General features: G+C 42.0%; 43 protein-coding genes (1 of these 43 only partly in view). 15 read left to right on the forward strand and 28 right to left on the reverse strand.

Features of this window, described 5'->3' with window-relative positions; all coding sequences use genetic code 11:
• The 10 genes from dhbC to NSU13_RS18725 all read left to right on the forward strand — a co-directional run.
• Nucleotides 1-422, forward strand: the end of a protein-coding gene (gene dhbC, locus NSU13_RS18680) for an isochorismate synthase DhbC (protein WP_342489729.1). The gene continues 757 nt to the left of window position 1, outside the view; the window shows 422 of its 1,179 coding nt (coding positions 758-1,179); its start codon lies beyond the left edge, outside the window; it ends in the stop codon at nucleotides 420-422.
• A gap of 27 nt (nucleotides 423-449) precedes the next feature.
• On the forward strand, nucleotides 450-2,069 hold the full coding sequence (locus tag NSU13_RS18685; RefSeq protein WP_081125210.1) for a (2,3-dihydroxybenzoyl)adenylate synthase: 1,620 nt from the start codon (nucleotides 450-452) through the stop codon (nucleotides 2,067-2,069).
• An 18-nt stretch (nucleotides 2,070-2,087) separates the two neighbouring features.
• Entirely contained in the window at nucleotides 2,088-2,996 is a 909-nt protein-coding gene (locus NSU13_RS18690; RefSeq protein WP_046312580.1) for an isochorismatase family protein, read from the forward strand.
• Between the two features lie 15 nt (nucleotides 2,997-3,011).
• A complete protein-coding gene (locus NSU13_RS18695; protein ID WP_342489730.1) occupies nucleotides 3,012-10,160 on the forward strand; it encodes an amino acid adenylation domain-containing protein in 7,149 nt (2,382 codons plus the stop codon).
• A 20-nt stretch (nucleotides 10,161-10,180) separates the two neighbouring features.
• Nucleotides 10,181-10,408 (forward strand): MbtH family protein, encoded by a 228-nt coding sequence (locus tag NSU13_RS18700; RefSeq protein WP_025093680.1) that lies wholly within the window; start codon nucleotides 10,181-10,183, stop codon nucleotides 10,406-10,408.
• A 123-nt stretch (nucleotides 10,409-10,531) separates the two neighbouring features.
• Nucleotides 10,532-12,157 carry a helix-turn-helix domain-containing protein gene (locus NSU13_RS18705; RefSeq protein ID WP_101677467.1) on the forward strand — a complete coding sequence of 542 codons (1,626 nt, stop codon included), beginning with the start codon at nucleotides 10,532-10,534 and terminating at the stop codon, nucleotides 12,155-12,157.
• 98 nt (nucleotides 12,158-12,255) lie between these two features.
• Nucleotides 12,256-13,221: an iron-hydroxamate ABC transporter substrate-binding protein gene (locus tag NSU13_RS18710; protein WP_252049965.1), complete on the forward strand. Its 966-nt coding sequence runs from the start codon at nucleotides 12,256-12,258 to the stop codon at nucleotides 13,219-13,221.
• A gap of 94 nt (nucleotides 13,222-13,315) precedes the next feature.
• Entirely contained in the window at nucleotides 13,316-14,050 is a 735-nt protein-coding gene (locus tag NSU13_RS18715; protein ID WP_046312573.1) for an alpha/beta hydrolase-fold protein, read from the forward strand.
• 72 nt (nucleotides 14,051-14,122) lie between these two features.
• Complete coding sequence (locus tag NSU13_RS18720; protein WP_080943469.1) at nucleotides 14,123-14,269, forward strand: YycC family protein; 147 nt, start codon at nucleotides 14,123-14,125, stop codon at nucleotides 14,267-14,269.
• A 22-nt stretch (nucleotides 14,270-14,291) separates the two neighbouring features.
• Nucleotides 14,292-15,506, forward strand: a complete 1,215-nt coding sequence (locus NSU13_RS18725) for an MFS transporter (protein ID WP_034283619.1) — start codon at nucleotides 14,292-14,294, stop codon at nucleotides 15,504-15,506.
• Nucleotides 15,507-15,546: 40 nt separating this feature from the next.
• On the opposite strand, the gene rplI is transcribed toward NSU13_RS18725, so the two are convergent.
• The 3 genes from rplI to NSU13_RS18740 are packed head-to-tail and all read right to left on the reverse strand — an operon-like array spanning nucleotide 15,547 to nucleotide 18,941.
• Nucleotides 15,547-15,996 carry a 50S ribosomal protein L9 gene (rplI, locus tag NSU13_RS18730; RefSeq protein WP_008359128.1) on the reverse strand — a complete coding sequence of 150 codons (450 nt, stop codon included), beginning with the start codon at nucleotides 15,994-15,996 and terminating at the stop codon, nucleotides 15,547-15,549.
• The gene (locus tag NSU13_RS18735) at nucleotides 15,993-17,972 is read right to left on the reverse strand and encodes a DHH family phosphoesterase (protein WP_046312571.1); all 1,980 of its coding nucleotides are present in this window, start codon (nucleotides 17,970-17,972) and stop codon (nucleotides 15,993-15,995) included. The genes rplI and NSU13_RS18735 overlap by 4 nt, the downstream gene beginning before the upstream one ends.
• 30 nt (nucleotides 17,973-18,002) lie before the next feature.
• A complete protein-coding gene (locus NSU13_RS18740) occupies nucleotides 18,003-18,941 on the reverse strand; it encodes a YybS family protein (RefSeq protein WP_034283621.1) in 939 nt (312 codons plus the stop codon).
• 303 nt (nucleotides 18,942-19,244) lie between these two features.
• On the opposite strand from NSU13_RS18740, the gene NSU13_RS18745 reads away from it, so the two are divergent.
• Nucleotides 19,245-20,171 (forward strand): manganese-dependent inorganic pyrophosphatase, encoded by a 927-nt coding sequence (locus NSU13_RS18745; protein WP_024424048.1) that lies wholly within the window; start codon nucleotides 19,245-19,247, stop codon nucleotides 20,169-20,171.
• 54 nt (nucleotides 20,172-20,225) lie between these two features.
• Here NSU13_RS18745 and NSU13_RS18750 read toward each other — a convergent pair whose 3' ends face one another.
• The 3 genes from NSU13_RS18750 to NSU13_RS18760 form a co-directional block, all read right to left on the reverse strand.
• Nucleotides 20,226-21,083, reverse strand: coding sequence for a DUF3298 and DUF4163 domain-containing protein (locus NSU13_RS18750; protein ID WP_252049967.1), 858 nt, complete (start codon nucleotides 21,081-21,083; stop codon nucleotides 20,226-20,228).
• On the reverse strand, nucleotides 21,084-21,578 hold the full coding sequence (locus NSU13_RS18755) for an RNA polymerase sigma factor (protein ID WP_034283625.1): 495 nt from the start codon (nucleotides 21,576-21,578) through the stop codon (nucleotides 21,084-21,086).
• A gap of 148 nt (nucleotides 21,579-21,726) precedes the next feature.
• Nucleotides 21,727-22,386 (reverse strand): aspartate/glutamate racemase family protein, encoded by a 660-nt coding sequence (locus NSU13_RS18760; RefSeq protein ID WP_041118448.1) that lies wholly within the window; start codon nucleotides 22,384-22,386, stop codon nucleotides 21,727-21,729.
• 105 nt (nucleotides 22,387-22,491) lie between these two features.
• Between NSU13_RS18760 and katX the strand changes: the two genes are divergently transcribed.
• Entirely contained in the window at nucleotides 22,492-24,081 is a 1,590-nt protein-coding gene (gene katX, locus NSU13_RS18765) for a catalase KatX (protein WP_342489731.1), read from the forward strand.
• 49 nt (nucleotides 24,082-24,130) lie between these two features.
• Here katX and wrbA read toward each other — a convergent pair whose 3' ends face one another.
• The 10 genes from wrbA to NSU13_RS18815 form a co-directional block, all read right to left on the reverse strand.
• Nucleotides 24,131-24,745 (reverse strand): NAD(P)H:quinone oxidoreductase, encoded by a 615-nt coding sequence (gene wrbA / locus NSU13_RS18770; protein WP_034283654.1) that lies wholly within the window; start codon nucleotides 24,743-24,745, stop codon nucleotides 24,131-24,133.
• 72 nt (nucleotides 24,746-24,817) lie between these two features.
• A complete protein-coding gene (locus NSU13_RS18775; RefSeq protein WP_034283629.1) occupies nucleotides 24,818-25,426 on the reverse strand; it encodes an alpha/beta hydrolase in 609 nt (202 codons plus the stop codon).
• On the reverse strand, nucleotides 25,423-26,373 hold the full coding sequence (locus tag NSU13_RS18780; protein WP_034283630.1) for a ring-cleaving dioxygenase: 951 nt from the start codon (nucleotides 26,371-26,373) through the stop codon (nucleotides 25,423-25,425). The genes NSU13_RS18775 and NSU13_RS18780 overlap by 4 nt, the downstream gene beginning before the upstream one ends.
• A gap of 211 nt (nucleotides 26,374-26,584) precedes the next feature.
• Entirely contained in the window at nucleotides 26,585-28,102 is a 1,518-nt protein-coding gene (opuFB, locus tag NSU13_RS18785) for an osmoprotectant update ABC transporter permease/substrate-binding subunit OpuFB (protein WP_034283631.1), read from the reverse strand.
• Complete coding sequence (locus tag NSU13_RS18790; protein WP_342489732.1) at nucleotides 28,095-29,060, reverse strand: ABC transporter ATP-binding protein; 966 nt, start codon at nucleotides 29,058-29,060, stop codon at nucleotides 28,095-28,097. The genes opuFB and NSU13_RS18790 overlap by 8 nt, the downstream gene beginning before the upstream one ends.
• Nucleotides 29,061-29,262: 202 nt before the next feature.
• Nucleotides 29,263-29,502, reverse strand: a complete 240-nt coding sequence (gene rpsR / locus NSU13_RS18795) for a 30S ribosomal protein S18 (protein ID WP_008347556.1) — start codon at nucleotides 29,500-29,502, stop codon at nucleotides 29,263-29,265.
• 40 nt (nucleotides 29,503-29,542) lie between these two features.
• Nucleotides 29,543-30,085: a single-stranded DNA-binding protein SsbA gene (gene ssbA / locus NSU13_RS18800; RefSeq protein WP_007497456.1), complete on the reverse strand. Its 543-nt coding sequence runs from the start codon at nucleotides 30,083-30,085 to the stop codon at nucleotides 29,543-29,545.
• 36 nt (nucleotides 30,086-30,121) lie between these two features.
• Nucleotides 30,122-30,409 carry a 30S ribosomal protein S6 gene (gene rpsF, locus NSU13_RS18805; RefSeq protein WP_024424058.1) on the reverse strand — a complete coding sequence of 96 codons (288 nt, stop codon included), beginning with the start codon at nucleotides 30,407-30,409 and terminating at the stop codon, nucleotides 30,122-30,124.
• 108 nt (nucleotides 30,410-30,517) lie between these two features.
• Complete coding sequence (gene ychF / locus NSU13_RS18810; protein WP_024424059.1) at nucleotides 30,518-31,618, reverse strand: redox-regulated ATPase YchF; 1,101 nt, start codon at nucleotides 31,616-31,618, stop codon at nucleotides 30,518-30,520.
• A 216-nt stretch (nucleotides 31,619-31,834) separates the two neighbouring features.
• Nucleotides 31,835-32,041, reverse strand: coding sequence for a DUF951 domain-containing protein (locus tag NSU13_RS18815; RefSeq protein WP_008347561.1), 207 nt, complete (start codon nucleotides 32,039-32,041; stop codon nucleotides 31,835-31,837).
• A 295-nt stretch (nucleotides 32,042-32,336) separates the two neighbouring features.
• Between NSU13_RS18815 and NSU13_RS18820 the strand changes: the two genes are divergently transcribed.
• Nucleotides 32,337-33,656, forward strand: a complete 1,320-nt coding sequence (locus NSU13_RS18820) for a hypothetical protein (RefSeq protein ID WP_061110352.1) — start codon at nucleotides 32,337-32,339, stop codon at nucleotides 33,654-33,656.
• A gap of 15 nt (nucleotides 33,657-33,671) precedes the next feature.
• Complete coding sequence (locus NSU13_RS18825; RefSeq protein ID WP_034283636.1) at nucleotides 33,672-34,082, forward strand: hypothetical protein; 411 nt, start codon at nucleotides 33,672-33,674, stop codon at nucleotides 34,080-34,082.
• Nucleotides 34,083-34,120: 38 nt separating this feature from the next.
• Here the strand turns inward: NSU13_RS18825 and NSU13_RS18830 are convergent, their stop codons facing one another.
• Nucleotides 34,121-35,161 carry a hypothetical protein gene (locus NSU13_RS18830; protein WP_342490042.1) on the reverse strand — a complete coding sequence of 347 codons (1,041 nt, stop codon included), beginning with the start codon at nucleotides 35,159-35,161 and terminating at the stop codon, nucleotides 34,121-34,123.
• A 75-nt stretch (nucleotides 35,162-35,236) separates the two neighbouring features.
• On the opposite strand from NSU13_RS18830, the gene yyaC reads away from it, so the two are divergent.
• Nucleotides 35,237-35,863 carry a spore protease YyaC gene (gene yyaC / locus NSU13_RS18835; protein WP_034283638.1) on the forward strand — a complete coding sequence of 209 codons (627 nt, stop codon included), beginning with the start codon at nucleotides 35,237-35,239 and terminating at the stop codon, nucleotides 35,861-35,863.
• A gap of 25 nt (nucleotides 35,864-35,888) precedes the next feature.
• Here yyaC and NSU13_RS18840 read toward each other — a convergent pair whose 3' ends face one another.
• The 11 genes from NSU13_RS18840 to rpmH all read right to left on the reverse strand — a co-directional run bounded on the left by NSU13_RS18840 (nucleotide 35,889) and on the right by rpmH (nucleotide 46,220).
• Nucleotides 35,889-36,743 (reverse strand): ParB/RepB/Spo0J family partition protein, encoded by an 855-nt coding sequence (locus NSU13_RS18840; protein ID WP_046312548.1) that lies wholly within the window; start codon nucleotides 36,741-36,743, stop codon nucleotides 35,889-35,891.
• Nucleotides 36,736-37,497 (reverse strand): sporulation initiation inhibitor protein Soj, encoded by a 762-nt coding sequence (gene soj / locus NSU13_RS18845; protein ID WP_008360890.1) that lies wholly within the window; start codon nucleotides 37,495-37,497, stop codon nucleotides 36,736-36,738. The genes NSU13_RS18840 and soj overlap by 8 nt, the downstream gene beginning before the upstream one ends.
• 236 nt (nucleotides 37,498-37,733) lie before the next feature.
• Complete coding sequence (locus NSU13_RS18850; RefSeq protein ID WP_070326264.1) at nucleotides 37,734-38,558, reverse strand: orthopoxovirus pf05708 family protein; 825 nt, start codon at nucleotides 38,556-38,558, stop codon at nucleotides 37,734-37,736.
• Nucleotides 38,559-38,687: 129 nt separating this feature from the next.
• Complete coding sequence (gene noc / locus NSU13_RS18855; RefSeq protein ID WP_024424067.1) at nucleotides 38,688-39,563, reverse strand: nucleoid occlusion protein; 876 nt, start codon at nucleotides 39,561-39,563, stop codon at nucleotides 38,688-38,690.
• A 105-nt stretch (nucleotides 39,564-39,668) separates the two neighbouring features.
• The gene (rsmG, locus tag NSU13_RS18860) at nucleotides 39,669-40,388 is read right to left on the reverse strand and encodes a 16S rRNA (guanine(527)-N(7))-methyltransferase RsmG (protein ID WP_024424068.1); all 720 of its coding nucleotides are present in this window, start codon (nucleotides 40,386-40,388) and stop codon (nucleotides 39,669-39,671) included.
• Nucleotides 40,389-40,401: 13 nt separating this feature from the next.
• Nucleotides 40,402-42,288, reverse strand: a complete 1,887-nt coding sequence (gene mnmG / locus NSU13_RS18865; protein WP_211044106.1) for a tRNA uridine-5-carboxymethylaminomethyl(34) synthesis enzyme MnmG — start codon at nucleotides 42,286-42,288, stop codon at nucleotides 40,402-40,404.
• Between the two features lie 17 nt (nucleotides 42,289-42,305).
• Nucleotides 42,306-43,685, reverse strand: a complete 1,380-nt coding sequence (mnmE, locus tag NSU13_RS18870; protein WP_024424070.1) for a tRNA uridine-5-carboxymethylaminomethyl(34) synthesis GTPase MnmE — start codon at nucleotides 43,683-43,685, stop codon at nucleotides 42,306-42,308.
• Nucleotides 43,686-44,086: 401 nt separating this feature from the next.
• Complete coding sequence (gene jag, locus NSU13_RS18875; RefSeq protein ID WP_034283644.1) at nucleotides 44,087-44,710, reverse strand: RNA-binding cell elongation regulator Jag/EloR; 624 nt, start codon at nucleotides 44,708-44,710, stop codon at nucleotides 44,087-44,089.
• A complete protein-coding gene (spoIIIJ, locus tag NSU13_RS18880) occupies nucleotides 44,707-45,489 on the reverse strand; it encodes a YidC family membrane integrase SpoIIIJ (RefSeq protein ID WP_087976621.1) in 783 nt (260 codons plus the stop codon). Before spoIIIJ ends, jag begins: the two co-directional genes overlap by 4 nt.
• A 158-nt stretch (nucleotides 45,490-45,647) precedes the next feature.
• Nucleotides 45,648-46,007: a ribonuclease P protein component gene (gene rnpA / locus NSU13_RS18885; RefSeq protein WP_254001528.1), complete on the reverse strand. Its 360-nt coding sequence runs from the start codon at nucleotides 46,005-46,007 to the stop codon at nucleotides 45,648-45,650.
• Between the two features lie 78 nt (nucleotides 46,008-46,085).
• The gene (gene rpmH, locus NSU13_RS18890; protein WP_073208224.1) at nucleotides 46,086-46,220 is read right to left on the reverse strand and encodes a 50S ribosomal protein L34; all 135 of its coding nucleotides are present in this window, start codon (nucleotides 46,218-46,220) and stop codon (nucleotides 46,086-46,088) included.
• Nucleotides 46,221-46,840 lie beyond the last annotated feature (620 nt).

Genomic DNA, 46,840 nt, shown 5'->3' on the forward strand with positions numbered 1-46,840 from the left:
CTCCATACTGTCATACACTAGATGTGCCTGCATCACCATCCGTCATTCAAACAGAAACGATGTGGCATTTATCTACTGTGGTCAAAGGTGACTTAATAGATTCCAGTGTGTCCTCAATTGATTTGGCACTTAGCCTTCATCCAACACCCGCAGTATGCGGCACACCTACAGCAGATGCACGTGAAGCCATTCATGCGATTGAACCCTTCGATCGAGGATTTTTCACAGGAATGATCGGTTGGGCAGATGCAAATGGTGATGGTGATTGGATTGTCACCATTCGTTGTGCAGAAGCTGAGGGTCATTCTCTCCGTCTCTTTGCTGGTGCAGGAGTGGTCAAAGGATCAAAGGCAGAAGAAGAGCTAGCTGAAACATCTGCAAAATTCAACACGATGCTTCACGCGATGGGCATCCATCAGTGATAAAAATAAATAGGAGATGACAAAAACATGTTTGTTCAACCACCTACATGGCCAGAAGAATTTGCAAAACGCTACCGTGAAAACGGCTGTTGGCGTGGGGAAACCTTTGGCGGTATGCTTCGTGAACGCGCCGCATCGTTAGGAAATAAAACAGCCATTACATACGCTGATACGCACATAAGCTACCAAGAACTTGATCAGCGCGTCAGCAGTCTTGCTGCCGGTTTTCATCAGCTTGGAATTCAGAAAGGAAGTCGAGTTGTCGTACAGCTTCCTAACATTCCTGCTTTTTTCGAAGTCATTTTTGCTTTATTTCGAATCGGTGCTTTACCCGTCTTCTCGCTGCCATCTCATAGAAGCAGTGAAATCACTTATTTTATTGAGTTTGCCGAAGCAGACGCATATGTCATACCAGATATCGATGGCGGCTTTGATTATCGATCACTCGCACGTCAAGTGAAAGAAAAGCTTCCCTCATTACCTCATGTCATTGTTGCAGGGGAAGCTGAGGAATTCCTTGACTTGGATGATCTGCGCAAGGACCCAGCACTCGATCCTCAAATTCATGTAGAGCCAAGCGATATTGCGTTTCTTCAGTTATCTGGAGGCAGCACAGGCCTTTCTAAGCTGATTCCTCGCACGCATGATGACTATATTTATAGTCTTTGGAAAAGCAATGAGGTGTGCGAGCTCACACAAGAAAGTGTGTATCTAGCTGCACTTCCAGTTGCGCACAACTATCCATTAAGCTCGCCTGGCGTCCTTGGGACGTTATACGCAGGCGGAAGAGTCGTTCTTGCACCTGGATCAAGCCCTGATGTCGTCTTTCCACTCATTGAAAAAGAACGGGCGACCATTACCGCTGTCGTTCCACCAATTGCATTGATTTGGCTAGAGGCCGCTCCTCATCGGTCAGATGACTTATCGAGTCTTGAAGTCTTACAAGTCGGTGGTGCTAAATTCAGTGCTGAGGCAGCAAAACGAGTGATGCCTACACTTGGATGTAAGTTACAGCAAGTTTTTGGCATGGCAGAAGGTCTGGTCAACTATACCAGATTAGATGATCCTGAACATGTCATTATTCATACACAAGGACGCCCAATGTCTGAATATGATGAGGTACTAGTGGTAGATGATGAGGACAAGCCCGTCCCGCATGAAGTGGCTGGACATCTTTTAACAAGAGGACCTTATACGATTCGCGGCTACTATAAAGCCGATGAACAAAACAAAAAAGCATTTACACCCGATGGCTTTTACAGAACAGGTGACATCGTGCGAATAACCAAAGAAGGAAATGTTGTTGTAGAAGGCAGAGACAAGGATCAAATCAATCGTGGCGGCGAAAAAGTTGCCGCTGAAGAAGTTGAAAATCATTTACTTGCGCATCCTGACATTCATGATGCCGCCATGGTGTCTATGCCCGATCCATTTCTTGGCGAACGCTCATGTGCCTTTGTTATCGCGAAAGGAAACAACAAACCAGCACCGCACGTCTTAAAATCATTTCTAAGAGAACGCGGGCTCGCAGCCTTTAAAATTCCCGACCGCATTGAATGGATCGATGCATTCCCGCAAACAGGTGTAGGCAAAGTCAGTAAAAAAGCATTAAGAGAATTAGCTGCAACCCATACTGCCAACGTATAAAAAAGAGGAGTGAAAACCATGGCAATCCCTACTATTCCTGCATATCCAATGCCAAGCACACAAGATTTACCCGAAAATAAAGTGAACTGGATACCAGATCCGAAACGTGCTGTTCTGCTAATACATGACATGCAGCAATATTTTTTAAATGCATTTCAACAAGATACATCACCGATCACAGAGTTAGTGCAGCATATTCAACAATTACGTGATACATGCAATGAACTTGGAATCCCCGTCGTCTATACAGCGCAACCTGGTGACCAAGACCCGAAGGATCGTGCCTTATTAACAGATTTTTGGGGACCTGGACTTGGTGATGATGAAGCATTGACAAAAATCATTGATCAGCTTGCTCCATCTGAGGCAGATACAATGCTGACAAAATGGCGTTATAGCGCATTCAAGAAATCTAATTTTTTGGATATCCTTCAAGAAGGCGGGCGTGATCAACTAATCATTACTGGCGTATATGCACATATTGGCTGTATGCTGACAGCCGCAGAAGCATTCATGCTCGATATTGAAACCTTTTTTGTCGCCGATGCCGTCGCTGACTTTTCACTGAAACATCACAAAATGGCCATGACCTATGCAGCTGAACGCTGTGCAGTCACCACAACGACAAACCAAATCATCAGTCGTTTAACAGGACAAGAAACAAACAGTGATGATTTATCCTTTGAGACCATCGTTCACCAAGTAGCTGAGTATCTCCAAATCGAGCCAAATGAAATACCACTTGATGAGAATCTCGTCTACCTTGGGCTTGATTCTATTAGAATGATGAGCCTAGCGGAAAAGTGGAGGCAGCAAGGATCGACAGTCAATTTCGTTGAGCTTGCAGCAAATCCAACGCTCGCTCATTGGCGGACTCTTCTTTTCCCAGAAAAACAGCCATCTATCCCAAATATCGATTACTTGTAAAGGAGGAATAGACCCTTGTCGATCCAGTCAGTCGATTCATTCCCGCTAACCGGTGCCCAATCAGGCATTTGGTACGCGCAGCAGCTTGATCCAGCTAATCCTATTTTCAATACAGCTGAGTATATAGAGATTAAAGGTCCTATTGATCCCATACATTTTGAAGCCGCCATTAGAAAGACTGTCTTAGAAACAGATTCCTTGTATATGCGCTTCATTGAAGATACTGACGGTCCAAAGCAATGGATGACATCTAAGAAAGAAATCCCATTTCAATATGTCAATTTACAAAATGAAAAACAGCCGATTGATGCGGCTAAAGCATGGATGAAGGCAGATCTTTCAACACCAGTCTCTTTAGAGAAAGATGTATTATTCCGTGAAGTACTTTTTCAGCTTACTGACGACCGATTTATCTGGTATCAGCGCATTCATCACATTGCCATTGATGGATTCGCCTTTTCGCTCATTGCGCGTCGTGTTGCTGAGGTCTATTCAGCCCTATCGAATGGGACACCTATGCCCCCTCAAACATTTGGATCCTTACATGACGTAGTACAAGAGGAGCTCACCTATCAACAGTCTAATCGATATGAAGCTGATCAAGCGTTTTGGAAAAATCGCTTTGCTGATCAACCTGAAGTTGTCAGCCTTGCTGAGCTTGCACCAAGAACGTCGGATCATTTTATTCGCAAAACGGCTGGCTTCGATGCCGAAAAGGTAAGCAAAATGAAAAGAAATGCTCAAGCCTTCGGTGGTACGTGGCATGAAATGATCCTTGCAGCATCCGCATTATATATGCATCGTATGACTGGTGCACATGATATTGTTTTAGGATTACCTGTGATGATGCGCCTTGGATCGTGCGCCTTACAAACACCCGGAATGGTCATGAACCTGGTACCGCTTCGTTTAACATGCAAACCAGAAATGACGCTATCAGCACTTGTTCGCCAAGTATCTGATGAACTAAAAGCCATTCGCCCTCATCAAAGATATCGCCACGAGGACATGCGGAGAGACTTTAAACTTATCGGAAGAAATCAGCGATTATTTGGCCCGCAGATCAATATCATGCCATTTGATTATGATCTCATGTTCGATCAGAGCTTGGGTCAAGCACATAACCTCTCAGCAGGACCCGTGGATGATATATCGATCAACATATACGACCGCGCGGATGGGAACGGATTTCAAATCGACTTTGATGCGAACCCTGCCGTTTACAAAGAGCAAACAGTTGACGCTCATCAGCAGCGTTTTCTTCAATTGCTGGAGGAAATAACCGGACTAGAGCAAGAGCAAACGATCAGTCAATTCAACCTTCTTTTGTCTGAAGAGAAAGAGAACATCCTCAAGCACTGGAATGATACAAAACGAGAATTACCAAAGGAATCTTTACGGGAACTATTTGAAAAACAGGTGAGCAAAACACCACAAGCAAAAGCATTACAGTTTGAAGGAATTACTTTGACCTATGAGGAGTTGAATAACCGGGCTAATCAATTAGCTCATTATTTGAAAAAACATGACATTGGACCAGAACAATTTGTCGCAATTGCTCTGCCTCGGTCCATCAATATGGTCGTAAGTCTATTAGCCGTCGTCAAAACGGGAGCCGCATATCTGCCACTAGACCCTGATTATCCTAACGATCGTGTCGCCTATATGCTAGAAGATGCCAAACCAGCGTGCTTGCTCACAGTCAAAGAGACAGCAGACGGTTTGGACCATCCGCACATCGTTCAGCTGGATGATTCAACTGTTCATCAGGAGATAGCAGACAGTCCGCACATCAATCCGGCTTGGAGCGAGGGCTCTCCACATCACCCAGCCTACATCCTCTACACGTCCGGATCGACAGGCAAACCAAAGGGTGTTGTTGTAACAAAACGAAATGTGATCAACTTTATATTGTCCATGCAAGATTCATTTTTATTAGATCAAAAAGACCAGCTTTTAGCGGTAACGACCATTGCTTTTGATATTTCTGGGCTGGAAATGTTCCTACCGCTTTTACATGGGGCTGCTATTTTATTGGCAAAAAAAGAAACCATACAAGAACCAGCAAAGCTTTCAGACATGATTCGTTCTCATCATGTCACAATCATGCAGGCAACGCCAACGTTGTGGCATGCGTTGGCAGATGAATACCCTGATGTGATCACAGGTATGCGTGTTCTTGTTGGAGGTGAAGCACTCCCTGCCTCCCTTTTGCACACATTGCAATCTCTTCAATGTGACATTACTAATTTGTACGGACCTACAGAAACGACGATCTGGTCTACGATGGAAAATGTCACAGCACATCGAGAAAATAGTGGACCGGCAATTGGTAAACCCATTTGGAATACGAGCATTTACATTTTAGATGAAGGACTAAACCCAGTCCCAGCAGGATCAATCGGTGAGCTTTATATTGCAGGTGAAGGAGTATCCAGAGGATATCTTGGACGATATGATTTAACGGCTGAACGCTTTGTCGCTGATCCATTCGGCACAAAAGGCACGAGAATGTATCGTACTGGTGATTTAGCCAGATGGCGTGAAGATGGTTCAATTGATTATATCAGCCGTGCCGATCATCAAATTAAAATCCGCGGCTTCCGTATTGAACTAGGTGAAATTGAAACAGTGATGATGCAGCATCAAGCCATAAAGCATACATCTGTTATCGTTCGTGAGGATCAACCTGGGCAGCAGCTGCTTTGTGCGTATGTTGTGCTGACAGACGGGTCTTCTCTGCACCCTTCAGAGCTCAGGCAGTTTGCGGCTGCATTACTTCCTGACTACATGGTGCCCTCTGCTGTTGTCGTGTTACCAGAACTTCCACTTACACCAAACGGCAAAATCGACCGCAAAGCATTACCAGCACCAAATATGTCTTTAGTTAGGTCTGAGCGTACACCTAGAACACCACAAGAAGACATGTTATGTAGTTTATTTGCAGAAACCCTTGGCCTATCTCAAATTGGCATAGATGATAGTTTCTTTGACTTAGGAGGACATTCCTTACTCGCCGCTCGCCTGCTTAGACGTATACGCGATACACTTGGCGCAGACCTAAGCATGAGTACCATTTTTGAATCGCCTCGGGTTGCTGAGCTTGCGCAGCACATTGACAAAGCGAAGGACATTCGGCCTCCGCTTCAGGTAGAAGACAAGCCAGATGAGATTCCGTTATCCTTTGCCCAAAAACGGCTCTGGTTCCTTCATTGCCTTGAAGGGCCAAGTCCAACTTACAATATTCCACTTGTCATTCAGCTGACAGGTACACTAGATCAAACAGCTCTCATTGGTGCTTTGGCAGATATCACTGAAAAACACGAAACCCTTAGAACCATTTTTCCAAATAAGAACGGCATGCCAAGACAGGTCATTTTACACCCCAAAAGTGTTCAGCCTGAACTCCATGTCACAGCTTCAAGCGATCAACAAATTGAGAATCAGTTAAACGAAGCCATTCGCTATAGCTTTCAGATTGAAGAAGAACCTGCACTTCGAGCTGAATTATTCACGCTTGATGCAAAGCGTTCCGTACTGCTTCTATTGCTGCATCACATCGCTGGTGACGGCTGGTCACTTGCACCATTGACACGAGACTTAGCTGCTGCTTACGAAGCCCGTATACAAGGAAAATCCATCTCCTTGCCAGCAGAACCTGTTCAATATACTGACTATGCTATTTGGCAGCAGAAGCTGTTGGGCAGTGAAGAAAAGGCGGATAGTCTATTTGCCAAGCAGCTCAGCTATTGGAAAGGTGCCTTACATGACCTGCCTGAAGAACTTGAACTGCCTTATGACTTCCCGCGTCCACAGGAAGGAAGCTTCAACGGTGCGACGATAGACTTTACGATTGAACCCGCTTTACATCAGAACCTCCTTGAGCTTGCAAAGCAGCATCAAGTGAGTTTGTTCATGGTGCTTCAAGCATCACTTGCAGCATTACTGACACGCCTTGGGGCCGGTACAGATATCCCAATCGGCAGTCCAATTGCTGGACGGAATGACGATGCTCTTGACGATATTGTGGGATTATTTGTGAACACACTAGTATTACGCACAAATACAGCTGGTAATCCAACCTTTAGTGAGCTTTTGAAGCGAGTGAGAGACGTTGACTTAGCAGCCTATGAGCATCAGGATCTGCCATTTGAAAGACTAGTCGAAATTCTAAATCCAACCAGGTCCAGATCACGAAATCCATTGTTCCAGGTCATGCTAGCCTTCCAAAATACACCGAAGGCGGAAATGAAGCTGACACAACTTGACTCAGATCTTTACGTGAAACCAGTAGGGTCAGCTAAATTTGATCTGACCATCGAATTGGCAGAACAAAGAACGGAAACTGGGTCAGCAGCGGGATTAACAGGATTGTTTGAATTCAGCACAGATGTATTTAAACAAAGCACCATTCGAGCAATCGCTGACAGAATGAAGCGCTTTTTAACAGAGATAGCTGAGCGCCCGCATCTGCCGATTGGTCAAGTGAACATTTTATCAGATAAAGAGCGGCAAACATTTCTCCCTGACAAAAAGACAATTGCTCAGTTAGACCAAGCACATAGTCTCCCGGCCTTATTTGAAAAAACGGCGCAGCAATACCCTGATCGAGTGGCTGTAACGTATGGCAATAGGCAGCTGACCTATGGTGAGTTAAACAACAAAGCCAATCGTCTTGCTCATTTATTAATAGAAAAAGGCGTTGGACCAGAACAGTTCGTTGCACTTGCCCTGCCTAGATCAATTGATATGCTCGTAAGCTTATTAGCCGTTCATAAAGCAGGCGCAGCCTATGTTCCGCTTGATCCTGATTATCCAGCAGACAGGCTGGCACACATGATACAAGATGCCAAACCCGTTTGCAGCATCACAACAAAAGCAGATGCAATGCACCTCCCTGCTGATTGCGATTTGATTTTGTTAGACGAAAAAGAAACGAGCGATCAATTGCTGACTACGCCAAATCACAATCCGGCTGATATAGACAGAATTGAACCGCTATCTTCTCTGCATCCGGCCTATATTATTTATACATCCGGTTCTACAGGGAAACCAAAAGGAGTGGTCATCCCACACCAAAATGTCATCCGTCTTCTGACATCTACTGAACATTGGTTCCAATTTGATGAAGAAGATGTTTGGACAATGTTCCATTCATATGCCTTTGATTTTTCAGTATGGGAAATATGGGGACCACTTTTATATGGCGGCCGGCTTGTCATTGTACCTCATACCATCTCTCGCTCCCCAGAAGAGATGCTGCAGCTTCTAGTTGAGGAAGGCGTGACTGTACTTAATCAAACACCTTCTGCCTTCTATCAGCTCATGCAGATAGACAAGGAACAACAAACACTAGGCCAAGCATTATCACTCCGCTATGTCATCTTTGGCGGTGAAGCATTAGAGCTTAGCAGATTAGAAGATTGGTACAGCCGTCACTCAGACTGTAAGCCAAAGCTCATTAACATGTACGGCATCACAGAAACCACCGTACACGTTACGTACAATGAACTCAATCGAGATATGATCACAAAGAACTCCAGCAGTTTAATAGGCGAACCGATTCCTGATTTACACGTTTACGTTCTAGATGAATATCTGCAGCCTGTTCCCCCTGGAACGACAGGTGAAATGTATGTAGCTGGAGCTGGCCTTGCAAGAGGTTATCTAGGCAGACCTGACCTGACATCAGATCGATTCCCTGCCGATCCTTATGGCGCACCTGGCACAAGGATGTATCGCACAGGCGACCTTGCGCGCTGGACAGAAGAAGGGGCTCTTGATTACATTGGCAGAGCTGATCATCAAATTAAAATACGCGGCTTCCGCATTGAACTTGGAGAAATCGAAGCCGTTCTGGCACGCCACGATGCAGTTGCACAAGTTGCCGTCATGATGCGAGAGGATCAGCCTGGCGACAAACGCCTAGTCGCCTATATCGTCCCAACTGAAGAAAACCGTTTCGATACAGAGACCCTTCGTCATTTTGCAGCAGCCAGTCTTCCTGATTACATGGTGCCCGCGGCATATGTACAGATTGACGCCATGCCGCTTACAGCAAACGGGAAGCTTGATCAAAAATCACTGCCAGCACCTCAATTGCATATGCAGCAAGCAGATGGCCGCGGCCCTAGAAATCCGAAAGAGGAAATCCTATGTCATCTCTTTGAAGAGGTGCTTGATTTGCCTAAAATCAGCATAGACGATCGCTTTTTTGACATTGGCGGACACTCACTGCTTGCAGTTCGTTTAATCAGCCGCATTCGTGATGCACTTGGTGTCAAACTAAGCATTGGAACATTGTTTGAAGCACCAAATGTGGCAAGTTTGGCAGAGAAACTAGAAACAGGAAGCGATGAAAACGCACTAGAAATCCTGCTGCCGCTGCGAACAAATGGAGAAAGATATCCACTCTTCTGTGTTCATCCAGCAGGTGGTCTTAGCTGGTGCTATGCAGGTCTCTTGAATACATTAGAAAAAGACATCCCTATTTATGGATTACAGGCTCGAGGAATCGCAAGAAAAGATGACTACCCGCACACACTAGATGATATGGCTGCGGATTACATCAAGCACATCCAAACGATTCAGCCAAAAGGCCCTTATCATCTTCTTGGCTGGTCATTAGGCGGAAACGTTGTTCAGGCTATGGCTACACAGCTCCAGCAGCAAGGTGAAGAAATCGCACTCGTTGCGATGCTGGATGCCTATCCGAACCATTTCTTACCGATTAAAGCAGCACCTGATGAAGAAGAAGCACTAATCGCTCTTCTTGCGCTCGGCGGTTATGATCCAGATACCTTAACAGGTGAACCGCTCACAATGAAAAGTGCCATCGACATCTTGAAAAAAGATGGCAGTGCACTAGCTAGCTTAAATGAAGATGCCATTAGAAATCTAAAAGAAACCTATGTGAATTCAGTTCGATTGCTCGGAGAATATCAGCCAAAAACTTATCAGGGGGACATATTATTCTTTAGATCTACCATTATCCCAGATTGGTTTACACCAATTGATCCCGAAGCATGGGCACCTTATATCAACGGAACAATCGAACAGCACGACATTCATTGCCGGCACAAAGACATGTGCCAGCCTAAACCCCTAGCAGAAATTGGTGTCATCTTAGACAACGCACTGCATCGGGTCAAACAAAAGCACTAAGAATAAAGGAGAGATGACAAATGACAAATCCCTTTGATCGTGAAGACGGTGTATTTCTTGTGCTGGTCAATGAACAAGGACAGCATTCACTTTGGCCATCATTTGCACCAGTGCCAGATGGATGGGAAAAGGTCTTTGGTGAAGACACTAGAAATGCCTGCATCGATTATATCCAGACACACTGGCAGGACTTGCGGCCATTAAGCTTAACAAAAGAACCTGCGCTAGCACATGGAAAAACGGAATAAATCACCGCACCCTGATCTCCATCAGGGTGCTTTTTTGACAGAATAAACATCACCATCTTTCAGCTCTTTCTGCTACAATTTAATTGAGAATGTTTATCAATCAATAAGAGATCAGGTGGTTTTATGGGAAACAACAATCAATTACGTACATTGGCAAATGCCGAACAATTCATCTACCGATTAACATATACTGAAAAAATAAATAATGCAGAGCTTCCACATACAGAGCAGCAGCTATCAGATACATTCTGCCTCCTCTTCAGCATAAGCGGCAGCGGTTTACTCACATTGAACGATCAAAAATGGCGATTGAAACATCTGACACTCTATACAATCATGCCTGGGGAAACATTTATGTTAAAAACAGAGCCTTATCAAAAACACGAGCTCTATCTGTTTCGCTTTCAGCTCTACACGCTGCAAAATCAAAACATAGGAGAAGTATCAACGGAACATGCCCGTTCTTTACTGAATAAATGGCAATTTATCGATATTAGCTCGATTGAACATATTCATTCTTTATTGTCCGATATGACAGAGGAATGGCAAAGACCTGAATCCATTAGCTTTTTTAGAAGCCAAACTCTTTTTCAGCAGCTCATTATGCAGCTTTTCACACTGCATAAAGAAGATATTTGTGACACGGCACATGCCCTTTTCAAAACAAAACAATATATCGATCAACATTCCGAAGAACCCCTCAGCCTGACAAGTCTATCTCATATGGCTGGCATCAGCGCCAATCATTACAGCGAGCTATTTAAAAAGCATTTTGATGTGAGTGTCAGTGATTATATCACCAAAAAAAGGATGGCTAGAGCCAAACAATTAATGGCAAAAGGCAACGCAAAGCTCAAAGACATTGCACTGGAAATCGGCTATCAAGATCCGTATTACTTCAGCCGCATCTTTAAGAAAAAAACGGGCATAACCCCTTCAACTTATATGAAAAGCCGTCAGCGGAAAATTGCAGCCTATGGCCATTCCATACTCGGCCAGCTCACACCCATTCATATCATCCCATATGCTGCCCCTCTTCACCCTAAGTGGACAGCACATGATTTTGAGCATCATGCAGAAGAAATTCCGATTCACCTGAGTGCACACCGGATCAACGAGCACGCTGAAGCCAATTTACAGCTATTAAAGGAAACAAAACCTGAGCTGATCATTGCCAATGATCATGTGACAGAGGAAGAAAAACAAGTGTTAAAAACCATCTGTCCTGTTCACTTTGTTCCATTCACACAATTAGATTGGCGCACTCAATTCAAACAAACAGCTACGTTCCTAAACGAAGCGAACGAAGCAGAAGAATGGCTGATTCATTACGAGGAACTCGTCAATCAAGCGAAAAAGGCATGCCTTTTTGATCATCCACCAAAAACCGTCCTGCCTCTTCGTATCTTTCAAGATCAGCTCTATTTGTCTGTGAATCGCACCATGTCAGAAGTAATTTTTCAAGACATTGGCCTTCTGCCAGCTTTTCAGAATGACGGCCAGCTAATAGAAAAGAAAATCAGCATTCGCTCTATACAACAGCTAGATCCAGACGCCATCTTCCTCTTCCTGCATAAGGAGCCAAAAACGATTGCTTTTTATCAAAAGTTAAAGCAGCAGGAGTCTTGGCAAAATCTCAAGGCTGTGACGCAGCAAGCCGTCTATCCGCTCACTTCTGACCCTTGGCGTGAATACACAGCAGCCAGTCATCAACGGGTCATTCAGGACCTTTTATCTTTTTTTCCGTAAAAAGTCCATCATTTGACAGATCATTGTCTATGGATAAAAGGACAAAAGACTACTACAATCTTTAATTGAGAACAATTATCAGTTAAAGGAGAAAACAAATGAAAAAATGGTTCGCATTGCTTATCCTTTGTATCATGACGATCACCGCAGCAGCCTGTGGTGCTGCAGAAAATAAACCTGCTTCAAACACGACCAAAAGCAAGTCAGCTGAAACAGCAGAAACAAATATCAACTACTTAGATCAAACGTACAAACTCAAAACACCAGTGAAACGAATTGTCATTGCTGGAAGCCTTGAATCAATGGAAGATTCAAAATTACTTGGTATCGAGCCTATTGGTGCTTCTACTGTAGGCGGCACATTCCCTGAATTATTTAAAGACATTACAGCGAAAACAGAAGGTATCGGTGAAAAAACAGAACCGAACCTGGAAAAAATCCTAAAACTAAAACCAGATGTGATACTCGGATCAACCAAGTTCCCGCCTGCAACAATAAAAAAATTGGATAAAGTCCAAACGACGATCCCAGTATCCCATGTCTCTTCTGACTGGGAAAGCAATCTATTATTACTCGGTGAACTGACTGGAAAAAGTAAAGAAGCGAAAAACATCATTTCTGATTATCAGAAAGATCTCAAACAAGCGAAAGAAACCCTGAAAGACAAAAGCAGCAACAAAACAGCTGTCATTTTGCGCATTAGACAGGGCGACCTGTACGTTTACCCTGAAGACGTATACTTCAACTCTACCTTATATGGGGACTTAGGATTTACAGCACCAAGTGATATCAAAAAAGCCAAAGCACAAGCATTGATTTCATTGGAGCGCCTAGGCGAACTCAATCCTGACTATATTTTTGTTCAGTTCTCTAAAGAGGAAAACTCATCGAATCCAAATGCATTGAAGGACTTAGAGAAAAATAAAATTTGGACAAGCCTAAAAGCTGTGAAAAATGGGCACATCAATGAAAATGCCGTTGATCCTATGCTTCAAGGAGGAACAGCACTAAGCAAAACAACCTTCCTTGATAAGGCTGTCAAATGGTTAGATCAAAACAACTAAACAGATGCGTAATCAGATTTTTGACAAAGGGCTAAATTGTTTAGCCCTTTGTCTTCTTTTCAACGCAGTTGAAAACCTTTAGGAGAGGATACACATGAACGGAACGTTTCTATATGATGAGTTTAATGGGCGTCAGCTTGATATTTACCTTCCACAGGACACCTCTATTGATGTTCCAGCTGTCTTTGTACAAGATGGCTCTTCTTTGTTTAGAACACACCTGCTAGAGATCGAAAGAATGATCGAAACCAAAACCATCTCGCCAATCATCATTGTCGGCATACACCCATTCAATCGACTTGACGAATATACACCATGGAAGGCGTCATCACTGCGATCTGGGTTTCCTGACTTTAAAGGTGAGGCACAGACGTATGTGTCATTTTTAGCGAATGACTTACTCCCATATATCAAAAGAGAATATCCAGTTCAAGAGACCTGTCATGAACATAGCCACGTAGGTGCTTCATTAGGCGGGCTGTTTGCTATTTATACTTTATTCATGCACCCTGATCTTTTTAAAAACATCGCATCGATCTCCGGGTCATTTTGGTATCAAGATTTTCTACCGTTTGCTAAACAACAAAGCATTCAGTGTGTGGATCACTTTATTTATTTGTCTGTAGGCAGTGAAGAAGGGAAAGGCAAAACATCTGCTCAACAGCACATGCCTTTATTCAACAAACAACTGCATGACCTTTTATTACAGAAAGGGATGCAAGAAAGGCAGCTGCAATATCACATCGAACAAGGGGAGGGCCATCATCTGAAACAATTTCAAAATAATTTCTTATCGGCCCTAAAGTGGTTTTATCAAAGAGAACGCTAATTTTTTATCAGCATGGCACAAAGCCGATATGATATATTGGAACGTATAGATTGAAAGAGGAGGGATTTGCGCATGAGACCTTTACAAATCTCAGCCGATACCGCACAAAAGCTTGCTGCATCACTCAATGTACCGTTAGAACAAATCATGCATATGCCGCAGCATATCTTATTAGCTAAATTAGCGGAGCTTGAACAGAAGAAAGAACGTTCTTCTTAAAGAAATAAAGGAGTTTACATTCATGGAACAACAACTAGAAAAATCAACATTACATCCTCGCAGTACAGGACAAACCATCCTGCTGATTGCTGGGATTTTGCTTATTGCATTTAATCTTCGGCCTGCCATTACATCCGTTGGCCCTGTTATCGGCGCGATTCGTTCCGATTTACAGCTTTCAAATGGACTGGCGGGTTTTCTTACGACATTACCACTGCTCTCATTCGCATTGCTTTCTCCAATTGCACCTAAAATCGGAAAACGACTTGGCAATGAACGAACCCTCTGGCTTGGACTTGCCGTCCTTCTCTTTGGGATTGTGATTCGCTCGTTTGGCTCCATCACCTTCTTAATGATTGGAACAGCGCTGGTCGGCGTTGGAATTGCGATTTGTAATGTGCTCTTACCGGGGCTTGTGAAGCATAAATTTCCTGCACATGCAGGCTTGATGACAAGTGTATATACAACTTCAATGTCCGTCTTCGCTGCACTTGCATCAGGTGTCAGTGTTCCGCTCAGTCATACGATGCCTGGCGGCTGGAATACATCATTCCTTGTATGGGCTGGACTTGCCCTTCTCGCCATGATGGTTTGGGCGCCGCAGCTTCTTCATCAGAATACAGCGGCCGTCAAAAGTATTTCTCTTACAGAGCAGCCAATATGGCGTTCACGTGTTGCATGGCAGGTGACCTTTTTTATGGGGTTGCAGTCATTCCTTTTCTATAGCAGCATCGCATGGTTTCCTGATATCTTAACATCCCATGGAATGAACCTGTCTACAGCTGGCTGGATGCTGTCCATTATGCAGTTTGTTGGGCTGCCATCCACCTTCTTAACGCCCGTTTTTGCAGAAAAATTAAAAACGCAAAGACCGCTTGTCGCTGGCCTTGTCCTTGTGTATTTACTCGGCATGATTGGACTTCTCCTCGGAGGATCGACGCCTATCCTTGTCATCTCTGTTCTATTGATCGGCATTGGACAAGGGGCCAGTATCAGTCTTGCCCTCACATTTATCGGTTTACGTACAACCAATATGGAACAAGCAGCTGCCCTCTCTGGAATGGCGCAGTCTCTCGGTTATTTATTAGCTGCTGTTGGGCCGTTCATGATTGGTATCCTTTTTGATTCCACACATACATGGACACCAGCGATTATCATCTTTATCATCATCCTATTTTTCATGTTTTTATCCGGTATGCGTGCTGGACGCAGTGTCTATATTTCAGATCCTTCATAAAAAAAGAACCCGCCTCCTCGTGAGACGGGTTCTTTTCTACTTATGCCTGCTCTGTCACATGTACCTTTAACGTTGCTTGTACCTCTGGATGAAGCTTCACCGGTACATTTGTGTAACCTAATGCACGGATGGCGTCATTCAGCTCGATTTTACGCTTATCGAGTTTAATTTGATGATCTTTTTGCAATTTATCAGCGATTTGTTTGCTTGTAATCGAGCCAAACAAACGGCCGCCTTCACCTGATTTTGCAGTGAGTTCCACTGTTAACGCCTCAAGTGTTTCTTTTAATTGTTTTGCTTGTTCAAGCTCTTGGATGGCATTCTTTTTCTCTTTGTTTTTCTGCCCTTCCAATGCGCTTAGGTTCGTTGGAGTTGCTTCAACAGCTAACCCTTGTTTGATGAGAAAGTTGTGCGCGTATCCGTCAGCTACATTCTTGACTTCGCCTTTTTTTCCTTTGCCTTTTACGTCTTTTAGAAAGATGACTTTCATCTTTGAACCCCTCCTTCGAAATATTCGTCAATGGCAGCCTTTAATTTCCCTACCGCTTCTTCAATGGTTATACCATAAATCTGGGTAGCAGCGTTAGTCAAATGACCGCCGCCGTCTAATGCTTCCATAATAATTTGAACGTTGATATCCCCTAATGATCTAGCACTAATACATACTGTGTCGTCATCTCGTCTAGCGACAGCAAATGACGCTTCTACCTCACTCATTGACAACAGGGAATCCGCTGTCTGGGCAATCGTAATTTGATCATAATACTCCGACCTGTCAGATGGCAATGAAGCAATGGCCACCTGATTTTGATACAGTTCTGTATGCTGAATGAGTTTTGCTCGTTTGATGTAATGATCGACGGTTTCTTTTAAGAACTTTTGCACAAGGACAGGATCTGCTCCCTTTGCACGAAGGTAGGATGCTGCATCGAACGTTCTTGACCCCGTTCTCAGGGAGAAACTCTTCGTATCAACGATGATCCCAGCCAGAAGCGCAGTCGCCTCAATCATGTTAATCCGTAATTTCTTCGGCTGATATTCTAAAAGCTCTGTCACAAGCTCTGCTGTAGATGAAGCATACGGCTCCATATAAACAAGTAAAGGATCACGGATAAATTCCTCGCCGCGTCTATGATGGTCAATGACCACGACATTTTCAATCTTATTCAGCAGCCGTTCTTCCATAACGAGAGACGGTTTATGTGTATCCACGACGACAAGCAATGTGTCATCCTTTGCAAGCTCCATTGCTTCCTCTGGGGTGATAAAACGTGACCAAAGCTCTTCATAATTTTTAATTTCACTAATTAAGCGTTGAACACTGTCGCCAATCTGATTGGCATCAATGACAATATAGCCTTCTTTTCCATTGGCCTGGGCGACCTTTAAAATCCCAATGGATGCACCGATCGAGTCCATGTCTGGGAACTTATGCCCCATGATCATGACATTACCGCTTTCAGATACAATTTCTTTTAAAGCATGAGAAATGACCCGTGCGCGTACGCGTGTCCGTTTCTCCATTGGATTCGTTTTTCCACCGTAGAATTTCACTTTTCCATTCGGCTGTTTAATGGCGACCTGATCCCCGCCTCGTCCGAGGGCAAGGTCAAGACTCGACTGGGCAAGTGCTCCAAGCTCTTTCAAGGAAGGAACGGACGCACCGATCCCGATACTCAGAGTAAGCGTCGCACTATGTGCCCCTGTTTTCTCACGGACCTCGTCTAAAATGGAGAATTTTGACGCTTCAAGCTCAGCTAAAATGCTCTCATTTAGAACCGCCATAAATCGTTCAGACGAAATTCTCTTCAGGAAAATACCGTATTCTTGTGCCCAATTGTTGAGCAAAGACGTCACTTCACTATTAATCGCGCTGCGCACTTGATCATCAAGGCCCTGCGTGACATCGTCGTAGTTGTCTAAAAAGATATAAGATAACACCGTTCGTTCATTTTCGTACTGTCGTTCAATCTGCACTTGTTCCGTGACATCAAAGAAATATAAAAGGCGCTCTGACCGTTTAATAATGACTTTGAATTTCCGGTCATTCAGCGTCACATTTTCGGTCTCGACTTCTTGTTTAATAAGAGGCACAATAGACTCGAATGTATCGTACAAGGATCTGCCGACAAGTGTGCTTTCATGAAAGCATGAAGCGAGAAACGGATTGGTCCATTCGATATAATACTGGTCATTAAACAGCATAATACCAATTGGCATCTCCATTAATGCTTCTTCTCCAACCTTTTTGACTCGATAGGATAATGTTGAAATATATGAATCAATCTCTTTCTGCACTTGCGTATCAGCCCACTTTAAAAAGTAGAGCACACCTGCAAGGACGATAAGACCAACTGCTCCTATGATCCAATTGAAATAAAGGTTGAGGAGGACTGTGACCACCGCAAGAACAATTAACGCGAAGATCGGATACTTGATGACAGGTTTTCTATAGAAGCTTGGCACTGATATCAACTCCTCAACATTCAGAGTGAATTATTTGTTTTTTACTTTTTCTCTTAAATCAAAGCCTATGTCAGCAATCCCTATAATTCGCACAATCACACCGATTGGCGGAAAGAAAACCGTTAACACGACAGCGAAAATGGGTACCGCTTTTGAGATGTTTTTTTCGTGGCAATAATAGAAGAGAAAAGAAAATCCCTGAATAAGCACCAGTATAAATAAAATTTGAAACGCACTCGTTTGAACGAGCCATAAAAAGCTGCCTTTTTCCGTCTGAATCAGCATCAAAAGCAATGTGAGTAAATAATACCATACCATGCTTTTTGGCAGCCGCATATCCTTAAATTTCTTCAAGGACGGCATGTCTGAAACAAACCGTTTGAGCAAAGGCCGCACGAACCAGTGATTCACAAAAGCCATCAGCGTCACCAAAATCAATAACGCTACAGGTAAAGCACTTAATGCCGTATCCTGCATCTCTTTAAACTGTTTGAGCTGTTTAGCTATGTCCTTTTCAGAAGCCCCGGATTGCTTTAAAACACTCTCTACCATCGGCATCATTTGCTCAATCGACTCTTTCGCAATATTCATAATATCGATTTGAAAGAGCTGGACACTGACAACAAAGGAGATGAGAATACTGAATAAATAAAGCAGCGCACCTGTAATGATGGCATTCCCAGGCTGCCTTCTGCTGTAGAAAACACCCATGCCCAATCCGACGGCAATTAAGATAGGTGCACTCATGAGTCCAGCCATAGACCCAATTAAAAAGCTGATCACTATGCCAATAGCGCCAGCAGCAATTCCTTTTTTCAAGCCGTGCCTGATTGTATAGAGGATGATCGGAATCGGAGCAGCTAGAAAGAAAATAATAGATAAAAGCGGCACATACAAATAAAACAGCATCATGACCGCAAAAATACTCATCATGATTGCGCCCTCTACTAACGCTTTTGTTTGTTTCACACCTTCACCTCTATCCAATCCTTTTGTCTATATCTTGCTCAATGTGTACTTCTATGTATACGTATGATGTCAGCTCCATCATGTCTTGCCCCAACCTTTATTTTACCATAGCGGTAAATCTCAAGTAAAATGCAGGCTGTCCTGGGAGCGTTTCACGTGGAACACCGATATGGAACCGCACATGCAAGTTTTCAAACAGCATGTTACAATTTTTTAGATTATTCTTAGCTATAAACCCTGAATTCAAGGTCAAAAGCTGTTAGAATAGAAACATCATCAATAAATGTAAGAAGGAGAATTCACATGGGAAAAACACTCGTATTCGGACACAAAAATCCTGACACAGACACGATTTGTTCTGCTATTGCTTACGCTGATCTGAAAAACAAAATCGGCGTTCAGGCAGAAGCCGTCAGACTTGGAGAAATCAATGGAGAAACACAATACGCATTAGATTTCTTTAAACAAGAAGCACCTCGTTTCATTGAAACGGCTGCAAATGAAACAAAGCAAGTCATTCTTGTCGATCATAACGAATTCCAGCAAAGTGTAAGCGATATTGATCAAGTACAAGTAACTGAGGTCATTGACCACCACCGTATTGCCAACTTTGAAACAAGTGAACCTCTTTACTATCGTGCTGAGCCTGTAGGCTGTACAGCAACGATCTTAAACAAAATGTATAAAGAAAACCAAGTGACGATTGAAAAAGAAATCGCTGGTTTGCTTTTATCTGCGATCATTTCTGATTCCTTATTATTCAAATCCCCAACATGCACACAGCAAGATATTGATGCTGCACATGAGCTTGCAAAAATCGCAGGGGTAGATCCAGAAGTTTACGGCCTAGATATGCTCAAAGCAGGCGCTGATCTAAGCCAAAAAACGGTTCAAGAATTAATTACACTTGATGCAAAAGAATTCGCATTAGGCAAAAGCAAAGTCGAAATTGCACAAGTCAATACAGTAGATATCGCTGAAGTGACAGCAAGACAGGCTGACATTGAAGCGAAAATCAATGAAGTCATTGCAGCAAAAGGTCTTGATCTATTTGTTTTAGTCATCACAGACATTTTAGAAAATGACTCCCTTGCTCTTGCACTCGGTGCTGAAGCAGCAAAAGTAGAAAAAGCATTTAACGTCACGCTTGAAAACAACACAGCTTTACTAAAAGGTGTTGTATCAAGAAAGAAACAAGTCGTACCAGCGCTGACAGACGCACTTTCTTAATCAACACGACAAGACTGCTGAATTGTTCAGCAGTCTTTTTTGTCTGTCTTCTTTTTAATGAATGTACGTATCACTAACGAGAACATCCTTTAGCACGCTTGTTGGAATCGTGAATTCAACAACACCCATGTAGCCAGGTGCCACATCATATTCATTAAAGGAAATCACAAGCTTTCCTTTTGAATTGATATAGAAGTTTTGATCCGGCTTAATTTTCTTAAATGGTTCCGCCATATCTTGCTTGCCAATCCAATACATTTTGTTTGAATCCTCTTTCATCTGTTTCTTCATTTGTTCTTTAATATTTTCACTAATTACATCAATATAACGGTCATCTTTAAACAGGCTTGGTAATGTAATGAGGACATGGTTTTTCTTATCAACCGTATCATATGTCATTTCCTCTGCCGCAGAAGCCTGAGTCGTCACCTTGTATCGGCCTAGTGAAAGGATTTGATCATTGTTCGTTCTCACTTCATAACCGCTCTCAACACTTAAATGACCATTTTTATACCCCTTTGTTTCCTTTTCAAAATCTTGATACAGCTTTTTGTTTTCAGCTAAATATTTTTGATTCAGGCTGTCTTGTAATGTTCCGTCCCCAAGTCCTGAAACGTGTGGTGTTTTAAGATCAATATTCGTTCCTTGATCGCTCTTTTTAAATTCTGTAAACGTTACGACTTTCACCAGCTCGCCAATGACAGGCACCTCTGAAATCGCTCTTGCTGCCTGTGGACTGACATTAACCGTTGTGACAAAAAGAGCTGCCGCCGCAACAAGTCCTATTGTCCATTGCTGAAAATGAGGTTTTTTATTTTTTCTTTTTAACGTTCGTTCAACCATCGCATCATATTCCGGTGGAATAGGGATTTCTAAATATTCATCCTTTAAATGTTCCAAATACTTATCCATTTATATTTCCTCCTGTGATAATTCTACTTTTAAAAGCCGCAGCGCCTTATATAGTCTTGTTTTAATGGTGTTTTCATTTTCATCGAGAATCTGGGCGATGTCCTCTAGTTTTAAATCTTCAAAGAATCTCAATATAATGATGACCCGATACATCTCAGGCAAATCCTCTATAGCCCGTTTGACGTCTTGATCCTCGTATACATCTGATTCGCCCTGAGATAAGAATTCAAGCGTATCATCATCTGTCACCTGCACCCGTTTCTTCTTTCGTAAAAAGTCTAGGGCAGCGTTCACCACGATTTTATAAAACCAGCTATGCATTTTGCTCGCATCCTCTAATCGGTGAACAGATTTGAGTGCTTTATGAATGGCCTCCTGAACAACATCCATAGCATCTTCTGGGTTTTTGACATAACTATAGGACAACCGATAAAAACTGTGTTTATGTTCCATGACGTAATCCGCAAATTGATCGTCTATTTTTCGTTTCTTCATTTTACAAAGAGCTCCTTTATCTTAAATGCGCATCTGTTATTTCTTACATTGGATAGACGCGCACCTTTTGAAAATAGTTTGCGCTCGATTATTTTTTAACATGTCATCACATTTACGTTCCTATACAAAAAGAGCGAACCTGAGGGGTTCACTCTTTCCAAGCGGATATTGTTTGATGAACAAACTGTTTTAGTGAAGAAAGCGGATGAATGATAGGAACGCCTGTCTCCTGCTCCATCTCCTGTGCCGCATGAACCATCGAAAGCTGCATCACACAAATGTCTTTCCCTTTTTGCTTCATACATCTTCTCAGCTGCTCCTTGATTTGTTCATCATAGGCTTGCATATCACCGTTTAGACAGAGATGAAAGGCATCCTCCATCACAACCAATTCCACTTCAACCTGTTTGCCCCGCTCTGTGGCATATGATTCAAGCCGCTGCATCGTCCCTTCCACTGTATCTGGGTTGGAAAACACCAGTTGAAGAGGCCCTTGTTTCTCACAAATCATCTCAAATAACGGTTCATCGATCGGAACAATCGGTTGTTTGAAAAGGTGCTGCTGATCACCTAGAGCAGCAATGTATTGTGTACACGTGAGCAGAATGAGATCGGCTTCACTTTCTTGCTTTAATCTTTTGATAGCATACGTTTGCTGCTTGTATTGATCAAATGCAGGATCTTGAGTGGCGCGTTCTATAAATGATGAATCGACTGTGTGATGCAAATCAACATCTGTATCACCAAAAACATCTTCTATATATGACTGATTGGACGGATGGGCGTGAAGGCAGTGTAATCGAATCATCTGGTTTGCTCCTCGTGAAAGTTTTCAATCATTATATCAATCCTTGTATGAAATAGGGAGAAACATGACCATATTGTTAGGGAGATATTGAAGGAGGGATTCGAATTGAAAGAAGATCAACAGCCTAAACCATCTTCAGAGTCAGAAGAAACGTTAACGAATCGGCAAGGTCATCCCGTAACAGACAATCAAAATATGAGAACTGTTGGGAATAGAGGACCCACTACGCTTGAAAACTACGATTTCCTAGAGAAAATCAGTCATTTTGATCGTGAACGCATCCCTGAACGTGTCGTTCATGCACGCGGTGCTGGAGCTCACGGTTATTTTGAAGCCTACGGCACATTTGGTGATGAACCCATCTCCACCTATACGAGAGCGAAATTATTTCAGGAAAAAGGGAAAAAGACGCCTGTTTTCGTTCGTTTTTCTTCTGTGATTCACGGCGGTCATTCGCCAGAAACATTACGCGATCCGAGAGGGTTTGCGATTAAATTTTATACAGAGGAAGGCAACTGGGATCTCGTAGGGAACAACCTGAAGATTTTCTTTATCCGAGATGCTTTAAAGTTCCCTGATTTGGTTCATGCCTTTAAGCCAGATCCTGTTACGAATCGGCAGGACGGCGAGCGTATTTTTGATTTTGTCTCACAATCACCTGAGGCGACGCATATGGTGACATTTCTTTTTTCACCATGGGGCATCCCAGCTACATACCGGCACATGCAAGGCTCAGGTGTCCATGCGTACAAATGGGTCAACCATGAAGGAAAAGCCGTGCTGGTTAAATATCATTTTGAACCGAAACAAGGCATTCGCAACCTGACCCAAGAACAGGCTCAAGCGATCCAGGGAGAAAATTTTAACCATGCCACACAGGATTTATATGAAGCGATTGAGCAAGGAGATTATCCTGAATGGGAGGTATATGCACAGATCATGGAAGATGATGCCCACCCTCACCTCGACTTTGACCCGCTAGACCCGACAAAGCTTTGGTACAAGGATGACTATCCATGGAAACCAATTGGACGGATGGTATTAAACAAAAATCCAGAAAACTATTTCGCAGAAGTCGAACAGGTTGCCTTTGGGACTGGCGTACTCGTAGACGGTTTGGATTTCTCAGATGATAAATTGCTTCAAGGCCGTACCTTCTCCTACTCTGACACGCAGCGATATCGTGTAGGGCCAAACTATTTACAGCTACCGATCAATGCACCGAAAAAGCATGTCGCCACCAATCAGAGAGACGGGCAAATGGAATACCATGTCGATCAAGGCAAAGGGCAAAATCCCCATGTGAATTATGAACCGTCGATCCTCGGGGGATTAAAAGAAGCCAAACAGGATGGAAAGGATCATACGCCTTTTGTAGAGGGTGAAGTCAAACGAGAAGCCATTGACCGCTCAAACAACTTTGGACAAGCAGGAGAAACGTATCGCCGTTTTAATGATTGGGAGCGTGAGGAACTGATTAAGAACTTAGTCAACACCCTTTCCACATGTCAAAAGGACATTCAAGACCAAATGATCGAAAACTTTACAAAAGCAGACCCTGATTACGGAAAGCGTGTCGCTGACGGCTTAAAAGCCTTTAAACAAGAGCAGCCAAGCGGACCTATCGGCTCTACAGGCGCTGCCGAAGCCGTGGACGATGCCATCAACAACAGCACACCATCAGATCCTTATTAATGAAAAAAAGAATGCAGCGGCGAGGCTGCATTCTTTTTATTTACATCTATTAAGCGTTTTGACCTTTTTTGATCCATTCTGCTACATTGACTGTACGTTTTGCCTGATGTTTCACAGCTGCTTCTGCATCCTCTTGGATTTTTCCATTTTGGTCAACAGTGACACTTACGCCATAAGGGTTGCCCCCTGCACCGTATAAGGAATCATCTGTGTATCCAGGAGCGGCAATAATGGCTCCCCAGTGGAACATCGTCGTATATAGGCTGAGAACCGTCTGCTCCTGTCCGCCATTTGCGTTTTGAGCTGAAGTCATCGCGCTCACTGCTTTGTTTGCCAATTTACCTTGGAACCACAAGCCGCCTGTCGTATCTAAGAACTGCTTCATTTGAGCTGGCAGGTTACCGAAACGTGTCGGCATGCTAAAGATGATGGCATCTGCCCACTCTAAATCACTTAATTGAACCTCTGGCACATCCTTTGTTTCGTCTAAATGTGCTTTCCATGCTGGATTTGAAGCGACAACTGCTTCTGGTGCCAATTCAGCAACCTTTAATACTTTGACCTCTGCGCCAGCTTCTTTTGCTCCAGCTTCAGCCCATTTCGCCATCTGATAGTTTGTACCTGTTGAACTATAATAAATAATCGCTAATTTTACGTTTTCCATTTGTTCCATCTCCTTTTGTTTATTTTGCCCAAAAAGCTTCTGTAAAAATCCCACCTGTATTCCCCACCTTATTTAAAATTGACGACGATACCATAAAGCCGCAGCATCGACTTCTTCTCTCGTTAGCTGATGTCCGCGATTTTCCCAATGAAGTGTAACCGATGCACCTGCACCCTGCAGCAATTGCTCCAGCTCCTGTGATTCCTCTGGACGGCACATTGGGTCATTTTCACCTGCTGCTATAAAGACTTGTTTCCCTGCTAATGAAGGCAATGAAACTCCGCGTCTTGGAACCATTGGATGATGCAGGATGGCGCCTTTTAGGGCATCCCCATAATGGAATAACAAGCTTCCAGCAATGTTTGCCCCATTGGAATATCCGATAGCTACCACATTGTGACGATCAAATCCATATTCATCAGCTGCTTCACCGATAAATGTATATAGTTCCTCAGTACGCTCAATCAAATCCTGTTCATCAAATACACCCTCTGCCAAACGTCTGAAAAAACGCGGCATGCCGTTTTCTAATACATTCCCTCTCACACTAAGAACAGATGCATCAGGATCTACGATCTCTGCAAGTGGCAATAAATCTTCTTCTGTCCCGCCAGTTCCGTGCAGTAATAACAGGACAGGTCTTTGTTCATTCTTTCCTTTTCGAAAAAGATGCTTCATCATGAATCTCCTTTCCCTTTAACTTCTCTCACTTCAATTGGAAGCACAATTTGTTCAATCTGACCGCGCTGCGCCTCATATTGCGGTGGCAGTTTCAATGCTTCACCCATTGTTTCCACTGATTCATCGTGTGCAAACCCTGGAGGATCCGTGGCAATCTCAAATAATATGCCGCCAAACTCTTTAAAATAAATAGCATTGAAGTAATTTCGGTCTTGCACAGGTGTCACTTGATACCCGCTTTGTGCAATATGTCTTTGCCAATCTAATTGGTCCTGATCATCTGTTGCTCTCCATGCAATATGGTGCACAACCCCAACACCCATACGTCCTCGTGGAACAGGTGTGTTGTTCACATCAATCACATTGCCTATTTCACCAAACGAACGGAATCTCACATAGTCTCCTTCTGCTCCGACTCGTTCAAGTCCCATCGTTTGCTCTAGCAGCTGCATCGTTTGCTCCGGCTGCGAAGTTAATAAAACAGCTCCGCCAAATCCTTTAATGGCTACATCTGGTGTAACACCATTAAAGGTCCACTCGTTTTGCTTTCCTTCCGCACGTTCTACCAGCTCAATCAATAAGCCGTGTGGATCTTCGAATGAGAGAAAAGCTTCACCAAAGCGTTCAACTATTTCATAAGAGACATCAAACTGCTCAAGGCGATCCTTCCAGAAAGAGAAAGAGCCTGTCGGTACAACATATGTCGTCACGCCCACTTGCCCTGCACCAATTTGACCTTTTTGTGCCCCCGGCCAAGGGAAAAACGTAATAATTGTCCCTGGAGAGCCGCCTTCATTTCCAAAATATAAATGGTATGTGCCCGGATCATCAAAATTCACGGTCTTCTTCACGAGACGAAGTCCTAAAACACCTGCATAAAAATCAACGTTCTCCTGAGGATGACCTACAATAGCTGTAATATGGTGAATTCCTTCTGTTTTTTTCACTTCTCATGCCCTCCTAATTGAAGTAAGAAACCTCTATTCATTATGTCTTTACTGACGTCTTTATATTATCTCGAATTCGAGATATTAGATCAAAAAAAATATATTTATCTCGAATTAAGGATATGATGTTTTTAAATAAATGTCAATGTTTTTTGTTTTTCTTTTAAAAAAGCAGAGCTGTTTTGCATGAAACAGCCCTGCTTTCCCTTGATTATTGCAGCAATTTTTTCTTTTTTAAATAGGCCTTCGCTACCTGAAATGCATCCTTCTCCTTCACATTGACTTCATAATTCATTTCTCTCATCTCATCGTCTGTGATTTGACCCGCAAGCTTATTGAGAGAGGTCTCAATCTCAGGGAATTCAGTTAATGTCTCCTGCCTGAGCAGCGGTGCTCCTTGATATGGCGGGAAAACATGCTGATCATCATCAAGCACCTTTAATTTGTATTGTCTCAATTCACTGTCTGTCGAATACGCATCGACCAAATTGATATCTCCTTTTTGAATCGCTCGATAACGAAGCTTCGGCTCCATCGTCACAACATCGTCAAAGGAAAATTGATAAGCTTTTTGAATGCCTCGATACCCATCCTGACGATCAGAAAACTCTAAGGTAAATCCAGCTTTTATACGGTTTTTGATCTTACCTAGATCTGAAATGTGGGACACCTCATATTGATCAGCCAGTGACTGCGGCACGGCTAAAGCATACGTATTGTTGTATGCCATGGGCTCAAGAAGACGGAGCTGAAAGGACGATTCCAATCCACGCCGCGCTTGCTCATACACTTTTCTTTTATCTGTGCTTTTTGCTGTTTCTTTGAGGAATTCAGAAATCGCTGTACCCGTAAACTCGGGATAAATGTCAATATCACCAGAGCGTAATGCCTGGAAAACAAAGGACGTCTTACCAAGACCGGGCTTCAGGTTCACTTGAATATCTGTATCCTGTTCAATTAAAAGCTTATACATTGAGATCAAAATCTCAGGCTCTGATCCTAACTTTCCGCCAATGGTGATTTCTTTCTTTTCTTGCTGAAACAGCGAGGGGGCAGCGACAACTGCTCCTGCAATCAGAGCAAAAACAGCCACAGAAATCACAGTCTTTTTAAAAGAAATTTTCTCAAAGGTTCGCAGCACCACATCAAATAAGAGAGCGAGTAAGGCAGCTGGTATCGCACCAATGACAATAAGAGACATATCATTTCGATCAATTCCCAGCAGAATTAAACTTCCTAATCCCCCAGCTCCGATCAGTGCTGCCAGAGTGGCGGTCCCCACAATGAGAACCATTCCGGTTCGGATACCCGCCATAATGACTGGCATGGCAAGTGGAAGCTCTACCTTTAATAACCGTTTGCGATGATTCATCCCCATAGCAAGCGCTGCTTCTCTCAGGGAAGGATCGACCTCCTGAATGCCTGTATATGTATTTCTTAAAATAGGGAGTAAGGCATAGACCACAAGCGCAATAATCGCAGGCACTTGCCCAATCCCCACGAGAGGAATCAGCAAGCCAAGAAGTGCAAGCGACGGAATCGTTTGCAAGACAGCCGTCACCCCAATGACCCATTCCGCTAGCTTTGGAACCCTCGTTAAATAGATACCTAATGGAATGGCAATCAAAATCGCTAAAAATAAAGCAATAAAAGAAATTTGAATATGCTCAAGTAAGGCGTGCCCCAATTGTTCTTTGCGTTCCCATAACACACGGGTCCAATCATTCATGTGACTCGCCCCTCTCTTTAGAAGAATCAGCTAAAAACTGAATCACTGCTTGACGATTCACTAGTCCAATCCGCTCTCCATTCTTTTCAACAGCCAATTCCTCGTGCTTTGCCAATAGAGACAAGGCTTCATCCAGTGTGGCATCTGCTGAGACCGCCTCATAGAGGAAAAGAGCTTCGTGAGCCATCGGTTGGGCCAAGGTTTCCAGCTCAAAAGCTTGATGTCCCACATGGCGGGCAGCCCCTGAAACAAACTCCTTTACAAAGGCATTGGCTGGATGTTGAACCAATTCCTCAGGACGTCCGATCTGCACTACTTTTCCTTCATTCATCACACAAATCCGATCACCAAGCTTCATAGCTTCCTGCATATCATGCGTCACAAAAACAATGGTTTTTTGTATGCGGCGCTGCAAATCAAGCAGATCATCCTGCAATTTCTCCCTCGTTAGTGGATCTAACGCACTAAAAGGTTCATCCATCAGGACAATCTCAGGATCAGCTGCAAGTGCACGTGCCACACCGACACGCTGCTGCTGTCCACCAGAGAGCTCTGCTGGCTTTCGGTGCCGATACATAGCAGGATCAAGCCCGACCATCAACATGAGATCATCGACACGCTGATTGGTCTCATTCCGGCTCCATTGTTTAAGCTCTGGCACCACAGCAATATTTTCTTCTATGGTCATATGAGGAAAAAGCGCAATTTGCTGCAGAACATAACCGATATCCCAGCGCAGCTCAAACATATCAAAATCACTTATTTTTTGACCCTTTATGTAAATCTCACCTTCTGTAGAAGAAATGAGACGATTGATCATTTTCAATGTCGTCGTTTTCCCGCTGCCACTAGGTCCAATCAATACAAAAAACTCACCTTGCTGAATCTCCAAATCAACTGATTGAACGGCATAGCGCTCATCAGAAAATTGCATCGATACCTTATTAAATTCAATCATCTTCCCACGCCCTGACTGCAATTATTTTCTAGACTACCAATATGACAAATCAACCTCATATTTGTATAGAATAAACTGTCACTTTTACATACTTCCCCTAGGTTGACTGTCAAAAACAACTCTAGCAAAAATAGATGAGATTCACAGTGAGGAAAATAAAAAAAGCGAAGAGCTCGGGGCTCTCCGCTTTTAAGTCAACGACTTACTCACCAGTAACGTATGGAAGTAATGCCATTTGACGTGATTTTTTAATCGCTAATGTCAATTTACGTTGATACTTAGCGCTAGTTCCTGTTACACGACGAGGTAAAATTTTACCACGCTCAGAAACAAACTTTCTAAGAAGATCAACATCTTTGTAATCGATGTGCGTGATACCGTTAGAAGTAAAGAAACATACTTTACGACGTTTCGCACGACCGCCTCTGCGTCCACCTGCCATTTGTTTTCACACCTTTCCTTTAGTCATTTTTTCAGATCAATTAGAATGGCAAATCATCATCGGAGATGTCAATCGGTTTACCATCGTTCGCAAATGGGTCATCATTAAAGCTATTTCCCTGATTACGATTTTGGTTGTTTTGATTGCCATATGGATTTTGACTTGGTTCATTTCCAAATGGATTCTGATCGTTTTGGCTACCGCCATAATACTGGCCTCCGCTATTGCCACCGCCGCTGTATCCACCTGAACCAGCACCGCCGCTCTTAGGCTCAAGAAATTGAACACTTTCAGCTTGAACCTCTGTCACGAAGACACGCTGTCCTTGCTGATTTTCATAGTTTCTTGTCTGCAAACGACCGTCTACACCGGCAAGACTTCCTTTTTTCAAGAAATTAGCCACGTTCTCGGCTTGTCTTCTCCAAGTAACACAGTTAATGAAATCGGCTTCACGCTCTCCAGATTGATTCGTAAACGTACGATTCACAGCTAGAGTAAACGTGGCTACAGCCGCACCATTAGGCGTGTAGCGAAGCTCAGGGTCTTTTGTTAGTCTTCCGACCAATACAACACGGTTTAGCATATTGAAAGACCACCTTTAAATATATATTTCAATGATTTATACTTCTTCTTTAACAACAATGTGTCGAATGATATCGTCACTGATCTTAGCTAAGCGGTCAAATTCTTGAACTGCTGCAGCGTCAGATTGAACGTTTACGATTTGGTAGAAACCGTCACGGAAATCATTGATTTCGTATGCAAGACGACGTTTACCCCAATCCTTTGTTCCAGTGATCTCCGCACCGTTAGAAGTTAACACGTTATTGAAACGCTCGATAACTGCTTTTTTAGCCTCATCGTCAACTGTTGGGCGGATGATGTACATAACTTCGTACTTTCTCATCTGATTGCACCTCCTTTTGGTCTAAGCGGCCCTAAACGGGCAAGGAGCAATAAATTATATTACTCACAATTGTATATTATAACAAATCACTTGGCCTATGACAAGAACCTATACATTAAAACGGAAATGAATGACGTCTCCATCTTTCACTACATATTCTTTGCCTTCTAGACGAACTTTTCCTGCTTCTTTAGCAGCAGACATGCTTCCGCCAGCTAGTAAATCCTCATACGCAACCGTTTCAGCACGAATAAATCCACGCTCAAAGTCTGTGTGGATGATTCCAGCACATTCTGGCGCTTTCATTCCTTTTTTAAATGTCCAAGCACGTACCTCTTGCTCACCTGCTGTGAAATACGTAGCTAATCCTAGAAGTGAATAAGATGCTCTAATTAGCTGATCAAGCCCTGACTCATTAATACCAAGCTCTTCAAGGAACATTTGCTTCTCTTCTCCTTCAAGCTCTGCAATTTCAGACTCGATCTTTGCACAAACGACGATGACTTCAGCGTTTTCACCAGAAGCAAACTCACGGATTTGCTGCACATATTCGTTGCCCTCATGATCCGCCACTTCATCCTCACTCACATTTGCTACATAAAGAACTGGTTTAGATGTGAGTAAATGAAGCTGTTTCACAAGCTTTTGCTGTTCATCTGTAAATTCTACAGATCTTGCCGATTTCCCAGCTTCAAATGCGTTCATTAGCTTCGACAAAATCTCAAATTCAGCTACTGCTTCCTTGTCCTTTTGTTTTGCAAGCTTACTCACACGAGCTAAACGCTTTTCAACTGTTTCTAAATCAGCCAAAATCAATTCGAGATTAATCGTTTCAATATCTGCTACAGGATCAACCTTACCAGCTACGTGTGTAATGTTATCGTCTGCAAAAGCTCTGACCACGTGACAAATCGCATCTACTTGACGAATATGAGAAAGGAATTTATTCCCTAAACCTTCACCTTTAGATGCACCTTTGACAATACCCGCAATATCAGTGAATTCGAAAGCAGTGGGAACTGTCTTTTTCGGCTGCACCAATTCTGTTAGCTTTTGTAAACGCTCGTCAGGAACTTCTACAATTCCGACGTTTGGATCAATGGTACAAAACGGATAGTTAGCAGACTCCGCTCCAGCCTGTGTAATTGCATTAAATAGCGTTGACTTCCCGACGTTAGGTAAGCCAACAATACCAGCTGTTAAAGCCATTCTTTCATCTCCTCTATATCAAACGTGCTCGTTATACTGCGTAATATGAACCTAGAGCAATTATAAGTAGGTTTACATGAAAAGACAAGCTAACCATCATGCATTTTCAATAGAAGAAACATCGTCAAAAAGAATAAATCAATGCTTCAAAACGAGAAATTGCACCTGGCTTTGCTGTAGAAAAGACAAATTTAATGAAAAAAGCATGAGGCCTACTTAAGCAGTTGGCTCCTCATGCTTGACGAGAATTTTCTTCATTTTTCGTTCAAAATCTCTTCTTGGGATCATCACGCTGTGTCCGCAGCCTTCACATTTAATACGGATATCCATGCCCAAACGAATGACCTTCCACCGATTGGCACCACATGGATGGGGCTTTTTCATTTCTACAACATCATGTAACCCAAACGCTTTGTCTGCCATCAGCCTTCACCTCTCCTTGCTCACTTCATTGAATCTATTGTACAAAAAAACGGCGATGAAGGGCAATGCACAAAACAAAGAGTCTCTTTCAATCGTTCATCCTATTCTTTTTTAGAGAAAAAACCCTTCTTTTAGATCATTTTATTTGTGACCAATAGTTACTTAAACTCCGTTTTTTTTCAATATTGTCACAAACACTGTAGGTCAAAAGGTTTTTATTGGTAGAACGCGGTGGTTTTTCCATATTTTTTGATTTATGATATCTGCATAAATGTTATGTGAGGGAGCAGGTACGATGGTCAATCGAAAGGATAGATTAACTGATAAAGAATATAAAATCATATCCGATCATGCTGGAAATATCGACAATTACCAGCAGCACCATACGATAGAAATAGGTCAGCAAACACTCACTGTCCACGATTTTCTAAAGATCGACCATAAAATATATGGTTTAACAATGCAGCCAGAACAATCAGATGAATTCATCGTCGCTTTTCACTGTCCACTGCCAAACCAAATGACGGTGACATCTAAGCAAGATGTACACAACGCGGCACAGTCATTACTCAAAACAGACTATGCCTATCCAATTGAAAGAAAGTCCCTTGATGGCAATCAAGACCATGTCTTTTTTAAAGGGAAGGAATACATAGAGAAAGTCTGTCAGAAGCATCCGAATGCAGGTATCCATCTCACTGGACAAGCACTTGCCGGTGCTGTTTGTGCTTATGTTGCAACAGAACAGCCAGCTGTCAAAAAAGCCGTCACCTTTGACAGCCCAAATATATGGAGCAGCCTGTCGCCTTCGATTCAGCAAAAGGCGCAGCAAGGTCAATATACACGCATGTTGATTGAATATATTCAGCCTAGTCATTACGTCGGTTTACTCAATCGCCATGATCAAGGAGTTGGGCAAGTCAAGTACACCGTACCGCCACGGCAGCAAGACTCAGTCCAAGAATCCGTTAAATACAAAAAAAGGGAAATTGACACCTTTTTAAAATCAGCTTTTGCATCTATGAATATAGAATGGAACGAATCCTTTGATACAAATGCTTTTTTAGCTCTCGTTTCAGGAGAATTCAAAGCAAATGGATATTCATTCCATCCGAATGGATCCGCCCGTATTTTAGATGAACAGCTTGATCATAATACAAGTTTTACAGCCATGCTGCTGCAAGAGATTCATTCTGGACGTGCATATGCACAAAACGGACTTGAAATTATCATAAAATCCCATTTACTAAAAAATTCATCCTATGATCTGCAAAGCATTATTGAACATGAAGTGCACACTGTATTTGAAAAAATCGATGGAATTGATGAAAGTGTAAAAGACGCCGTCCATCATGTAAAACAAGAGCTTAAAGGACTCGTAGGCTTTGGCCACTATGATTTATTAAGTCATAGTGATGTGGAAGCACTGGTAGACGAAGTCAGGATGGAACAGTCGCATTCCTCCTTTTATTCACACGAAAAACAGCTGAATGCCTTGTACACCCTGAGGGATTACGAACAAGAGCTTTCTGCTCTTTCAAGACATATGTACACAATGGGTGATGACTACGCCAAGGCAGATAGACGCCTTGCGATGCAAATGGGTATTCATTAAGAAAGGAGTCTTCGCATGATCAATCAAAATAAGCCTCCTAGTGACGCCCAGCGTTTCTTGCAAAATGTGAGTGCCCGCCGCTCCATGTCTGTATTCGAAAATCAATCGGCACCACACACACAAACACAGTCTCCTGAAGAAATCGCCGCCATTCAGGCCATGCGCAGAGAAGGACAGCGAAAGGATCTAAAACGGCTGCTCAAAATGCGGCTGCACGACGAATTAGCAAATACTCGCGTGCACTTGGAATATCAATTGTCTAAAACAGAAGACATGATAAACCAGACGACCATTGTCAAACAACACATTTCCCAGCATTTAAAGGGACAGGCCATTTCAGAATTAGAGGATCGCCTCCAGCGTCTCAAGCAAATGCCTGTCTATGATGATATCAAAGAAGCTATTGATTCAATTCAGATCAAATAAGCACAGCTCTAAAAAAGAGAGGTGCTTATTTTATTTTATCAATATAATTTTTTAGGACGAGAAAATATCTTTTTACTTAAAATCGGATACAGCATTAAACAGACGAGCAAATAAAGATTCAACAAACTATAAATTGGATACAAGAACGCAATCAAATCAGCAAATCCAAGAGATGTCAAAGGGGCCATCAAAAGAAGCATCACCAATACAACCAGCCAGCGGGGCATTCGTACAAAAGAAAGCATTCGACTGGATAATCCAAATAAACCTGCTGCCGTCGTCGTATAAATCGCTAGACAAAGGACAATGGTCATAAACACAAACAAAGACATCGGCGCCCCTTCTAATACTGTAAACAAAGGAATTCCCTCTGCTGAAAGGCTTCCAGAAATATCAACCAGTATTTCGTTATACACATACGAGATCACACCAAAGATGAGACCGCTTAATATACTCGCCACTTTGGCTTCCCCCAGCCCCTTCATTTCTTTCCCAACCGAAGACAGCACTGCCACAACAGATAATATATTCAAAGAAGCAAAAACAATGCTGGCAGGCCAATTGTACTGCTGCCCAAAATCAATACGCCACATATGATCATGGTTCATATAATAAAAAACAAACGCATAGATGAGCCCCACCACCAAAATTGGTATAATGAAAGCATTCACAGATAAGAGCCCTTTCACATCCCAGAAAAAAATCATAAATGAAAACAAACAGAACGCGCCGATGCCAACCCAAAAAGGCACATGATACATCTCAAGCGTCACCCCGCCGCCAGCAATCATGACCGTCGTTGTCGTGAATAAATAAAGGACAATTAACACGTCATACACCTTAGCCAGCCATGGACCGACAAGCCGTTCCAGCACTGGCACAAAGTGATCGGCACGCACCTCATAACTGATTTTTAACACCACATAGGTAGACAGCATAAACATCAATGTAAACAGTAGAATGGCTAGTCCGCTATCAATGCCAAAAAACTGCCAAATTTCCTGGCCGGAAGCATATCCCGCACCTATTAAGCTTCCTAAAATTAAAAGCGTCCACCTTGAACCAGCCTTCCACACAATCATCACCTCATAGGTATAGAATTAAGCTTGTTTCCGTATACTGTTACTAACTACTATGACAAGGAAGTGAGACCTATGAATAGCAAGAACGGTCTTTTTTTTAGAAATAGGGTGAAAGAATACGTGTCCCATACGGATACAAACGCCATTCAACAGCTTAAAAGTATTTTATTCTCGCATCTTCAGAAAGCAGGAAAAAGACCCGTTGCCATCGTTTGTATTGGTACAGACCGCTCAACTGGCGACTCTCTAGGTCCACTTGTTGGTTCAAAGCTTTCAGGTCTGGATTTGAAAAAGCTTCATGTATATGGAACACTCTCTGACCCAGTGCATGCGGTCAATTTAAAAGAAAAACTCGCTGAAATTGAACAAGCTCATAAACACCCGTTTATTGTAGCGGTTGATGCCTGTTTAGGAAGAGTGAAAAGTGTCGGTTCTTTCCAAATTGGAGATGGACCGTTAAAGCCTGGAGCTGGTGTGCAAAAAGAGCTTCCAGAGGTAGGAGATATTCATATTAATGGGATCGTCAATGTGAGTGGTTTCATGGAATACTTCGTCCTCCAAAACACACGTCTTCATCTAGTCATGTCTATGGCCAATACACTTTCTGAAAGTCTATCTCACATTGACCAAATGGATTGGACAAGAGAAAAAAGCCGGTCTCTCTTCACCCCTATTCAAAATATCACTGGAAGAATATAAAAAAGACCATCTCATATCAAGATGGTCACTCTGATGATTCCCTCGTAGAAAGCAATTCAAGGATTCTGTCTAAATCTTCATTTGAGAGGAATTCAATCTCAATTTTACCTTTTTTCTTCTGTTTCTTGATCGTCACTGAAGTACCAAAGTAGTTTTGTAAGAAAGACTCTCTTTCTTTCAACACTCGATCCTTTGGTGCTTCTTTTTTCTTTGTTTCACGTGGAACATTTTCGTTTAACTGCTGAACAAGTTTCTCAACCTGTCGTACGTTTAACCCCTCATCCACGATTTTCTTTACCAAAGGCGCCAGCTTCTTTTTGTTCTTTAAGCTAAGCAATGTCCGGCCATGTCCCATTGATAACGTTCCATTTGCAATCAGCTTTTGGATCTCATCCGGTAAAGTCAACAGACGGAGATGGTTCGCAATATGCGGTCTGCTTTTCCCTAATCGCTTCGCTAATTCCTCTTGCGTCACACTTAGATGATCCAGCAAGGAAGCATACGCTTCCGCTTCCTCTAGTGGAGAGAGATCCTCACGCTGCAGGTTTTCTAAAAGGGCAATTTCTCTCATCAGCGTTTCTGAAAACTCTCGAACGATCGCAGGAATTGTTGTCAGACCAGCTTGTTGTGCTGCGCGAAAACGACGTTCTCCTGCTACTATGTCATATCCTTTAATCGATTTACGAACAATGATCGGCTGTAAAACACCGTGCTGCTGAATGGATTCTTTCAGATCAGACAATGCATCATCATCAAACGTTTTCCTTGGCTGATACGGATTCGGACGCAAATCCTTTAATTTAATTTCTTCAACCGTTTCTTCATTTGAGTCTACGTTGTTAAATAGTGCATTAATACCCTTTCCAAGACCTTTAGCCATTCGCATCCACTTCCTTTGCTAAGTCTAAATAGACATCTGCACCTCTTGAACGTGGATCATACAAGATAATCGGCTTTCCATGACTTGGCGCTTCACTCAGCCTCACATTTCTCGGAATGACGGTTTGATAGACTTTATCTCTAAAGTACTTCTTCACTTCTTCGATAACCTGAATCCCAAGATTTGTTCGGGCATCAAGCATTGTCAACAAGACACCTTCAATGGCAAGATCGGTATTTAGATGTTTCTGCACGAGACGAACTGTGTTTAACAATTGGCTCAATCCTTCAAGCGCATAATATTCGCACTGAACTGGTATTAAAACGGAATCGGATGCAGTTAACGCATTAATCGTCAGCAGTCCAAGTGATGGCGGGCAGTCAATAATCATATAATCATAATTCTGCTTAACAGATTCAAGTGCTCTCTTCAGCCTCACTTCACGTGAGATTGTAGGCACAAGCTCTATTTCAGCCCCTGCAAGCTGTATCGTCGCAGGAATGACATCAAGATTTTCGACCTCTGTCGTCTTAATCACATCAAGAACATCTGCATCATCAACTAAAATATCGTACACACACTTCTCTACGTCGGCCTTCTCAATCCCAATACCACTCGTGGCATTGCCCTGCGGATCAATATCAACTAACAACACTCGTTTGCCTATGTATGCTAAACACGCACCCAAATTAACAGAAGTTGTCGTCTTCCCGACGCCGCCCTTCTGGTTGGTAATCGCTATGATTTTCCCCACGATGTCACCCACTTTCAACTTAACAAGTTTCTCAATCATTCATACTTCCTATTCTATCAAAAAAAGTATGAAACGTTTGCTTTTTTTGTTTCCCTATTATAAATTCGTCGGTGAATGTGCCTTTTCGTACATAAAAGAACGAATGATAACACATCTAAAAAGTATATTGATATATCTTTTTTAAGAAATAGACATGCATCAAAACCCTCACTTCTATCAAAAGTGAGGGTCACATATTAAAAGTATAATTCACCTATTTTACGGCCTTCACTGACAATGACCTTAGGAGTTACTGTTTTATAGCTTTTCTTTTTTAAAAATCCATAGGGTGTCTTAATGGTAAAAGTCGCATGTCCCAAAGCGTCCCCTGTTTTGCCATAGGCCTGCCACACGATCTTTGAACAATAAGTCGGGTCCAATGATTGAATTGACATGGTGATGGAGTAGCGAGCCTTCGGATGATCTTTCACATAATCGTGTGCCCATTCCCCTGCTAAATCTGCCTTCTCCTCTTGATTAATCCGAATTACCTTTGTATTGGCACTATAGCGAAACCAGTTATGAATGGAATCAAGTTGAGGATGCTTTCGAAACCCTGGAATAGAAGCATAGCTTTTCTCATTAATGACGATACCTGCATGTCCAACCAAACCCTTCACAGCATCAGTGGTTGTCACCAAGATATCTCCTTTTTTAGGGATAATATCGGTACCAGGATACGGCTTTCCTAAAAGTTGCTTGAGGGTGTGCGGCTTTTCATCCGTCACCAGCTCATCATGCTTATTTTGTCGTAAACCATAGTTCTTCAAATCATCGTCAGCTGTAATCAAGTCGATCGAATCGTCGGAAGACGCATACTCTTGATTAAATTGCTGTACAGTCACATCTTTAGAAACAACACCTTGCTTCTTCAAAACGTTCAATTCTCTGTTGGTCATCAGGCCTTCATCCGCATGAGCCGTTGGCGATTTCACAGCGTATATTGTCGCTTCATTTGGAAAAACAGAAAAAGAAATAAGTAAATAGCAAATAATGGCGAAAATAGTCTTCTTCATTTTCATCAGTAGTTGTCACCTCCTTTATACTATGAAAATCATATTTTACCAATTTATAAATATTATGTAAATATGGTGTGTGCAGGAAATAAGACAAACAAAAAAAGCTGACGAGTGGCGCTCATCAGCTTATTTCTATTTAGGAATTCGAATCGTTAATTGGATATATTCCTCAAACTCTTCTTCCTCGGTATTTATTTTAAGTCCGCTGTCTTCTACCATGTGGAGAGACTGACGAATGGTATTCATCGCAATTCGTGTATCACGACTAAACGCCTTACGTTTTGGCTTCGGTTTGCGATCCGTTTTTTGTTCAAGCATCTTCACTACACGCTCTTCAGTCTGTTTCACATTCAACTGCTTTTCGATGATTTCCTGCAATAGCGCGATTTGTAATTCTGGAAGCTTTAGGGGCACAAGTGAACGTGCATGCCTTTCAGAGATTTTTTTCTCTAAAATGGCTTGTTGTACCTCTTCAGGCAACTTTAAAAGTCTTAATTTGTTAGCAACAGTTGATTGTCCCTTGCCTAAACGCTGAGCAAGCGCCTCTTGTGTTAAATCATGAAGCTCTAAAAGACGTGCATAAGCATGAGCCTCTTCAATAGAAGACAGCTCTTCTCTTTGCAAATTTTCAATCAATGCCACAGATGCCGTTTCCGTATCAGTAAAATCTTTTATAATAGCGGGGATTTTCTCCCATTGAAGAGTCTGTACCGCTCTCCAACGTCTTTCGCCGGCGATCAGTTCATATTTTCCTTCTTCTTCTGTTGGTCTAACAACAATCGGTTGGATAATGCCATGGGTATGAATCGTCGTGGCCAGCTCTTGTATCTTTTCTTCTGAAAAAATGGTGCGTGGCTGAAAACGGTTTGGCATAATTGTGTCGACCGGGAGCTCCTGTATCTCTTCCTTTAATGTATCATGCTCAGCAATCTCTGCCTCTATTTCGGTTTCACGCTCAGGATGTTCTTTGTCTCCAAGCCCGAAGAAGCGTGAGAGTGAATGCTTCATGAACCTACACCACCTTTAAAAACTACCTTTTTATAATTCTATTTTCTCATGTTTTTTCCTTCTGTAAAATCATAAATATTGAAGAAAAACCGACCTTTTACATGATCAACCTTCTATTGGTGATTTATTAGGTGTTCCTGGTTTTCTAGGATATTTTTTTGGTGTTTGCTTTTTCTTTTCAATGACAATGATGTTCCGTTCGCTTTCTTCTAAAGGAAGAACAAAGGAATGCTTTTCAACAACCTCTCCTCCGAGGACTGTGACAGCTTTTTTCCCTGCTTGCATTTCTTCATCAGCGGCAGATGCTTTTAAGGCAACAAACAATCCTTCCTTTTTCACTAGAGGCAGACATAGTTCGCTCAAGACGGATAAACGTGCAACTGCTCTAGCAGTGACAAGATCATAGCTTTCACGCTTTTCCTTACGTTGTCCAAACGTTTCCGCACGATCATGATAAAAAGTAGTATCTTGTAAGTTTAATCCTTTTGCTAACTCATTGAGAAACGTAATTCGTTTCTGAAGAGAATCAACAATGGTCACATGTAGATGAGGGAAACAAATTTTAAGAGGAATGCTTGGAAAACCAGCACCAGCTCCAATATCACAAATCGTCGTCACTTTGTGAAAATCAATAAAAAATGCTGCTGATATTGAATCATAAAAATGCTTTAAATACACTTCTTCCTTTTCAGTAATGGACGTTAAATTCATTTTCTCGTTCCATTCTACAAGCATGCGGAAGTAGGTTTCAAATTGTTCAAGCTGCACTGGAGAAAGAGTGATCCCTTTCTCCTCTAGTGCTGCTGTAAATTGTTCAATGTTCATGCCGACATCCTTTCTATTCTGCTATCTTCGCAATACGCCCCTGCTCTAAATATACTAAAAGGATAGAAATATCAGCAGGGTTAACGCCTGAAATACGAGAAGCCTGTGCAACAGAAAGCGGTCGGACTTCTTTCAGCTTTTGTTTCGCTTCAGTTGCAATCCCTTTGATGGCATCATAATCAATACGATCAGGAATCTTTTTGTTCTCCATCTTTTTCAGTTTTTCAACTTGCTGGAGTGACTTTTCAATATAACCTTCGTATTTAATTTGAATCTCTACCTGCTCACACACATCAGAAGGAAGCGGTGTTTCCGCAGGAGCTAATTTCACAACAGTTTCATAATTCATTTCTGGACGTTTCATCAAATCACTTGCACGAATGCCGTCCTTCAACTCACTTCCACCGAGTGAACGAATAAATTCTTGAGTCTCTGCTGTAGGTTTAATGATCACAGAATATAAACGTTTTTTCTCTGCTTCAATGGCTTCTTTTTTCTGCTGGAATGCTTGGAATCTTTCTTCAGAAATTAATCCAATTTGATAGCCAAGTTCAGTTAATCTTAAATCAGCATTGTCATGACGTAGAAGGAGACGATACTCAGCACGTGATGTCAAGAGACGGTATGGTTCATTTGTTCCTTTTGTGACAAGGTCATCGATGAGGACACCGATATATGCATCAGATCGGCTTAAAATGACTTCTTCTTTACCTAATGCTTTTCTTCCTGCATTAATACCTGCCATAATCCCTTGACCTGCTGCTTCCTCATAACCAGACGTACCATTAATTTGGCCGGCTGTATATAATCCAGAAATTTTCTTCGTCTCAAGTGTAGGCCACAACTGAGTAGGCACAATCGCATCATACTCGATGGCATAACCCGCTCTCATCATTTGAACATTCTCGAGTCCTGGGATGGTTGAAAGCATGCGCTGCTGAACATCCTCCGGAAGACTTGTAGACAATCCTTGAACATAAACTTCCTGCGTATTACGACCTTCTGGCTCTAAGAAAATTTGATGTCTCGGTTTATCATTGAAACGAACCACTTTATCTTCAATGGATGGGCAGTATCTAGGGCCAGTTCCTTTAATCATACCTGAATACATTGGAGAACGGTGAAGATTCTCATCAATAATTTGATGGGTCTCTAAACTCGTGTACGTTAACCAGCATGGCAGCTGGTCAGTAATATATTCAACCGTTTCATAGGAGAACGCCCGCGGGACATCATCACCTGGTTGAATTTCTGTTTTACTATAATCAATCGAGTGGCTATTCACTCGAGGAGGTGTTCCTGTTTTAAAGCGAACCAAATCGAATCCTAGTTCTGCTAAATGATCAGATAATTTAATAGAAGGCTGCTGGTTATTTGGACCGCTTGAATACGAAAGGTCTCCTAAAATGATGCGGCCTTTTAAGAAAGTCCCTGTCGTTAAAACAACAGACTTCGCACGATAGTTCGCCCCTGTTTGAGTAACAACACCCTTACATTCATCATCTTCTACAATTAAATGATCTACCATACCTTGCAGCATTGTCAGGTTTGGTTCATTTTCCATTGTTTTTTTCATTTCATGCTGATATTGGAACTTATCTGCTTGCGCTCTTAACGCACGGACAGCAGGTCCTTTCCCCGTATTCAGCATGCGCATTTGAATATGCGTCTTATCTATATTTCGTGCCATTTCTCCGCCTAGAGCATCAATTTCTCTGACGACAATCCCTTTTGCGGGGCCGCCTACAGACGGATTACATGGCATAAAAGCAACCATATCGAGGTTGATAGTCAATACAAGTGTTTTGGCGCCCTGTCTTGCAGAAGCAAGAGCAGCCTCAACTCCAGCATGACCGGCACCCACGACGATTACGTCATAATTGCCAGCTTCATAACCCATTTCTTATGTTCCTCCCTTTACTTTCCTAAACAGAATTGAGAGAATAACTGATCAATCAAGCTTTCATGAACAGCATCTCCAATAATTTCACCCAGCTGTTCCCAGCAGCGTGTTAAATCTATTTGAACTATATCGATCGGTACGTCCATTTCAATTCCTTCAAGAGCATCCTCAATGGATTGTTTTGCTGCCTGAAGAAGAGCAATATGCCTTGTATTACTTACATACGTTAAATCTCCACTTTCAATTGAACCCGTGAAGAATAGTGATTGAATCGCGATTTCAAGTTCATCAATCCCTTTTTCTTGTAATAATGATGTAGTAACCACCGGACGATCCTTCGCTAACTGCTTGACCTTTTCAATATCAAGCTTAGGCTCAAGATCTGTCTTATTCACGATTACGATGATATCCATGCCTGAGACGGCCTCAAAAAGTTTGATATCCTCTTCTGACAATTCCTCGCTATAATTGAGCACAAGTAAAATCAGGTCAGCTTCTTTTAAGACCTGTCTAGATCGTTCAACCCCTATACGCTCAACAATGTCCTCCGTCTCACGTATACCCGCAGTATCGACTAAACGAAGCGGTACACCTCTAACATTTACATATTCCTCAATGACATCTCTCGTTGTTCCAGGAATATCCGTTACAATCGCTTTTGTTTCCTGTACAAGACTATTCAACAAGGAAGACTTCCCAACATTCGGTCTTCCAATAATGACAGTAGATAAGCCTTCTCGCAGTATTTTCCCCTGCTGAGAAGTCGTTAGCAGTGACTCAATTTCCTTTTTCACTGATGTTGCCTTTTCAACTAAAACCCGATGCGTCATTTCTTCAACATCGTCATACTCAGGATAGTCAATATTGACTTCAACATGGGCCAGAGTTTCCAATATCTCACCGCGAAGTCGTTTAATCAAACCGGAGAGTCGTCCCTCCATTTGAGTAATCGCTACATTCATCGCACGATCTGTCTTTGCGCGAATCAAATCCATTACCGCTTCAGCCTGTGAAAGATCAATTCTTCCATTTAAGAAAGCTCGTTTTGTAAACTCACCTGGCTCCGCTAATCTTGCTCCTTCTCTTAAAGCAAGCTGCAGTACTTTATTGACCGTTACAATTCCGCCATGGCAGTTAATCTCAATAACGTCTTCTCTCGTAAATGTTTTTGGTGCTCTTAATACTGACACCATGACCTCTTCTATGACTTGCTCAGTGCTAGAATCCACAATATGACCATAATGAATCGTATGTGAATCCACCGATACAAGTTTTTTCTCCTTAGGACCTTTATACATCCGATCAGCAATCTGTACCGCATCAGGCCCGCTTAAACGAATAATCGCAATTGCTCCTTCACCCATCGGTGTAGAAATTGCTGCAATTGTATCCATCACTCATTCACCTCTTTCTCTACTTAATAAACAGTCTGTTATCTATTAAATGGACATTGTCCATTTCTATATCAAAAACGCTTAATCCAAAATTTAAAGATACCATAAATGAAAGCGAAGTGAAAGTATCCCATATCTAATTATCCACAGCTTTGCATCTTATCTATTTTAACACTTAACTTATCCACATGTGAATAACGACGTTTGAAACTTGTCTTCACATCTTACACCTAAATCCAATAAATTTAAACGCCCTGATCCCTATACTTACTTGTTAAATTGGCGTTTTGCACTCATATCACACACTCATTTTTTAGAAATAAAGGATGAATCCTCTATAAAAAGCAATTTTTCAATAAAAAAAGACTAAAATCCAGCTTTGCTGAATCTTAGCCTTTCTGCTATTTTTTATACAGCACCACAACATGACGTTTGCTGCCTGTATCTTCAGATGCCGTTGCAAGTTCTTTAGAGAATGCAGCAATCGCATCATGAACAATTTTTCGTTCATTCGAAGGCATTGGTTCTAAATGAACCTTTCTCTTCGTTTTTAAAACCCGATTTGCTGTTTTGACTGCATATTGTTCAAGTGCTTCTTGTCGTTTCTTCCTATAATCGCCAATATCAATTGTTATATGATGATACTGATCAGAATAACGATTAAACACTAGCTGTACCAACGTTTCTAAAGAGTACAATGTCTGGCCTCTTTTTCCAATCATTAATGACGTTTTATCTCCATCAATGTGGTAAGAAATGTTTTTCGGTTCCTGTTTGGAAATAATCTTTGCTTTAGGATCAATAGACTTAACAATTTTATCCAAATACTGTGTAGCTAATTTAAATGCATTTATCTTTTCTACTAACTTGACCACAGCTTGTCTTTTACCAAATAATCCTAAAAATCCTTTATTTCCTTCATCTACTATTGTGATTTCTACTTCTTCTTGTAGTAGTTGAATTTGTTTAAGTCCGGAATCTACTGCTTCTTCGATTGTGCGACCGACAGCAGTTATTTCCTTCATTTTTTATTCCCGCCAGCTTTTTCTTTTGTATCAACTTTTACTTGAGGTGTTTTAATCACCAATGTTTGAATGATCATGAAAATGTTACCTACAACCCAGTACAATGAAAGTGCTGCTGGGAAACTAATTGCAAACACAACGATCATAATCGGCATCACCCATAGCATGATAGCCATTTGAGGGTTGTCCGAAGGATTTCCAGCCATCATCAGCTTTTGCTGAATGAAAGTAGCTACACCCGCAATAATCGGTAATAGGAACAATGGATCTGGGCTGCCTAAGTCAAACCATAAGAATGTATGCTTTTTAATTTCTGCTGTTCTCATAATTGCATGATAGAAACCAATAAGGATTGGCATTTGAATTAAAATTGGGAAACAGCCTGCTAATGGATTGACGCCATTTTTTTGAAAAAGGGCCATTGTTTCCTGCTGAAGCTGCTGCTGTGTTTTTTGATCTTTAGAGCTATATTTTTCACGAAGCTTTTTCAATTCAGGCTGTAATGCTTGCATCGCTTTTGTACTTCTTAACTGTTTAATCATTAATGGTAAAATAAGCAAGCGAATTAACAGTGTTACAATAATAATCGCTACACCATAGTTTTCACCAGTTAAGTTTGCCATGTACGTGATTAATTGAGATAGCGGGTAAACAATATAAGAATTCCAGAATCCCTTACTATCTGATGTAATTGGTTCATTGATCTGTGTACATCCTGCCAATAAAACCAATACGCCAATCAAGCTAAATATTAGTAATAATCGCCTTTTCAACAAGATTCCTCCCATTACTTCAAACTTTATTTAAGTTGGAATTGATTAAGAAAGTGACTCACCTAATCAGTATGGTAACATTTTTTCTTTGCAAAGTGGTGGTTTCATTTTAATTCACTAGATGAAGGAAGCGCTTTTAAAAATTGATTCAACGAAAGTTTCTATTACGAAGACTTTTTCGGTTGTTGTTGATAAACAGCGGATTTTCTAAATAAATGTTGGAGAGACTTCTTTGTTTCTTCAAAGGTCAATTCACTCGCTGGTTTTCGTGCAATGACAATGTAGTCTTTTTCTTGCTTTAACTTATGGCCTTCCTCTAAAAACACCTGACGGATCAGACGTTTAATTCGGTTTCTCATCACTGCATTACCAATCTTCTTACTGACAGACAATCCTAGACGCAGTTCAACTTGATTTGGCTGATCCAGCTGGTAAATAACGAATTGGCGATTTGCCATTGATTGACCTTTTTTGAACACCTTTTGAAACTCTTCATTTTTTTTTAGCCTGTTTCGCTTCTTCATGTTTTCTTCCACTCCGATAAAAACTGACAGTTCATTTACGATTTTATGTAAAAAAGACCACTGACATTATTCAGTGGCCTAAGCTGATAATTTTTTTCTACCTTTGCTGCGGCGTCGCTTTAAAACTAGACGTCCGTTTTTAGTACTCATACGGCTGCGGAAGCCATGAACTTTACTACGCTTACGGTTATTTGGTTGAAACGTTCTTTTCATTTATGACACCTCCCTGAGGAATAGCTGTTTAAGACAGTCTAACTCATTATATTTGTGTAACCCATCGATTGTCAATATCAATGATAAAACTCTTATTATCAACCTTATAAGCATAACATAAATTATCAAACGAAGAAACCTTCTTTTTTAGTTTCCAGCATTTTATTCTCTTTTTCCTCCTAAAAGACCTTCAAAACAAGAATGTGGATATTTTTCCGGCATATTTAGACTATCCACACCCATTATCGACATTTTTTTCACACAAATAACCGATGTGGATAATTATTTTTCAACAGGATGTAAAGTGTGTGGATAAGTTTGTGACACCCATTGCACCATCTTGTTTATTTTGATATTATATTTGTGTTTTAACTCTTAATTACTTATCTGGCCATTTTATATTATCCACAATTTGTGGATAACCTGTGGAAAGTTATTACACAGTCTGTTGAATTGTTTATCCACAGCTTGTGTAATTTGTCGAAAAGACGTTTTTCTACTATATTAATTGTTTTCAACAATGTATGTGCACGAATGGTGATGACCATTTGCTCTTTTTCGTGTTCTATAACAGTTTGATACTGGTCATTTTAAAAAGAAAAGGAGGGGGGAGAAGCCTT

This window comes from Bacillus sp. FSL M8-0049 (assembly GCF_038593355.1).
GTDB classification, from domain to species: Bacteria; Bacillota; Bacilli; order Bacillales; family Bacillaceae; genus Bacillus; species Bacillus safensis.

What these genes read in the sequence shown, in the direction of transcription:
- wrbA (WP_034283654.1), bottom strand. Translation starts at nt 24,745, where the DNA reads ATGGAAAACGTAAAATTAGCGATTATTTATTATAGTTCAACAGGTACA.
- NSU13_RS18745 (WP_024424048.1), top strand. Translation starts at nt 19,245, where the DNA reads ATGGGAAAAACACTCGTATTCGGACACAAAAATCCTGACACAGACACG.
- NSU13_RS18725 (WP_034283619.1), top strand. Translation starts at nt 14,292, where the DNA reads ATGGAACAACAACTAGAAAAATCAACATTACATCCTCGCAGTACAGGA.
- mnmG (WP_211044106.1), bottom strand. Translation starts at nt 42,288, where the DNA reads ATGGGTTATGAAGCTGGCAATTATGACGTAATCGTCGTGGGTGCCGGT.
- NSU13_RS18690 (WP_046312580.1), top strand. Translation starts at nt 2,088, where the DNA reads ATGGCAATCCCTACTATTCCTGCATATCCAATGCCAAGCACACAAGAT.
- NSU13_RS18700 (WP_025093680.1), top strand. Translation starts at nt 10,181, where the DNA reads ATGACAAATCCCTTTGATCGTGAAGACGGTGTATTTCTTGTGCTGGTC.
- NSU13_RS18760 (WP_041118448.1), bottom strand. Translation starts at nt 22,386, where the DNA reads ATGATTCGATTACACTGCCTTCACGCCCATCCGTCCAATCAGTCATAT.
- yyaC (WP_034283638.1), top strand. Translation starts at nt 35,237, where the DNA reads ATGAATAGCAAGAACGGTCTTTTTTTTAGAAATAGGGTGAAAGAATAC.
- NSU13_RS18715 (WP_046312573.1), top strand. Translation starts at nt 13,316, where the DNA reads ATGAACGGAACGTTTCTATATGATGAGTTTAATGGGCGTCAGCTTGAT.
- rpsR (WP_008347556.1), bottom strand. Translation starts at nt 29,502, where the DNA reads ATGGCAGGTGGACGCAGAGGCGGTCGTGCGAAACGTCGTAAAGTATGT.
- NSU13_RS18710 (WP_252049965.1), top strand. Translation starts at nt 12,256, where the DNA reads ATGAAAAAATGGTTCGCATTGCTTATCCTTTGTATCATGACGATCACC.
- NSU13_RS18820 (WP_061110352.1), top strand. Translation starts at nt 32,337, where the DNA reads ATGGTCAATCGAAAGGATAGATTAACTGATAAAGAATATAAAATCATA.
- jag (WP_034283644.1), bottom strand. Translation starts at nt 44,710, where the DNA reads ATGAAGGAAATAACTGCTGTCGGTCGCACAATCGAAGAAGCAGTAGAT.
- rnpA (WP_254001528.1), bottom strand. Translation starts at nt 46,007, where the DNA reads ATGAAGAAGCGAAACAGGCTAAAAAAAAATGAAGAGTTTCAAAAGGTG.
- NSU13_RS18840 (WP_046312548.1), bottom strand. Translation starts at nt 36,743, where the DNA reads ATGGCTAAAGGTCTTGGAAAGGGTATTAATGCACTATTTAACAACGTA.
- NSU13_RS18720 (WP_080943469.1), top strand. Translation starts at nt 14,123, where the DNA reads ATGAGACCTTTACAAATCTCAGCCGATACCGCACAAAAGCTTGCTGCA.
- rpsF (WP_024424058.1), bottom strand. Translation starts at nt 30,409, where the DNA reads ATGAGAAAGTACGAAGTTATGTACATCATCCGCCCAACAGTTGACGAT.
- rsmG (WP_024424068.1), bottom strand. Translation starts at nt 40,388, where the DNA reads ATGAACATTGAACAATTTACAGCAGCACTAGAGGAGAAAGGGATCACT.
- ychF (WP_024424059.1), bottom strand. Translation starts at nt 31,618, where the DNA reads ATGGCTTTAACAGCTGGTATTGTTGGCTTACCTAACGTCGGGAAGTCA.
- NSU13_RS18790 (WP_342489732.1), bottom strand. Translation starts at nt 29,060, where the DNA reads ATGATTGAATTTAATAAGGTATCGATGCAATTTTCTGATGAGCGCTAT.
- NSU13_RS18705 (WP_101677467.1), top strand. Translation starts at nt 10,532, where the DNA reads ATGGGAAACAACAATCAATTACGTACATTGGCAAATGCCGAACAATTC.
- NSU13_RS18775 (WP_034283629.1), bottom strand. Translation starts at nt 25,426, where the DNA reads ATGATGAAGCATCTTTTTCGAAAAGGAAAGAATGAACAAAGACCTGTC.
- ssbA (WP_007497456.1), bottom strand. Translation starts at nt 30,085, where the DNA reads ATGCTAAACCGTGTTGTATTGGTCGGAAGACTAACAAAAGACCCTGAG.
- NSU13_RS18755 (WP_034283625.1), bottom strand. Translation starts at nt 21,578, where the DNA reads ATGAAGAAACGAAAAATAGACGATCAATTTGCGGATTACGTCATGGAA.
- NSU13_RS18685 (WP_081125210.1), top strand. Translation starts at nt 450, where the DNA reads ATGTTTGTTCAACCACCTACATGGCCAGAAGAATTTGCAAAACGCTAC.
- NSU13_RS18850 (WP_070326264.1), bottom strand. Translation starts at nt 38,558, where the DNA reads ATGAAAATGAAGAAGACTATTTTCGCCATTATTTGCTATTTACTTATT.
- NSU13_RS18750 (WP_252049967.1), bottom strand. Translation starts at nt 21,083, where the DNA reads ATGGATAAGTATTTGGAACATTTAAAGGATGAATATTTAGAAATCCCT.
- noc (WP_024424067.1), bottom strand. Translation starts at nt 39,563, where the DNA reads ATGAAGCATTCACTCTCACGCTTCTTCGGGCTTGGAGACAAAGAACAT.
- NSU13_RS18825 (WP_034283636.1), top strand. Translation starts at nt 33,672, where the DNA reads ATGATCAATCAAAATAAGCCTCCTAGTGACGCCCAGCGTTTCTTGCAA.
- rpmH (WP_073208224.1), bottom strand. Translation starts at nt 46,220, where the DNA reads ATGAAAAGAACGTTTCAACCAAATAACCGTAAGCGTAGTAAAGTTCAT.
- rplI (WP_008359128.1), bottom strand. Translation starts at nt 15,996, where the DNA reads ATGAAAGTCATCTTTCTAAAAGACGTAAAAGGCAAAGGAAAAAAAGGC.
- mnmE (WP_024424070.1), bottom strand. Translation starts at nt 43,685, where the DNA reads ATGGATACAATTGCAGCAATTTCTACACCGATGGGTGAAGGAGCAATT.
- NSU13_RS18815 (WP_008347561.1), bottom strand. Translation starts at nt 32,041, where the DNA reads ATGGCAGACAAAGCGTTTGGGTTACATGATGTTGTAGAAATGAAAAAG.
- opuFB (WP_034283631.1), bottom strand. Translation starts at nt 28,102, where the DNA reads ATGAATGATTGGACCCGTGTGTTATGGGAACGCAAAGAACAATTGGGG.